53 protein-coding genes, 1 tRNA gene and 1 pseudogene (1 of these 55 only partly in view) are annotated in these 55,900 nt (G+C 72.9%); 20 read left to right on the forward strand and 35 right to left on the reverse strand.

From position 1 onward, the window contains the following. Positions 1-368: 368 nt before the first annotated feature. A complete protein-coding gene (locus AB0P07_RS22170) occupies positions 369-584 on the reverse strand; it encodes a hypothetical protein (protein WP_365553022.1) in 216 nt (71 codons plus the stop codon). 171 nt (positions 585-755) lie between these two features. Between AB0P07_RS22170 and AB0P07_RS22175 the strand changes: the two genes are divergently transcribed. Further along, positions 756-1,862 carry a DUF5937 family protein gene (locus tag AB0P07_RS22175; protein WP_365553024.1) on the forward strand — a complete coding sequence of 369 codons (1,107 nt, stop codon included), beginning with the start codon at positions 756-758 and terminating at the stop codon, positions 1,860-1,862. A gap of 318 nt (positions 1,863-2,180) precedes the next feature. Here AB0P07_RS22175 and AB0P07_RS22180 read toward each other — a convergent pair whose 3' ends face one another. The 3 genes from AB0P07_RS22180 to AB0P07_RS22190 form a co-directional block, all read right to left on the reverse strand. Continuing rightward, a complete protein-coding gene (locus AB0P07_RS22180; protein WP_365553026.1) occupies positions 2,181-2,813 on the reverse strand; it encodes an AAA family ATPase in 633 nt (210 codons plus the stop codon). A 39-nt stretch (positions 2,814-2,852) separates the two neighbouring features. After that, complete coding sequence (locus AB0P07_RS22185) at positions 2,853-3,527, reverse strand: response regulator transcription factor (protein ID WP_365553028.1); 675 nt, start codon at positions 3,525-3,527, stop codon at positions 2,853-2,855. Positions 3,528-3,604: 77 nt separating this feature from the next. Continuing rightward, positions 3,605-4,810, reverse strand: a complete 1,206-nt coding sequence (locus tag AB0P07_RS22190) for a sensor histidine kinase (protein WP_365553029.1) — start codon at positions 4,808-4,810, stop codon at positions 3,605-3,607. A gap of 118 nt (positions 4,811-4,928) precedes the next feature. Here AB0P07_RS22190 and AB0P07_RS22195 point away from each other — a divergent pair, with 118 nt between their 5' ends. Continuing rightward, the gene (locus tag AB0P07_RS22195; RefSeq protein ID WP_365553030.1) at positions 4,929-6,017 is read left to right on the forward strand and encodes an SAM-dependent methyltransferase; all 1,089 of its coding nucleotides are present in this window, start codon (positions 4,929-4,931) and stop codon (positions 6,015-6,017) included. On the opposite strand, the gene AB0P07_RS22200 is transcribed toward AB0P07_RS22195, so the two are convergent. Continuing rightward, complete coding sequence (locus tag AB0P07_RS22200) at positions 5,982-7,133, reverse strand: NADH-quinone oxidoreductase subunit D (RefSeq protein ID WP_365553032.1); 1,152 nt, start codon at positions 7,131-7,133, stop codon at positions 5,982-5,984. The genes AB0P07_RS22195 and AB0P07_RS22200 overlap by 36 nt on opposite strands. Positions 7,134-7,164: 31 nt before the next feature. On the opposite strand from AB0P07_RS22200, the gene AB0P07_RS22205 reads away from it, so the two are divergent. Then, entirely contained in the window at positions 7,165-7,710 is a 546-nt protein-coding gene (locus AB0P07_RS22205; RefSeq protein WP_365553034.1) for a PH domain-containing protein, read from the forward strand. 296 nt (positions 7,711-8,006) lie between these two features. Continuing rightward, a complete protein-coding gene (locus tag AB0P07_RS22210; RefSeq protein WP_365553359.1) occupies positions 8,007-9,281 on the forward strand; it encodes a PH domain-containing protein in 1,275 nt (424 codons plus the stop codon). A 41-nt stretch (positions 9,282-9,322) separates the two neighbouring features. Here AB0P07_RS22210 and AB0P07_RS22215 read toward each other — a convergent pair whose 3' ends face one another. After that, positions 9,323-10,582: a hypothetical protein gene (locus AB0P07_RS22215; RefSeq protein WP_365553036.1), complete on the reverse strand. Its 1,260-nt coding sequence runs from the start codon at positions 10,580-10,582 to the stop codon at positions 9,323-9,325. 136 nt (positions 10,583-10,718) lie between these two features. Beyond that, on the reverse strand, positions 10,719-11,852 hold the full coding sequence (locus AB0P07_RS22220) for an alpha/beta hydrolase-fold protein (protein WP_365553038.1): 1,134 nt from the start codon (positions 11,850-11,852) through the stop codon (positions 10,719-10,721). Between the two features lie 192 nt (positions 11,853-12,044). Here AB0P07_RS22220 and AB0P07_RS22225 point away from each other — a divergent pair, with 192 nt between their 5' ends. The 6 genes from AB0P07_RS22225 to AB0P07_RS22250 all read left to right on the forward strand — a co-directional run bounded on the left by AB0P07_RS22225 (position 12,045) and on the right by AB0P07_RS22250 (position 17,828). Further along, positions 12,045-13,841 carry a phosphatidylglycerol lysyltransferase domain-containing protein gene (locus AB0P07_RS22225; protein WP_365553040.1) on the forward strand — a complete coding sequence of 599 codons (1,797 nt, stop codon included), beginning with the start codon at positions 12,045-12,047 and terminating at the stop codon, positions 13,839-13,841. A 792-nt stretch (positions 13,842-14,633) separates the two neighbouring features. Beyond that, positions 14,634-15,497: a dihydropteroate synthase gene (folP, locus tag AB0P07_RS22230; protein ID WP_365553042.1), complete on the forward strand. Its 864-nt coding sequence runs from the start codon at positions 14,634-14,636 to the stop codon at positions 15,495-15,497. After that, the gene (locus AB0P07_RS22235; RefSeq protein ID WP_365553044.1) at positions 15,494-15,997 is read left to right on the forward strand and encodes a nuclear transport factor 2 family protein; all 504 of its coding nucleotides are present in this window, start codon (positions 15,494-15,496) and stop codon (positions 15,995-15,997) included. The genes folP and AB0P07_RS22235 overlap by 4 nt, the downstream gene beginning before the upstream one ends. Before the next feature lie 277 nt (positions 15,998-16,274). Next, positions 16,275-16,634, forward strand: a complete 360-nt coding sequence (gene folB, locus AB0P07_RS22240) for a dihydroneopterin aldolase (protein WP_061443299.1) — start codon at positions 16,275-16,277, stop codon at positions 16,632-16,634. Further along, complete coding sequence (folK, locus tag AB0P07_RS22245) at positions 16,631-17,242, forward strand: 2-amino-4-hydroxy-6-hydroxymethyldihydropteridine diphosphokinase (RefSeq protein WP_365553046.1); 612 nt, start codon at positions 16,631-16,633, stop codon at positions 17,240-17,242. Before folB ends, folK begins: the two co-directional genes overlap by 4 nt. Before the next feature lie 97 nt (positions 17,243-17,339). Continuing rightward, positions 17,340-17,828, forward strand: a complete 489-nt coding sequence (locus AB0P07_RS22250; protein WP_365553047.1) for a DUF3180 domain-containing protein — start codon at positions 17,340-17,342, stop codon at positions 17,826-17,828. Positions 17,829-18,210: 382 nt separating this feature from the next. On the opposite strand, the gene folE is transcribed toward AB0P07_RS22250, so the two are convergent. From folE to dacB, 6 genes are all read right to left on the reverse strand, one after another. Next, on the reverse strand, positions 18,211-18,816 hold the full coding sequence (folE, locus tag AB0P07_RS22255; RefSeq protein ID WP_365553049.1) for a GTP cyclohydrolase I FolE: 606 nt from the start codon (positions 18,814-18,816) through the stop codon (positions 18,211-18,213). 132 nt (positions 18,817-18,948) lie between these two features. Then, entirely contained in the window at positions 18,949-20,988 is a 2,040-nt protein-coding gene (gene ftsH, locus AB0P07_RS22260; protein WP_365553051.1) for an ATP-dependent zinc metalloprotease FtsH, read from the reverse strand. Positions 20,989-21,183: 195 nt separating this feature from the next. Further along, the gene (hpt, locus tag AB0P07_RS22265; RefSeq protein ID WP_007452004.1) at positions 21,184-21,744 is read right to left on the reverse strand and encodes a hypoxanthine phosphoribosyltransferase; all 561 of its coding nucleotides are present in this window, start codon (positions 21,742-21,744) and stop codon (positions 21,184-21,186) included. A 75-nt stretch (positions 21,745-21,819) separates the two neighbouring features. Beyond that, entirely contained in the window at positions 21,820-22,878 is a 1,059-nt protein-coding gene (gene tilS / locus AB0P07_RS22270) for a tRNA lysidine(34) synthetase TilS (protein WP_365553053.1), read from the reverse strand. Between the two features lie 192 nt (positions 22,879-23,070). Then, on the reverse strand, positions 23,071-24,198 hold the full coding sequence (locus AB0P07_RS22275) for a zinc-dependent metalloprotease (protein WP_365553055.1): 1,128 nt from the start codon (positions 24,196-24,198) through the stop codon (positions 23,071-23,073). A 240-nt stretch (positions 24,199-24,438) separates the two neighbouring features. Beyond that, positions 24,439-26,103 carry a D-alanyl-D-alanine carboxypeptidase/D-alanyl-D-alanine-endopeptidase gene (dacB, locus tag AB0P07_RS22280; RefSeq protein WP_365553058.1) on the reverse strand — a complete coding sequence of 555 codons (1,665 nt, stop codon included), beginning with the start codon at positions 26,101-26,103 and terminating at the stop codon, positions 24,439-24,441. A gap of 79 nt (positions 26,104-26,182) precedes the next feature. On the opposite strand from dacB, the gene AB0P07_RS22285 reads away from it, so the two are divergent. Continuing rightward, the gene (locus AB0P07_RS22285; protein ID WP_061446956.1) at positions 26,183-26,674 is read left to right on the forward strand and encodes an inorganic diphosphatase; all 492 of its coding nucleotides are present in this window, start codon (positions 26,183-26,185) and stop codon (positions 26,672-26,674) included. 124 nt (positions 26,675-26,798) lie between these two features. Then, positions 26,799-28,508, forward strand: a complete 1,710-nt coding sequence (locus AB0P07_RS22290) for a threonine/serine exporter family protein (RefSeq protein ID WP_365553060.1) — start codon at positions 26,799-26,801, stop codon at positions 28,506-28,508. Positions 28,509-28,601: 93 nt separating this feature from the next. Here AB0P07_RS22290 and AB0P07_RS22295 read toward each other — a convergent pair whose 3' ends face one another. After that, positions 28,602-29,504 carry a VTT domain-containing protein gene (locus AB0P07_RS22295; protein ID WP_365553062.1) on the reverse strand — a complete coding sequence of 301 codons (903 nt, stop codon included), beginning with the start codon at positions 29,502-29,504 and terminating at the stop codon, positions 28,602-28,604. 134 nt (positions 29,505-29,638) lie between these two features. Here AB0P07_RS22295 and AB0P07_RS22300 point away from each other — a divergent pair, with 134 nt between their 5' ends. Continuing rightward, entirely contained in the window at positions 29,639-30,004 is a 366-nt protein-coding gene (locus AB0P07_RS22300) for a YbjQ family protein (RefSeq protein ID WP_365553064.1), read from the forward strand. Between the two features lie 49 nt (positions 30,005-30,053). Here AB0P07_RS22300 and AB0P07_RS22305 read toward each other — a convergent pair whose 3' ends face one another. Continuing rightward, entirely contained in the window at positions 30,054-30,815 is a 762-nt protein-coding gene (locus AB0P07_RS22305; RefSeq protein ID WP_365553066.1) for a MerR family transcriptional regulator, read from the reverse strand. A gap of 126 nt (positions 30,816-30,941) precedes the next feature. On the opposite strand from AB0P07_RS22305, the gene AB0P07_RS22310 reads away from it, so the two are divergent. Then, positions 30,942-32,369 (forward strand): glutamate decarboxylase, encoded by a 1,428-nt coding sequence (locus AB0P07_RS22310; RefSeq protein WP_365553068.1) that lies wholly within the window; start codon positions 30,942-30,944, stop codon positions 32,367-32,369. Between the two features lie 159 nt (positions 32,370-32,528). Here the strand turns inward: AB0P07_RS22310 and AB0P07_RS22315 are convergent, their stop codons facing one another. The 5 genes from AB0P07_RS22315 to AB0P07_RS22335 form a co-directional block, all read right to left on the reverse strand. Next, the gene (locus AB0P07_RS22315) at positions 32,529-33,257 is read right to left on the reverse strand and encodes an ABC transporter permease (protein ID WP_365553361.1); all 729 of its coding nucleotides are present in this window, start codon (positions 33,255-33,257) and stop codon (positions 32,529-32,531) included. A 65-nt stretch (positions 33,258-33,322) separates the two neighbouring features. Continuing rightward, positions 33,323-34,264 carry an ATP-binding cassette domain-containing protein gene (locus AB0P07_RS22320; RefSeq protein WP_365553070.1) on the reverse strand — a complete coding sequence of 314 codons (942 nt, stop codon included), beginning with the start codon at positions 34,262-34,264 and terminating at the stop codon, positions 33,323-33,325. A 106-nt stretch (positions 34,265-34,370) separates the two neighbouring features. After that, entirely contained in the window at positions 34,371-35,012 is a 642-nt protein-coding gene (locus AB0P07_RS22325) for a PadR family transcriptional regulator (RefSeq protein WP_365553072.1), read from the reverse strand. Between the two features lie 44 nt (positions 35,013-35,056). Next, entirely contained in the window at positions 35,057-36,517 is a 1,461-nt protein-coding gene (locus AB0P07_RS22330) for an aldehyde dehydrogenase family protein (RefSeq protein WP_365553074.1), read from the reverse strand. 75 nt (positions 36,518-36,592) lie between these two features. Next, positions 36,593-37,417 carry a helix-turn-helix transcriptional regulator gene (locus AB0P07_RS22335; RefSeq protein ID WP_365553363.1) on the reverse strand — a complete coding sequence of 275 codons (825 nt, stop codon included), beginning with the start codon at positions 37,415-37,417 and terminating at the stop codon, positions 36,593-36,595. 378 nt (positions 37,418-37,795) lie between these two features. On the opposite strand from AB0P07_RS22335, the gene AB0P07_RS22340 reads away from it, so the two are divergent. Continuing rightward, positions 37,796-38,260, forward strand: coding sequence for an ATP-binding protein (locus tag AB0P07_RS22340; protein ID WP_365553076.1), 465 nt, complete (start codon positions 37,796-37,798; stop codon positions 38,258-38,260). 75 nt (positions 38,261-38,335) lie between these two features. Here the strand turns inward: AB0P07_RS22340 and AB0P07_RS22345 are convergent, their stop codons facing one another. The 5 genes from AB0P07_RS22345 to rpmG all read right to left on the reverse strand — a co-directional run bounded on the left by AB0P07_RS22345 (position 38,336) and on the right by rpmG (position 40,765). Further along, on the reverse strand, positions 38,336-38,587 hold the full coding sequence (locus tag AB0P07_RS22345) for a DUF397 domain-containing protein (protein WP_061443316.1): 252 nt from the start codon (positions 38,585-38,587) through the stop codon (positions 38,336-38,338). Between the two features lie 309 nt (positions 38,588-38,896). Further along, a complete protein-coding gene (gene rpsR, locus AB0P07_RS22350; protein ID WP_365553078.1) occupies positions 38,897-39,136 on the reverse strand; it encodes a 30S ribosomal protein S18 in 240 nt (79 codons plus the stop codon). Between the two features lie 4 nt (positions 39,137-39,140). Beyond that, positions 39,141-40,343: a GTP-binding protein gene (locus AB0P07_RS22355; protein ID WP_365553080.1), complete on the reverse strand. Its 1,203-nt coding sequence runs from the start codon at positions 40,341-40,343 to the stop codon at positions 39,141-39,143. Then, positions 40,340-40,594 carry a type B 50S ribosomal protein L31 gene (locus AB0P07_RS22360; RefSeq protein ID WP_365553082.1) on the reverse strand — a complete coding sequence of 85 codons (255 nt, stop codon included), beginning with the start codon at positions 40,592-40,594 and terminating at the stop codon, positions 40,340-40,342. The genes AB0P07_RS22355 and AB0P07_RS22360 overlap by 4 nt, the downstream gene beginning before the upstream one ends. A 6-nt stretch (positions 40,595-40,600) precedes the next feature. Continuing rightward, positions 40,601-40,765 (reverse strand): 50S ribosomal protein L33, encoded by a 165-nt coding sequence (rpmG, locus tag AB0P07_RS22365; protein WP_365553084.1) that lies wholly within the window; start codon positions 40,763-40,765, stop codon positions 40,601-40,603. 71 nt (positions 40,766-40,836) lie between these two features. Here rpmG and rpmB point away from each other — a divergent pair, with 71 nt between their 5' ends. The 3 genes from rpmB (at position 40,837) to AB0P07_RS22380 (ending at position 42,058) form a co-directional block, all read left to right on the forward strand. Then, a complete protein-coding gene (gene rpmB / locus AB0P07_RS22370) occupies positions 40,837-41,073 on the forward strand; it encodes a 50S ribosomal protein L28 (RefSeq protein WP_365553086.1) in 237 nt (78 codons plus the stop codon). Next, complete coding sequence (rpsN, locus tag AB0P07_RS22375; protein WP_365553088.1) at positions 41,073-41,378, forward strand: 30S ribosomal protein S14; 306 nt, start codon at positions 41,073-41,075, stop codon at positions 41,376-41,378. The genes rpmB and rpsN overlap by 1 nt, the downstream gene beginning before the upstream one ends. A gap of 218 nt (positions 41,379-41,596) precedes the next feature. Continuing rightward, entirely contained in the window at positions 41,597-42,058 is a 462-nt protein-coding gene (locus tag AB0P07_RS22380; RefSeq protein ID WP_365553090.1) for a hypothetical protein, read from the forward strand. Between the two features lie 298 nt (positions 42,059-42,356). Here the strand turns inward: AB0P07_RS22380 and AB0P07_RS22385 are convergent, their stop codons facing one another. Further along, positions 42,357-43,511: a DUF2786 domain-containing protein gene (locus AB0P07_RS22385; protein ID WP_365553092.1), complete on the reverse strand. Its 1,155-nt coding sequence runs from the start codon at positions 43,509-43,511 to the stop codon at positions 42,357-42,359. An 85-nt stretch (positions 43,512-43,596) separates the two neighbouring features. Here AB0P07_RS22385 and AB0P07_RS22390 point away from each other — a divergent pair, with 85 nt between their 5' ends. Both AB0P07_RS22390 and AB0P07_RS22395 read left to right on the forward strand, forming a co-directional pair. Continuing rightward, complete coding sequence (locus AB0P07_RS22390; protein ID WP_365553094.1) at positions 43,597-44,358, forward strand: Clp protease N-terminal domain-containing protein; 762 nt, start codon at positions 43,597-43,599, stop codon at positions 44,356-44,358. A gap of 50 nt (positions 44,359-44,408) precedes the next feature. Then, positions 44,409-46,100 (forward strand): bifunctional 3'-5' exonuclease/DNA polymerase, encoded by a 1,692-nt coding sequence (locus AB0P07_RS22395; RefSeq protein WP_365553096.1) that lies wholly within the window; start codon positions 44,409-44,411, stop codon positions 46,098-46,100. Between the two features lie 113 nt (positions 46,101-46,213). Here the strand turns inward: AB0P07_RS22395 and AB0P07_RS22400 are convergent, their stop codons facing one another. The 9 genes and pseudogenes from AB0P07_RS22400 to topA all read right to left on the reverse strand — a co-directional run. Continuing rightward, the gene (locus AB0P07_RS22400) at positions 46,214-46,663 is read right to left on the reverse strand and encodes a hypothetical protein (RefSeq protein ID WP_365553098.1); all 450 of its coding nucleotides are present in this window, start codon (positions 46,661-46,663) and stop codon (positions 46,214-46,216) included. 85 nt (positions 46,664-46,748) lie between these two features. Then, on the reverse strand, positions 46,749-46,964 hold the full coding sequence (locus AB0P07_RS22405) for a hypothetical protein (RefSeq protein WP_256109171.1): 216 nt from the start codon (positions 46,962-46,964) through the stop codon (positions 46,749-46,751). A 64-nt stretch (positions 46,965-47,028) separates the two neighbouring features. Next, positions 47,029-47,694 carry an aconitase family protein gene (locus AB0P07_RS22410; RefSeq protein WP_365553100.1) on the reverse strand — a complete coding sequence of 222 codons (666 nt, stop codon included), beginning with the start codon at positions 47,692-47,694 and terminating at the stop codon, positions 47,029-47,031. A 95-nt stretch (positions 47,695-47,789) separates the two neighbouring features. Next, positions 47,790-48,398: pseudogene (locus tag AB0P07_RS22415) on the reverse strand (aconitase family protein); the annotation flags it as partial. A 212-nt stretch (positions 48,399-48,610) separates the two neighbouring features. Next, positions 48,611-48,684 (reverse strand) — tRNA-Thr (locus AB0P07_RS22420). Between the two features lie 118 nt (positions 48,685-48,802). Then, positions 48,803-50,422, reverse strand: a complete 1,620-nt coding sequence (locus tag AB0P07_RS22425) for an alpha/beta hydrolase (protein ID WP_365553102.1) — start codon at positions 50,420-50,422, stop codon at positions 48,803-48,805. Positions 50,423-50,537: 115 nt separating this feature from the next. Further along, positions 50,538-51,743, reverse strand: coding sequence for a DNA polymerase III subunit delta' (locus tag AB0P07_RS22430; protein WP_365553104.1), 1,206 nt, complete (start codon positions 51,741-51,743; stop codon positions 50,538-50,540). A 219-nt stretch (positions 51,744-51,962) separates the two neighbouring features. Further along, positions 51,963-55,268 (reverse strand): dTMP kinase, encoded by a 3,306-nt coding sequence (gene tmk / locus AB0P07_RS22435; protein ID WP_365553106.1) that lies wholly within the window; start codon positions 55,266-55,268, stop codon positions 51,963-51,965. Between the two features lie 151 nt (positions 55,269-55,419). Further along, positions 55,420-55,900: the 3' end of a type I DNA topoisomerase gene (topA, locus tag AB0P07_RS22440; protein ID WP_365553108.1), read on the reverse strand. 2,429 nt of this gene lie beyond the right edge of the window; only the last 481 of its 2,910 coding nucleotides appear in the window; its start codon lies off the right edge, out of view; it ends in the stop codon at positions 55,420-55,422.

A 55,900-nucleotide genomic window follows, 5' to 3' on the forward strand; every position in this document is an offset into this window, starting at 1 on the left:
CGCCCAGGTCACGACCCGACGGCAGGGCTGACGGCTTGGCGGCAGTCGCCCAGGCACGGCCCGACAGCAGGGCCCACCGCCCGGCAGTCGCCCAGGCACGGCCCGACAGCAGGGCCCACCGCCCGGCAGCCGCCCAGGTCACGACCCGACGGCAGGGCTGACGGCTTGGCGGCAGTCGCCCAGGCACGGCCCGACAGCAGGGCCCACCGCCCGGCAGTCGCCCAGGTCACGGCCCGACAGCAGGGCTGACGGCTTGGCGGCAGTCGCCCAGGCACGGCCCGACAGCAGGGCCCACCGCCCGGCAGTCGCCGGTGTCGGTCCGGCTGGAGGCCGACAGCCCGGCGCGCCGCCCGGTCATACGCCGGGGGTCAGCCCAGGGCGCGCGGCCACAGGGACCACCACCGGCGCAGGGCACGCCGTAGGCGGCCGTGCGCGGGGCGGCCGGTGAGCACGGCGCGGAACTGCCGGCGGTCGTGCCACTCGCGCACGACCTGCCAGTCGTGTGCGCCGGGCGCGGGCGGCGCGGGCTCGCCGAGCTGCCGGGCGCGGTGGGTGTCGAGGAGGTACTGCTGCGTGATGCTCATGGCGGACGCCTTCTCCAGGAGGCACAGAGGTGGACGTGGGGGTGGGTTTACGGGCTCCGCGGCTGCCCCGGTGCCCCCAGGCTGCTCCGGTCGGCGCCCCGCGGTCGCGCCGATTGACGGCGGCGGTCAATCGGCGGCGGCGTTGTCGGTGGCGGCGTGCACCATGGGGACATGAGCGTGCGCATCGACATCGCGGGGCTGCGGCCGGAGAGGATCGCCGTCGTGCCCTCCCCACTGGCCGAGCTGGGCATGGCGCTGCACGCGCTCTCCGAGCCGGGGCACCACCCGGGGCTGCAGGGCTGGGCGACGGGCGTGACCGCCCGGCTCGACTCGCACCTGGCCGACCGGATGTGCGAGGCCGACTTCCTGTGGCGGACGACCTTCTCGGACCTCTTCATGCCCTTCGCCGGGGTGCCGGGCCGCAGCACCCTGCCCGGTGCCACCCTCACCGACGACCTGGACCTGCTCGACAAGCTGTCCGACGAGCAGTTCGTCGACGCGGCCCTGGAGTTCACCTGCGCGCTGCCGTACAGCACCGCCGGGGCCTCGGCGCTCGACGACCCCGAGGTGCGCCGAGGCGCGCTGGACCTGGCCGCCGCGCGGGGACCGCAGCAGCTGCGCTTCAGTGAGCGGCTGCTGGCCGACCCGCCGCGGATTCGGGGCTGGCTGCGCCAGTTCGCGCGCGACTGCGACGAGGCGTTCTTCGCCGAGACCTGGTCCCGGGTGCGCCACCAGCTCGCGGCGGACGCCCGGCACAAGACGGACCTGCTGCGCCGCAAAGGCCTGGCCGAGGCGCTGGCCGCAGTGTCCCCGGCGGTGACCCTGGACGAGGGCGCCGCCCGGATCACCGTCGACAAGCTGGGCGACGGCCGCTCCGCGACGGCGGACGGCGGCCTGCTGCTGGTCCCGACCAGCCTGGGCTGGCCGCACCTGATGGTCCTGCACCGGCACGGCTGGCAGCCCGTGCTGCACTATCCGGTCGGCTCCCCCGAGCTGGCCGCACCGCCCTCGGTCGAGCAGCTCACGATGCGGATGTCGGCGCTGTCCCACCCCGTGCGGATGCGGATCTGCCGGTATCTGGCCCGCAGCGCGTACACCACGGGCGAGCTGGCCCAGGTGCACGGCATGACGGCCCCCGAGATATCCCGGCACCTGGGCGTGCTGAAGAAGGCCGGACTGATCACCACCCGCCGGCGCGGCCGGTACGTCCTGCACCAGCTGGACGTCGCCGTAGTGGCCCGGCTGGGCAGCGACTTCCTCGAAGGGATCCTGCGGTAGGAGGCGTCGTTCGGATCGTGCCGGGGTCGCGGGGCCTGGCACGCGCTCCCCCACTGCCTGAAGGGCGTGGGAGGCGCCCCAAGCGGCGTTGTCGTCGGTTGCCAGGGCTCCGCCCCGGCACCCTCCTCCGCCTCGCAGCCGCACGCTCCCCCACGCTCGGCTTCGCTCGCGCGGGAGGGGCCCCCGTCGCCCCCACTCGGGTCGGCCACACGGCACCGTTGCCCGGAGCCGACCCGATCCAGAGGACGCCCCCAGGCCCCCGGCCCGTCGCGCCGGCCCCGGCGTCACGGGCGTCGCGAGGAGCAGCGGCCCGACCGGTCAGTCGACCCGGATGTGCCGGAGCCCGACCCCCGCCTGCCGCACCCGGGTGCGGAGCGCGCCCTCGTGGTTGGGTTTCAGGGTGAGTCCCGCGAGGACGGCGATGCGGTCGGCGGTCTTCGGGACGGTCGTATGGTCCGTCCACAGGTGCTCGGCGAACTCCGGCTCGGCCAGCCGCTCCAGACAGTGGTCGAGTTGCCGTACGGCCCAGCTGTCGCCGCGCGGCCCTGCGCCCTTCCCGGACACGTACCGCAGGGCGTGCCCGAGTCCGCGCTCGCGCAGCCGCCGCAGGACGGTCTCGCGTTCGGCGAGGAGGGTGAAGTGGTGGACGTCGTGGCCCAGTTCGCGCAGCCGGCCGACGGTCTCGGCGAAGTACCCGGAGTCGGTGACCGTCATGGGCGCGATCACCACGCCGTCGTGCTTGGTGAGGGCCAGGTCCAGCACCTCCACGACGCCCTGCCGCCAGGCCGCCAGTTCCTGGAAGTCTCCCCGCAGCCCGGGCGGCAGCATGCGGCGCAGGCCGAAGCCGGCGTGCTCGGGGTCGCAGACGACACTGCCGGGCAGGCGGCGCCGTATCTCGTACGCGGTCTGTGTTTTTCCGCCCCCGAAGGGCCCGTTGATCCACAGGAGCATGCGCAGACCCTACCGACGCGAAGCCGTCCGCACAGGCCGTCAGCCGTGTCCGCCGCCGGCCCGCACCAGGCCGGTCTCGTAGGCCAGTACCACCACCTGCACGCGGTCGCGCAGGCCCAGCTTGGTCAGGATGCGGCCCACGTGCGTCTTCACGGTCGCCTCCGACAGCACGAGCCGCGCCGCGATCTCGCCGTTGGACATGCCCTGCGCCACCAGCACCATCACCTCGCGCTCCCGCTCGGTGAGCCGCTGCAGCTCCTTGTGCCGGGGCTCCTGTCCGGTGGCCGGCAGCATCGGCGCGAACCGGTCCAGGAGCCGCCGGGTGGTGGAGGGGGCGACCACCGCGTCGCCACTGTGCACGGAGCGGATCGCGGCGAGCAGCTCGCCGGGCGGCACGTCCTTGAGCATGAAGCCCGAGGCGCCCGCCTTCAGCGCCGAGAACGCGTACTCGTCGAGGTCGAAGGTGGTCAGGATCAGCACCTTCGGGGCGTTCGGGTCCCCACAGATCCGGCTGGTGGTCTCCACGCCGTCGAGCTTGGGCATGCGGACGTCCATCAGGACGACGTCCACGGCGGTCGAGCGGAGCACCTGGAGGGCCTCGACGCCGTCGCCCGCCTCCGCGACGACCTCCATGTCCGGCTGGGCCGCCAGCACCATCCGGAACCCGGTGCGCAGCAGCACCTGGTCGTCGACGAGCATCACGCGGATCGCCATCGGGCCTCTTCTTCCTTCGCCTTGCGGATGTCGTGCCTTACAGGTGTCAACGCCGTACACGCGTACGGCCGAGGTGGTCAGTGCGCGGGCTTCAACGGCAGCAGCGCGCTGATGCGGAATCCTCCGCCCGGGCGCGGCCCGGCGTCCAGGGTTCCGCCGACCATGCCGATCCGCTCCCGCATGCCGATCAGGCCGTGGCCCTGGCCGTCGAAACCGCCCTCCTCGTACAGCTCGTGCGGGGCGCCCTTGCCGTCGTCCTCGATCAGCAGCCCGAGGCCGTCGTCGAAGTAGACCAGGCGGACGCTCGCGCCCGCGTTCTCCCCGCCGTGCTTGCGGGTGTTGGTCAGCGCCTCCTGCACGATGCGGTACGCGGTCAGCTCCACGCCGCTGGGCAGCTGCCTGGGGGTGCCCTCGACCTTGAAGTCGACGGGCAGCCCCGAGCTGCGGCACTGCTCGACGAGGTCCTCGATCTGCTGGACGTCGGGCTGCGGGACGTACTCCCCGGCCTCCTCGTGCTCGCCGGTGCGCAGCACGCCGAGCAGGCGGCGCATCTCCGCGAGCGCCTGCCGTCCGGTGGAGGAGATGGTCTCCAGGGCCTTCTTCGCCTGGTCGGGGGCGGCGTCCAGGACGTAGGCGGCGCCGTCGGCCTGCACCACCATCACGGAGACGTTGTGGGCGACGACGTCGTGCAGCTCGCGCGCGATCCGGGCGCGTTCGGCGGCGACCGCGACCTTGGCCTGCGCCTCGCGCTCCTTCTCCAGGCGGGTCGCACGCTCCTCCAGCTGCGCGAAGTAGGCGCGCCGGGTGCGGACGGAGTCACCCAGCACCCAGGCGAGGGCGAAGGGGACCGCCTGGAAGACCGTCACGGCGATGGTGGTCCCCATGCCCAGCTCGCTGTCGGACCAGCGCAGCTGGGCGAGGGGCGCGGCGCACAGTCCGGTGGCCAGCGCGGTCCGGGAGGCCCAGCGGGCGCCGGTCGCCGCCACGGTGTAGATGATCACCAGGAAGGCGAAGTCGGCGGGCATCGTCGAGACGTCGAACGCCAGCTGCCCCACGCCCAGGGCGACGGCCAGCAGCAGCATCCGCTCCGGCTTCCGCTGGCGCAGCGCGATCACGACGCTGAGCAGCACCGCGAAGGGGACGATCAGCGCCGGACTGTCCGTCCCGTCCACCCGCGTCCCCGGAGTCGCCGCGGAGACCAGGGAGATTCCGAGCACCACGAGGGCCCAGAAGGAGTCGACACCGGTCGGGTGTCGGCGGAGGAAGTCGTAGAGGCGCTGCACGTAACCCAGCGTAGGGAAGCGGAATAGGTGCAGGGGTCAACCGAAGGGCCGATCCGCATCCCCCGCGCCTACTCCGCAAGGTGGAGGCTCCGATCTTCTGTGCGCCTAGCCTGGGTCTGTGACACCAGGGACCACAGGGCTCAGTGGGGCTGCGGAGACGCAGGAGGAGTGGCGGGGCTGGCGGCAGGCCATGCGGGACGCCCTGTACGGACCGGAGGGTTTCTACCGGGCGAGGCCCGAGGGTCCGGTCGGGCACTTCCGGACGTCCGTGCACGCGTCGCCGCTGTTCGCGGGCGCCGTGGCCCGGCTGCTGTGCCGGGTCGACGCGGCCCTGGGGCACCCCGCCCCGCTGGACTTCGTCGACATGGCGGCCGGACGGGGCGAGCTGGTCACCGGGGTCCTCGCCGCCCTGCCCGCCGACGTGGCCGCCCGCACGCGCGCGTACGCCGTCGAGGTGGCCGCCCGCCCCGAAGGCCTGGACCGGCGGGTCCGGTGGCTCGCGGAGCCGCCGGCCGGCGTCACCGGGCTGCTGTTCGCCAACGAGTGGCTGGACAACGTTCCGGTGGAGGTGGCCGAGGTGGACGCCGCGGGCGTGGTGCGGCGGGTGCTCGTCCGCGCCGACGGCGCCGAGCGGCTCGGGGAGCCGGTGGCGGGGGCGGAGGCCGCGTGGCTGGCCCGGTGGTGGCCGCCGGCCGGCGAGGAGGGGCGGCGGGCGGAGATCGGGCTCCCCCGGGACGAGGCCTGGGCGTCCGCCGTGGCGACGCTGGACGCCGGGCTCGCGGTGGCCGCCGACTACGCGCACACCGCGGCCGCCCGCCCGTCCTTCGGGACGCTCACGGGCTTCCGTCAGGGGCGGGAGACGGAGCCGGTGCCGGACGGGTCGTGCGACATCACCGCCCACGTGGCGCTGGACGCGTGCGCGGCCGCCCACACCGCGAGGTGCACTCCGGGGCACGCGCCCCTGGATGCGCTCATGCGCCCCCAACGCGAGGCCCTGCACGCCCTCGGCGTCACCGGCGCGCGCCCCCCGCTCGCGCTGGCCTCCACCGACCCCGCGGCGTACGTACGCGCCCTCGCGAGCGCCTCCCAGGCCGCCGAGCTGACCGCGCCGGGCGGGCTGGGCGACTTCCTGTGGCTGCTCCAGCCGGTGGGCGCGGTGGACGCCGCCGCGCTACTTGTCGATGTCGCCGACCACGAAGAACAGTGACCCCAGGATCGCCACCATGTCCGCGACCAGCGTCCCGGGCAGCAGGTCCGCCAGCGCCTGGATGTTGTTGTACGAGGCCGAGCGCAGCTTCAGCCGGTACGGGGTCTTCTCGCCCTTGCTGACCAGGTAGTAGCCGTTGATGCCGAGCGGGTTCTCGGTCCAGGCGTAGGTATGGCCCTCGGGCGCCTTCAGCACCTTCGGGAGCCGCTGGTTGACCGGCCCCGGCGCCAGCTCGGCCAGCCGGTCCAGGCAGGCGTCGGCGAGGTCGAGGGCGTTGTGCGTCTGCTCCAGGAGGCACTCGAAGCGGGCCAGGCAGTCGCCCTCGGTGCGGGTGACGACCCTGAGGGTGTCCTGGAGGTCGCCGTAGGCGAGGTAGGGCTCGTCGCGGCGCAGGTCGAAGTCGACGCCGGAGGCGCGGGCGATGGGCCCGCTGACGCCGTAGGCGTGCACGGCCTCCGGGGAAAGGGCGCCGACGCCCCGCGTGCGCCCCCGGAAGATCTCGTTGCCGAGCACCAGGTCGTCGAAGACGTCCATGCGCGAGCGCACGGCGGCGACGGCGGCACGCGCGCGGGTGGACCAGCCCGCGGGAAGGTCCTCCTTGAGGCCGCCGACGCGGTTGAACATGTAGTGCATGCGCCCGCCGGAGACCTCCTCCATCACGTTCTGGAGGACCTCCCGCTCCCGGAAGGCGTAGAACACCGGGGTGATGCCGCCCAGCTCGAGCGGGTACGACCCGAGGAACATCAGGTGGTTGAGCACCCGGTTCAGCTCGGCGAGCAGCGTGCGCGTCCACACCGCGCGCGTGGGGACCTCCATGCCGAGCATCCGCTCGACGGCGAGGACGACCCCCAGCTCGTTGGAGAACGCCGACAGCCAGTCGTGTCGGTTGGCGAGCATGATGATCTGACGGTAGTCACGGGCCTCGAACAGCTTCTCCGCGCCGCGGTGCATGTAGCCGATCACCGGCTCGGCGCTGGCGATGCGCTCTCCGTCCAGAACCAGTTTGAGCCGCAGCACGCCGTGGGTCGACGGGTGCTGGGGGCCGATGTTGAGCACCATGTCGGTGCTCTCCGCGGCGCCGCCGATTCCGACCGTGGTCTCCGTCGTAGGAGTCATGAACCCAGTCTCCCCTACGTACGCTGGCCCCATGGAGACGGGGAGCCCGGATGACACGGGCACGGCGGGGACCGCGGACGCGGCCGGGCGGGCGACTCCGGCGGCGCCGGGTGACGAGCCGGTGTGGACCGGCCTGCCGCCGGGGCTGCTGCGCATGCGGCGGCTGTTGCTGGTGGTGTGGCTGGGCCTGCTGACGGTTGCCGCGGGCCTGCTGCCCGCGCTGTTCCTGGAGCCCCTCTGGGCCGCCCTGGCGCTCCTGCCGCTGGCGCTGCTGGCCTGGGGCTGGGTGCTGCTGGAGCGCAACTGGCGCTCCTGGCGGTACGCCGAGCGCGCCGACGACCTGCTGATCAGCCGGGGCGTGCTGTGGCGGGAGGAGACCGTCGTCCCGTACGGGCGGATGCAGCTGGTCGAGGTGACCTCCGGCCCGGTCGAGCGGCACTTCGGCCTGGCCAGCGTGCAGCTGCACACCGCGGCCGCCGCGACCGACGCGACCATCCCCGGCCTCGACCCGGCCGAGGCGGAACGCCTGCGCGACCGCCTCACCGAGCTGGGCGAGGCCCGATCGGCGGGACTGTGAGCGGGCCCGGGTCCGAGGAGGAAACGGCCGGCGGCGGTGCGACGGGCCACGCGCCCGGGGCGACCGGACCGGCCGACCGGACGCACACCCCGGACGGTCACGCACCGAACGGCGCCCCGCGGCAGCCGGAGCGGGCCGCGCCCGGCACCCCGGAGCCGGCGGGCACCGCGCCCGGCACCTCCGGGACCGGCCGCCCCGCCACCGGTTCCGGCCCGGACGGCACACCCGGGGGCGCCGTTTCCTCCGCGACCGGCCCCCATGCGCCCCCGCCCCACGACGGTGCCGTCGAGCGCCGTCTGCACCCCGTCACGCCGCTGCGGCGGGCGTGGGCGCCCGTCGCCGTGCTCGTCGGGTGGGCCGTGCACGATCCCGACCAGGCGCAGCGCCAGCTGACCCGGCTGACCACGACCCACCTGCTGATCGGCCTGGCCGTACTGATCCCGGCCGCCGCCCTGTACGGCTTCCTCACCTGGTGGTTCACCCACTACGCGGTGACCGACACGGAGCTGCGGATCCGTACCGGACTGCTGTTCCGCCGCACCGCGCACATCCGTCTCGAACGCGTCCAGGCCATCGACGTCACCCAGCCCCTGCTGGCCCGGGTCGCGGGAGTCTCCAAGCTCAAGATCGACGTCATAGGCACCGGCAAGAAGGACGAGCTGGCCTTCCTGGGCGCCGACGAGGCCCGTGCGCTGCGGGCCGAGCTGCTCGCGCGCGCGGCGGGCTTCGCGCCCGAGACCGCGCACGAGGTCGGCGAGGCCCCCGCGCGGCAGCTGCTGCGGGTGCCGCCCGGCGTCCTCGCCGTCTCCCTGCTGCTGACCGGCGCGACCTGGGGCACGCTGCTCGCCGCCGTCGTCGTACCGACGCTGCTGTGGCTGGCCACCCACAACCTGTGGACGGTACTGGCGACCGCCCTGCCGCTGGTGGGCGCCGCGGGCGCGAGCAGCGCGGGCCGGTTCGTCGGGGAGTACGACTGGACGGTGGCGGAGTCCCCGGACGGACTCCGCATCGACCACGGCCTGCTGGACCGTGCCCACGAGACGGTGCCGCCGGGCCGGGTGCAGACCGTGCGCATCGTGGAGCCGCTGCTGTGGCGGCGCCGCCGCTGGGTGCGGGTGGAGCTGGACGTGGCAGGGTCGTCGAACTCGGTGCTGCTGCCCGTCGCCCCGCGCGAGATCGCGGAGTCGGTCGTCGCGCGGGTGCTGCCCGGGGTGACCGTGCCGACGGGCAAGGAACTGTCCCGTCCGCCTCGGCGGGCGGCGCGGTGCCGCCCGCTGTGGTGGCGCGGCCACGGACTGGCCGTCACCGACGCCGTCTTCGCCGCCCGGCACGGCCTGCTGCGCCGCAGCCTGGCACTGGTGCCGCACGCCAAGGTCCAGAGCGTCCGCCTCATGCAGGGGCCCTGGCGGCGCGCGTTGCGGCTGGCCGACGTCCACGTGGACACGGGGGCGAACAAGACGGTGACCGCACGGCTGCGCGACGCCGGCGAGGCCGCGGAGCTGTTGCGGAGCCAGGCGGAACGCTCCCGGACCGGCCGCCGGGACGCCCCGCCGGACCGCTGGATGGCCTGAGCCCGCGGGGTACTGGCTCCGCGCCACAGCCGCCCGCGCCGTCAGGAGACGGCGCTGCGCAGCCCCTGAACGTCGATCTGCTCGGTCTCGTCGTGTGCCGTCAGGTCGATCACCTGGCTCACGTCCCGGGACTCCTCGCCGGCCTGCTTGAAGGAGACCTCGGCCTCTTCCTTGTGCAGGGCGAGCGCCTCTTGGCCGACCACGTCGGCGAGGTCCTCGTTCTGGACGCTCTGCAGGGCGGCGTCGGAGGCGGCCGCCGTGTCCGTCCCTTCGGCCGTGTCCACCGGCCCCTCGGGAGCCTTGGTGCCGAAGAAGTCGAAGCCGCCCTCGACCGGACGCCGCGCCGGAGCCGCCGGTACCACGGCCACCGCGGTCGGCACCGTGAAGTGCCCGTCGGCCCGCCGGGTGGGCTGAGTGGACTGGGTGGGCCGGGTGGACTCGGTGGGCTGCGCGGGCCGCTCGTCGGACGGACTCGTCGGAGAGGCGGCGGTGCGCTCGTGGCCGTCGGCCGCCTCGGACTGCCCCTGCGCCTCGTCCTCCTGCGCCACTTCGCCCGCCGTCGCGCCCTCGCCGCCGCCGTCACCGTCGGAGTCGTGGGAGTCGTCGGCGGCGTCGGCCCGGTCGCCACCGTCCGGGCCGACGGGTGTGCCGTCGGCTAGGCGGGCCAGTGCGGCGTTCGCGCGCAGGAACAGCCGGGAGCCCTCGGGCGAGAAGACCGCGGGGACGGCGACCTCCTCTGCGCCCGCCCTCTCCTCGGCCGGTGCCTCCTCGGCCTTCTCGGCCACCGTCTCCGACGTCTCCTGGGCCGGGGCGGTGCGGGCCGCCGGCAGTGCGGGTGCCTGCGGCGCGGCCTCTATCTCGAGCAGGCGGCGGCCCTCCAGCGCGCTGGCCCGCTCGGTCTCCGCCGTGGCGTAGCGCCGCAGCAGGGCGGCGTGCTCGTTGCGCAGCCCCGCCAGCTCGGTGCGCTTGGCCCGCAGCCGGTGCTCCAGCTTCTGCCGCAGCTCGCGCGACTCCTCCAGGTCGGACTCCAGTTCGGCGAGCCGCTCCTCGAACCGCCACTCGTCGCTGGCCCGCGCGCGCGTGAGGTCGGCCACCTGCCGGCCCGCCTGGGCGTCCCAGTGCCGCATGACGACCGCGCCGACCACAGCCGTCACCGCGGCGGCGGCAGCCAGTGCGCGCAGGATCAGGGTCTCGCTGAACAACCAGGGCCCGGCGGCGCAAACGACCGAAACGCCTGCGATCGCCGACGGAGGAAGCAGTCTGTGCAGAGGCGGGGAATGGCGGTGACGTCCACGTGGCATGGCCAGAAACTTACCGCGCGTAGGCGAATCTTGGCGCCCCGCCCCGTAAAAACACGGCCATCTCCGGCGTGTTCACAGGGCACAGGTAATCCACATCCCCGGCGACGGGAGAATTACTCCGGCATTTCAAGATCGTTTATGAGTCACGTCCGGCGCTCAGCCGCTCGTCCAGCCACCGCAGCGTCGCGGGAATCTCCCGCCGCCAGGTATGGAAGTTGTGCCCGCCGCTTTCCAGGATGATCGACGAGATCCGGGTCGGCCTCTTGCCCTTCACCAGCTCGATGAACTTCAACGTGTCCCGGTAGTTCGTCTCGCCGGTCCTGCTGCTGGTGACGAGCAGTGAGGTGTCCGGTGCGGGCGTGTTCCTGAAGGACCACCACAGACTGGCCCGGTTCTCGAGCCCTTTGTTCCCCTGGAAGAGATCGCCCGTGGTGGGGTCGTTCGGCGCGTCGTAGTACGGGGACAGCCCGGCCCCGGCGGCGAACACGTCCGGATGGTGCGCGGCGAGCTTCAGGGCGCAGTAGCCGCCGGTCGAGTTGCCGACGACACCCCAGCTCCGGGGGGCCTTGTCCACCCGGTAGTGGGCGCCCACCGCCTCGGGCAGGTCCTTGGCGAAGAACGTCTCCGTCTGCGGCCCGCCCGGCACGTCCACGCACTCCGTGTCGCGCGGCGGCGCCACCGTGGGCCGCAGCATCACCAGGATCATCGGCCGCATCCGGCCGGCCTTCGCCAGCTCCAGCGCCGTACGCGGGTAGTGGAGCTTCTCCACCAACGCCTCGGCGGTACCCGGGTAACCGGTCAGGACGACGGCCGCGGGAAACGTACGGCCGCGGTGACGCGCCTGGAAGTACTCCGGCGGCAGGTACACGAACGCCGGCGACGCGATTCGCGACGTACGCCCGACGACCCGTATCTCCTCGACCCGCCCCGACACCTCGGACCGCGACCCGCCCGCGGGCGCCACCCGCCGCTTCCCGACGACCTGCAGCGGCCCACCGTCCGCACCGGCCGAGTGGTCCACGACCACACCCTGTCCGTCCTCCCGCCCGAACAGGTCGGCCCAACTGCCGTAGAAGCCGAAGGACTGATTGGCGACCAGCCCCACCGCCGCGAAGACCGCCACCTGGGTGGCGAGCAGCAGGCCGACCCTCGCGAGTACGGCCCGCACGCTCCGCCGCGCCAGCCGCGGCCACAGCCACACCGTCCCGGCGAACAGCAGCACCCCGGCCACCACCGCCAGAGCCAGCACCTTGTCGCTCGTCAGCCCCATGCCTCGTCTACCGCCCGCGTTTTCCGTGCGCCCGTCCGTCCGTTCGTCGGGCTTCGTGATCAGAGGGAGTGAACCTCTCCCTCCGAGACACCGTCCTAGAGGGCGCAATGTCGCCGGATGCCCGAAACGGGCCCGGATCCACGGTCTCTCGCAGAACAAACAGGTGCGATGTCTGTCAGGACAGATGAGGAAATGTCGGGCGGGGTTCCGACGAGGCCCACCCGTATGCGCCGCGCGCTGCGCAGCCCCCGACCGGAGAGCGTCCCTCTCCTCGTCGGCCGCGCCTGCGTGCTCGTCGGCCTGCTGGACATCGTGGCCGGCTCCTTCCCGCGCTTCCGGCACAGCCGGATGCACGCCATCACCGAGGTCCTGCCCGGCTCCTTCGGCCCCTTCGCCGCCGCCCTCTCCCTCAGCGCGGGCGTCCTGCTGCTCCTGCTCGCCCACGGCCTCAAGCGCCGCAAGCGCCGGGCCTGGCGGGCGGCGGTGGCCCTGCTCCCACTGGGCGCCGTCGCACAGTTCACATACCGCCACTCCCTCCTCGGCGTACTGATCTCCGTGATCCTGCTGGCCCTCCTCCTGCGCCACCGCGCCGAGTTCGCCGCCCTCCCCGACCCCCGCAGCCGCTGGCGGGCCCTGGCCAACTTCGTCCTCATGAGCGCGGGTTCCGTGCTGCTCGGCCTGCTCGTCGTCAACGCCCACCCGCACCGCATGCTCGGCGACCCGAGCCTGGCCGACCGCCTCACCCACGTCCTGTACGGCCTGCTCGGCGTCGAGGGCCCGGTCGACTACCGGGGCAGCACCTCCTGGACGGTCGCCTTCTCCCTCGGCGCACTCGGCCTGCTGACCGCCATCACCACGATCTACCTGGCCTTCCGCCCCGAACACCCGGCGGCCCGCCTCACCGAGGACGACGAGACCCGCCTGCGCGCCCTGCTCGCCCGGCACGGCGCCCGCGACTCGCTCGGCCACTTCGCGCTGCGCCGCGACAAGGCCGTCGTCTTCTCGCCCAGCGGGAAGGCCGCCGTCACCTACCGCGTCGTCTCCGGCGTGATGCTGGCCAGCGGCGACCCGATCGGCGACGTCGAGGCCTGGCCCGGCGCCATCGAACGCTTCATGGACGAGGCCCGCGCCCACTCCTGGACGCCCGCCGTCATGGGCTGCTCCGAGACCGGCGGCGAGGTCTGGACCCGCGAGACCGGCCTCGACGCCCTCGAACTCGGCGACGAGGCGGTGGTGGACGCGGCGGATTTCTCCCTCGCCGGCCGTTCGATGCGCAACGTGCGCCAGATGGTCAAGCGCATCGAGCGTGCCGGTTACGAGACCCGCGTACGGCGCGTGGCTGACCTCTCCGAGGCCGAACTGGACCGCGTCCGCCGCGCCGCCGACGCGTGGCGCGGCACGGACACCGAGCGCGGCTTCTCCATGGCCCTGGGCCGCATCGGCGACCCGTCCGACGGCGACTGCCTGATAGCGACCGCGCACAAGCAGGACCCCGAGCCCGGCGAGTACGGCGACCTCAAGGCGATCCTGCACTTCGTGCCGTGGGGTCCGGACGGGGCGTCCCTGGACCTCATGCGCCGCGACCGGGCGGCCGACCCCGGCATGAACGAACTCCTGATCGTGGCCGCGCTCCAGGCCGCCCCGAGGCTGGGCATCGCGCGGGTGTCGCTGAACTTCGCGATGTTCCGGGCGGCGCTCGCGCGCGGCGAGAAGATCGGCGCGGGCCCGGTCCTCCGGGCCTGGCGGGGCCTGCTGGTGTTCCTCTCCCGCTGGTTCCAGATCGAGTCCCTGTACAAGTTCAACGCGAAGTTCCGGCCCCGGTGGGAGCCGCGCTTCGTCGTCTACCGCCGCTCCGCCGACCTGCCGCGCATCGGCTTCGCCGCGATGCAGGCGGAGGGCTTCGTCACGGTGCCGCTGCCGCGATTCCTGCGCCACCGGACGCCCGGGCGGCGCCCCTGCCCCCACCAGACACCGGCGCGAGCGGCGTGACCACCCCGGGGTTCCGCGGCCACCCGGCGGGTGTGGGCCCACCGGCCCGGGGTTGCGTGGTCACCCGGCGTGGGTATGGGCGCCGGGCGGGGTGAGGCGGCCCGGCGTTGCGGGGTGCCTCCCCCAGCGCCTGAACGGCCTGGGAGGTACCCCCAGCGCCCACCCGTGCCGCCCCAGCGGCACGCCTGCCCGCAGCGAGGGCGGCAGGCATGGCGACTGCCCGCAGCGGCGACGGTGTGGCGGACTGCCTGCAGCTGGGGCGGCGAGGGCGGCGGGGACGGGGCAGCGGCGTGGGGCGGCCGGCAGGCGCGTACGGCGAGGAGGGGTCGGGGCGGGGGGTGTCCGCCCGCAGCGGTTGGCGCGTCCGCGCCGGGGAAGATCTGTGGCCGACCGATTCCGCGCCGTTCCGAGGACGGACACCCCCCGGCCCGGCCCCGACCCACCACGCACCCCAAGGCGCTACGCGTACCCCCACCCAACCCGCACCGGCGCCGCAGGCACCCCGCACCACCGCCGAAGGCACCCGCACCGGCGCCGCAGGCACCCACCACCACGCACCCCATACAGGCCGCCGCAGGCACCCCGCACCCCCACCAAACCCGTACGGGCGCCGCAGGCATCCGCCCCCCACCAAACCCGCACCGGCGCCGCAGGCACCCACCCCCCACCAAACCCGCACAGGCGCCGCAGGCATCCGCCCCCCCACCCCACCCGCACAGGCGCCGCAGGCACCCCCACCCCCACCGCCGGAGGCGAACGCGTTCGCCCCAGCCCACCACCTACGCTGAACACATGAGCAAGCAGACCGGCCGCCGGCATCATCTCGCGGGACTGACCGCCTGGGACCGCTGCGCGGTCATGGGCGTCGTCAACGTGACCCCCGACTCCTTCTCCGACGGCGGTCGCTTCTTCGACACCACGGCCGCCATCAAGCACGGCCTCGACCTGGTCGCCCAGGGCGCCGACCTGGTGGACGTCGGCGGCGAGTCCACCCGCCCCGGCGCGACCCGCGTCGACGAGGACGAGGAACTCAGGCGCGTGGTCCCGGTCGTACGCGGCCTCGCCTCCGAGGGTGTCACGATCTCCGTCGACACCATGCGCGCCTCCGTCGCCGAGCAGGCCCTCGCCGCCGGCGCCGCCCTGGTCAACGACGTCAGCGGCGGCCTGGCCGACCCGCGCATGATCCCGGTCGTCGCCGACGCGGCCGCCCCGTTCGTCGTCATGCACTGGCGCGGCCTCCTGGAGGGCGGCAACGTCAGGGGCACGTACACCGACGTCGTCACCGAGGTCGTCGACGAGCTGCACGCACGCGTGGAGGCCGTCCTGGACGGCGGCATCGCTCCCGACCGCGTCGTCATAGACCCCGGCCTCGGCTTCTCCAAGGACGCCGAGCACGACCTCGTCCTCCTCGCCCACCTCGACCGCCTCCTCGCCCTCGGCCACCCCCTCCTCGTCGCCGCCTCCCGCAAACGCTTCCTGGGCCGCGTCCTCGCCGGCCCGGAGGCCGCCCCGCCCCCCGCCCGCGAACGCGACGCCGCCACCGCCGCGGTCTCCGCGCTCGCGGCGCACGCCGGCGCCTGGGCCGTACGCGTCCACGAGGTCCGCGCCACCGCCGACGCCGTACGCGTCGCCCGCGCCGTCGAAGGAGCCCGGTGAACGCGCCGCACCTCGACGTCGAACAGGTCGAGGCCGCGAACACCGCCTTCTACGAGGCCCTGGAGGAGGGCGACTTCGAGAAGGTCTCCGAGTTCTGGCTCACCCCCTCCGACCTGGGCATCGACGAGTCGTACCACGACCCGGCCGACGCCGGCGTGGTCTCCTGCGTGCACCCGGGCTGGCCGGTGCTCACCGGCCGCGGCGAGGTGCTGCGCTCGTACGCCCTGATCATGGCGAACACGGACTACATCCAGTTCTTCCTCACCGACGTGCACGTCTCCGTCACCGGCGACACCGCCCTGGTCACCTGCACGGAGAACATCCTCAGCGGCGGCCCCGCCCCCGACAGAGGCGAGGAGCTCGGCCCGCTCGTCGGCCAGCTGGTGGTGGCCACCAACACCTTCCGCCGCACCCCCGACGGCTGGAAGCTCTGGTCCCACCACGCCTCCCCGGTGCTCGCCGAGAGCGAGGACGAAGAGGGCGACGAGACCCCGCCCTGACCCGCCGCCCTGACCCGGCGTCCCGCCACTGCGCCCCGCCCCCGGCGCGTCGAACGAAGTGGTTGGAATCACGCACCACGGGGTAGGGGCGGCTACCAACCCGTGATCCACCGGGACCGCCGGGGAAAACGCGGGGTGAAAATCAGCCGGCGCCCCACCCCGCCCCGCACCCCGCGGCCCGGCGCTGTCGGTCCCCACGGGTAGATTCGAGTGGGGCCGCCGTACCACCCGCACGTGGTGCGACCGGCCGAGACCGACGACTGCAGGAGTGATTCGCGTGGATCGTGTCGCGCTGCGCGGCCTGAAGGCCCGCGGGCACCACGGTGTGTTCCCCAAGGAGCGCGAGGACGGCCAGACCTTCCTCGTGGACATCGTCCTTGGCCTGGACACCCGCCCGGCCGCGGCCGACGACGACCTGGCGAAGACGGTGCACTACGGCATCGTGGCCGAGGAGGTCGTGGCCGTCGTCGAGGGCGAGCCGGTCGACCTCGTCGAGACCCTCGCCGAGCGCATCGCCCAGGTCTGTCTGAAGCACGAAGGGGTCGAGGAGGTCGAGGTCTGCGTCCACAAGCCGGACGCGCCGATCACCGTCCCCTTCGACGACGTGACCGTCACCATCATCCGGAGCCGTGTATGAGCGCCCCCTTCACCAAGGGTCCGAGCGACCCGACCGTACAGCCCGTGCCCGCCTCCGTCATCGAGCAGGTCGACGCCGCGGACACCACCCTGTCCAACCCCGAACGCGCGGTGATCGCCCTCGGCGCCAACCTGGGCAACCGCCTGGAGACCCTCCAGGGCGCCATCGACGCGCTGGAGGACACCCCGGGCGTGCGCGTCAAAGGCGTCTCGCCCGTGTACGAGACGGAGCCGTGGGGCGTGGCGCCCGGCAGCCAGCCCTCCTACTTCAACGCGGTCGTGATCCTGAAGACGACCCTGCCCCCGTCCTCGCTCCTGGAGCGGGCGCACGCAGTCGAGGAGGCCTTCCACCGGGTCCGCGACGAGCGCTGGGGTCCGCGCACCCTGGACGTCGACATCGTCGCCTACGCCGAGGTCGTCTCCGACGACCCGCAGCTCACGCTCCCCCACCCCCGCGCCCATGAACGCGCCTTCGTGCTGGCTCCCTGGCTCGACGTGGACCCCGGGGCCGCCCTGCCCGGCCGGGGCAGCGTCGCCGACCTCCTGGCCGCCGTCACCCGCGACGGCGTCGCGCCCCGCGCCGACCTGGAACTCCGGCTCCCCGAGTAGTCGTTAAGGTCGACGAGGACGACGAACACGACTGGGACGACGTGGACGACGCGGTCGGGACGACCGCGCCGGAAAGCCGAAGGGACACCGGAACACCGTGAAAGAGCTGCGCATCAGGGTGCTGGCCGGCGTGTTCGTCGTCGCGGGGGTGCTGTCCTGGGCCGGTGCCCGCCTGTGGAACTCGGTCGGGACCCTCCCGAGCGTCCCCCTGGCCGCCCCCGTCGTCCTGGCCCTGATCGCGGTGATCCTGCTGGCCACGGCGCTCTCGATCCGCGCCCGTCTGAAGGCCCAGCGGGAGCGGGAGCCCGGCGCCAAGGGCGTCGACCCGATGGTGGCGGCCCGCGCCGTCGTCTTCGGCCAGGCCAGCGCCCTGGTGGCCGCCCTCGTCGCCGGCATGTACGGCGGCACGGGCGTCTTCCTGCTGGAGTATCTCGACATCCCGGCCCGCCGCGACCAGGCCATCTACGCCGGTTCGTCGGTCGTCGCGGGCATCGCCGTCATAGCGGCCGCCCTCTTCCTGGAGCGGGTCTGCAAACTCCCCGAGGACGAGGACGACGACCACCCGGGCACCGCGTCGGCGGCGTGACGCGCCCGGCTCACCAGGGCCGGCGGACCAGGTGTCCGTTGACCAGGAACCCGGGAGGGGGGTCGAGTCGGTAGCTGTAGAGGGTGAACGGCTTGGTCGGGTCATCGTCGCCGCATGTGGTGCGCGTCACCACCGACGTACTGCCTCATCATGTCGGCGAGGTACGACGACACCACACGCACGCGAGAGCCCGGGACGTCCCGCTGGAGGTGACCGGACGGTCGGGTCACTGCCTCCAGACCAGGCGTCGGGCCGCGCCCGCAGGCGCCCCTCAACCGCGTTCACCGTCTGTTTGCTGGGCAGCCCGGACCCCACGGCGATCCCCGTTGATCAGTGACCAAGCCACTGATCAAGGACGGTATCGGGCACCACTGAAATCGGGTCAGCGCGCCAGTATCAAGCTCATTGCCTCGGCACGCGTCGTAGCGTCCCGAAGCTGACCACGCACCGCCGACGTCGTGGTCTTGGCACCCGGCTTACGCACCCCGCGTACCGACATGCACATGTGCTCGGCCTCGATGACGACGATCACGCCCCGTGCCTCGAGAATCCGCATGAGCGAGTCGGCGACCTGCGTGGTGAGACGTTCCTGCACCTGCAGGCGACGCGCGAAGACCTCGACCAGGCGCGCGAGCTTCGACAGGCCGGTGATCTTGCCGCTCGCCGCCGGGATGTAGCCGATGTGCGCCACACCGTGGAACGGCAGCATGTGGTGCTCGCACAGGCTGACGATCTCAATGTCCTTCACCAGGACCATTTCGTCATGCCCGATGTCGAACGTCGTCGTCAGCACGTCCTCGGGCTCCTGCCCATGTCCCGCCAGAAGTTCCCGATATGCTCGCGCCACGCGCGCCGGAGTCTCCCGCAGGCCCTCGCGGTCCGGGTCCTCGCCGACCGCGATGAGCAGTTCGCGTACGGCGTTCTCGGCCCGCTTCTCGTCGAACTCGCCGATCTGGCCCTCGCCGTCCAGCGTCACGGGGTCGGTCATCTGATGCCTCGTTCCTGATCCGTCCTGCGAACGGCATACGAAAGTGCCGCACCCCCCAAGGCTAGAACCTGGGGGGTGCGGCATACATTCCGGGCCTGGCCGGACCGCCGGGGCGATCCGAGGTGACCGGGGTCAGTTCTCCGGACGGTCCTCCGGGGCCCGCTCCGGTGCCGGAGCGGGATCCACCGTGGTGCTCTTGGTGGTGGAGATCGCCGCCGTCGCACCGTTCGCCCCGTTCGTCAGTGCGAGCTCCTTCGGGGAGAGCACCGGCGGGCGGGTCGAGGGAGTGCGGCGGGAGGAGCCGGTCCAGGCGGGCCGGGAGGGACGCTTGACGATCTGGGAGAAGATCTCGGCGATCTCCTCCTTGCCCAGCGTCTCCTTCTCCAACAGCGCGAGGACGAGGTTGTCGAGGACGTCGCGGTTCTCGACCAGGATCTCCCAGGCCTCGTTGTGCGCCGTCTCGATGAGCTTCTTGACCTCTTCGTCGACCAGCGCGGCGACCTCTTCCGAGTAGTCGCGCTGGTGGGCCATCTCACGGCCGAGGAACGGCTCGCTGTTGTCGCCACCGAACTTGATCGCGCCGAGACGCTCGGTCATGCCGTACTGGGTGACCATCGCGCGGGCCACGCCGGTGGCCTTCTCGATGTCGTTGGCCGCGCCCGTCGTCGGGTCGTGGAAGACGAGTTCCTCGGCCGCGCGGCCGCCCAGCATGTAGGCGAGCTGGTCGAGCATCTCGTTGCGCGTGGTCGAGTACTTGTCCTCGTCCGGGAGCACCATCGTGTAGCCGAGGGCCCGGCCTCTGGACAGAATCGTGATCTTGTGGACCGGGTCGGAGTTCGGTGAGGCCGCCGCGACCAGGGCATGTCCGCCCTCGTGGTACGCGGTGATCTTCTTTTCCTTGTCCGACATGATCCGGGTCCGCTTCTGCGGGCCCGCGACCACGCGGTCGATCGCCTCGTCCAGCATGTGGTTGTCGATCAGCTTCTGATCGCTGCGGGCCGTCAGCAGGGCGGCCTCGTTCAGCACGTTGGCCAGGTCGGCACCGGTCATGCCGGGGGTGCGGCGGGCGACGGCCGACAGGTCGACGTCCGGGGCGACCGGCTTGCCCTTCTGGTGGACCTTGAGGATCTCCAGACGGCCCTGCATGTCCGGGCGGTCGACGGCGATCTGCCGGTCGAAGCGGCCGGGGCGCAGCAGCGCGGGGTCGAGGATGTCGGGCCGGTTGGTCGCGGCGATGAGGATCACGCCGCCCTTGACGTCGAAGCCGTCCATCTCGACGAGGAGCTGGTTCAGGGTCTGCTCGCGCTCGTCGTGACCGCCGCCGAGGCCGGCGCCGCGGTGACGGCCGACCGCGTCGATCTCGTCGACGAAGACGATGGCCGGGGCGTTCGCCTTGGCCTGCTCGAACAGGTCGCGCACTCGGGAGGCACCGACACCGACGAACATCTCGACGAAGTCGGAACCGGAGATCGAGTAGAACGGCACGCCCGCCTCGCCCGCCACGGCGCGCGCGAGCAGGGTCTTGCCGGTGCCGGGCGGGCCGTACAGCAGCACGCCCTTGGGGATCTTCGCGCCGACGGCCTGGAACTTGGCCGGCTCCTGCAGGAACTCCTTGATCTCGTGGAGCTCCTCGACGGCCTCGTCGCTGCCGGCGACGTCGGAGAACGTCGTCTTCGGGGTGTCCTTGGTGATGAGCTTCGCCTTGGACTTGCCGAAGTTCATGACCCGGGAGCCGCCGCCCTGCATCTGGTTCATCAGGAACAGGAAGATGACCACGATGAGGACGAAGGGAAGCAGGGTGATCAGCAGCCCGACGAACGGGTTCTGCTTCGACGGCGAGACCGTGTAGCCGTCGGGGATCTGCTTGTCCTGGTACTTGTTCTGAAGGGTGTTGGCGAGGGTCACGCCCTGGTCGCCGATGTAGCTCGCCTGGATCTTCGAGCTGCCTTCGACCTTCTGGCCGTCCTTGAGCTGAACCTTGATGTTCTGCTCGTCACCGGTGGTCAGCTTGGCCGACTCGACCCTGTTGTCGTTGATCGCCTGGACGACCTGGCCCGTGTCCACCGTCTTGTAGCCGCCGGACGAGCCAACGACCTGCATCAACACGACCACGGCAAGGACGGCCAGCACGATCCACATGATTGGCCCACGGAAGTATCGCTTCACGTCCATCCACACGGAGCGGTGTCGCCCCGTCCCTCCTGCCATAGTGAGTTTGATAAGACAGTTCTTCTGACGGTACCCCAGCGTGGCGGCCCTCAGCCGCACGGGCGGGCCGATGTCCCGTCTGCATGCTCCAACGGCGCGGGGCCCCCAGGGGTTCCCGGTGGCCCGCCGAAACGCCGTGAAGCCTGCTGCGAGGGCGGGTCAGCCGCCGTACACGTGGGGCGCGAGCGTACCGACGAACGGGAGGTTGCGGTACTTCTCGGCGTAGTCGAGGCCGTAGCCGACGACGAACTCGTTGGGGATGTCGAAGCCGACCCATTCCACGTCGATGGCGACCTTCGCGGCGTCGGGCTTGCGCAGCAGCGTGCACACCTTGAGGGAGGCGGGCTCGCGCGAGCCGAGGTTGGAGATCAGCCAGGACAGGGTCAGGCCGGAGTCGATGATGTCCTCGACGATCAGGACGTGGCGGCCCTTGATGTCGGTGTCGAGGTCCTTGAGGATCCGCACCACGCCGGAGGACTGGGTGCCCGCGCCGTACGAGGACACCGCCATCCAGTCCATCGTGACGGGGGTGGACAGCGTGCGCGCCAGGTCGGCCATGACCATGACGGCGCCCTTGAGCACGCCGACGATGAGCAGGTCCTTGCCCGCGTACTCCGCGTCGATCTTCGCGGCCAGCTCGGCCAGCTTCGCGTCGATCTCTTCCTTGGTGATGAGCACCTTTTCGAGGTCGGCACCCATGTCGTTCGCGTCCACCCGCATCACTTTCGGTCGTCCCACCGGCCACTCCGGAGCGTCCCGGCGATCCGTGTGCGGATCGGTGGGAGGGGTCCGGATTCAGCCTTGCCGAATCACCAGTCTGCCACCCTGCCGCCGGGCGACGACTTTGCCGGGGAGGTTGATGGCACCCTGACCGCGCCAGCCGGTGATCAGCCGGTCGACTTCCTCGATGTGGCGGGCGAACAGGGCGCCGCCGGGGGCACCGGCCTCCAGGGCGGCGCGGCGCAGGATCCGGCGGCGTACGGCGGGCGGCAGGGCGTACAGCTTGGCGCACTCCAGAACGCCGGTGGCGTCGCGGACGCCGACCTCGGCCTGGCGGGCCCAGGTGTCGAGGGCGTCGGCGTCGTCCCGGGAGAGTTGGGCCGTACGGGCCAGGGCCTCGACGACGCCTTTGCCGAGCGCCTTCTCCAGGGCGGGCAGTCCCTCGTGGCGCAGCCGGGAGCGGGTGTAGGCGGGGTCGGCGTTGTGCGGGTCGTCCCAGACGGGGAGGGACTGGACCATGCAGGCCTTGCGGGCGGTCTGGCGGTCGACCTGGAGGAAGGGGCGCCGGTAACGGCCGCCGGCCCCCGAGACCGCGGCCATGCCCGACAGGGAGCGGATGCCGGAGCCGCGGGCGAGGCCCAGCAGGACGGTCTCGGCCTGGTCGTCGCGGGTGTGGCCGAGCAGGACGGCGGCGGCGCCGTGGCGGGCGGCGGCCTCGTCCAGCGCGGCGTAGCGGGCGTCGCGGGCGGCGGCCTCCGGTCCTCCCTCGCGGCCGACGGTCACGGCGGTGGCCTCCACGGGGTCGAGGCCCAGTTGGCGCAGGCGCAGGACGACTTCTTCGGCGCGCAGGTCGGAGCCGTGCTGCAGGCCGTGATCGACGGTGACGCCGCCTGCGCGGATGCCGAGCCGGGGTGCCTCGAAGGCGAGGGCGGAGGCGAGCGCCATGGAGTCGGCGCCGCCGGAGCACGCCACGAGGACGAGCGGGGAGGCGGGGAGTCCGGACGCGCCCTCGGGCGTGCGTCCGGCGGCCGTCGCGGCGGGGACGCCGGCCGGAGTGTTCAGTTCGGTGAGGATGTCGTGGAGGACGCGGCGGACCGCCAGGCGTATCGCCGCGACCGCAGGATGGGGACCCATGTCCGGTGCCCTTCATGAAGTTGTCGGGGGTGAGCCCGAGGTTCGGTCACGCAGAGTGTGTAGATGGTGACAGAAACGGGCCGTTCCCCGAGCATCGCACGCCTGCCGAAGGCAAACGGTCCCTCGGACGGGTGATTGGGGGGTCGTTCGGCTGCCGTCGGCCGGAATCGTTTCACGCCCCGCCCGCGGGGTTCACGCCTCCGGCTTGCGGTGCACCCGCGCGATCCAGTCCGCCGGTTTGGCGATCTCCGACTTGGTGGGGAGCGTGTTGGGCGAGGTCCAGACGTGGTTGAAGCCGTCCATGCCGCACTCGTCGACGACGGCCCGCACGAAGCGTTCGCCGTCGCGGTACTGGCGGAGCTTGGCGTCGAGGCCGAGCAGCTTGCGCAGCGCCAAGTCGAGGCGGGAGGCGCCCTTGGCGCGGCGCTGCTGGAACTTCTCGCGGATCTCCCCGACGCTCGGCACGACCTCCGGGCCGACGCCGTCCATCACGTAGTCGGCGTGCCCCTCCAGGAGGGACATCACGGCGGTGAGGCGGCCGAGCACCTCCCGCTGGGCCGGTGTCTGCACCAGTTCCACGAGCGAGCGCCCGCCGTCGTCCTCCTCCGCCTCGGGGCGGCCTCCGGCCAGGGACTGGGCGGCCTCGCGGACTCGTTCGAGGACGGTCATGGGGTCGACGTCGGTCTCGGCCAGGAACGACTGGATTTCGCCCTCGAGGTGGTCGCGGAGCCAGGGCACGGCGGTGAACTGCGTGCGGTGGGTCTCCTCGTGCAGGGTCACCCACAGGCGGAAGTCGTGCGGCTCGACGTCGAGTTCGCGCTCCACATGCACGATGTTCGGCGCGACGAGGAGGAGCCGGCCGGCGCCGCCCGCTCCGGCGGGCAGTTCGCGGGTGGCGGGGGCGAAGGTCTCGTACTGGCCGAGGACGCGGGAGGACAGGAACGACAGCAGCATGCCCAGCTCGACGCCGGTGACCTTGCCGCCGACGGCGCCGAGGACCGCGTTGCCCGCACCGCCGCCGCGCCGCTGCTCCATCTTCTCCAGCAGGGGTTTGAGCAGCTCGCGGAAGCCGGCGACGTTCGCCCGGACCCAGCCCGGCCGGTCGACCACCAGGACGGGGGTGTCGTGGGTCTCCTCGGTGCCCATCCGGGTGAAGCCGCGGACGTGCTCCTCCGAGGACTTGGCATGGCGGCGGAGCTCCCCGACGACGGCCCTGGCCTCGTCGCGGCTCACCTCGGGGCCCGGTCGCACGAGCCGGGTCGCGGTCGCCACCGCGAGGTTCCAGTCGACCATGCCGGAATTTGCGCCGATGCTCGTCATGGGTCAACGGTACGGGAGCCCTGCCGCTGGGGGGCAGTCGTACGGGGTCCTGGGCGGGCGGGGCGGGTGCGCAGCCCGGGGTTGGGGGTGCCTCCCCCACTCTCGGCTTCTCCCCCACGCTCGGCTTCGCTCGCGCGGGAGGGGCCCCACGAGCGGGAGGTGCCCCACCGCCCACCCGTGCCGCCTGGGGGTACCTCCCAGGCCGTTCAGGCACTGGGGGAAGGCACGACTGCCCGCATGCTAGGCGGACGGTGACGCCAGAGTCGTCGCCGCTCGGTCCAGGGCCGACTGCGCCGCCCACGGGTCCGTCGTGGCGTTGGCCAGGAAGGCGAAGGCCACGACGTGGCCGTCGGGGGTGGTGATCGTGCCGGCGAGGGTGTTCACGCCCGTGAGGGTGCCGGTCTTGGCGCGGACGAGACCCGCTGCGCCGTCCGTGTAACGGCCGGCCAGGGTGCCGGTGAAGTGGGCGACGGGCAGGCCGGTGAGGACGGGGCGCAACTGGGGCCTGGAGGGACCGGCGGCCTCGGTCAGCAGGGCGGTGAGCAGGTCGGGGGTGATGCGGTCGGTGCGGTCCAGGCCGCTTCCGTCGTGGAAGCGCGCGCCGTCCACCGGCAGGCCGAGCTGCTTCAGGCGGGCCGTGATCGCGGCGCCCGCCCCGGCGAAGTCGGCGCGCTTGCCGGTCGCCACGGCGGTGTGGCGGGCCAGGGCCTCGGCGAGGTCGTTGTCGCTGTTGGTCAGCATCCGCTCGACCAGGGCCGACAGCGGGGGCGAAGAGACCGTGGCGAGGGTGGCGGCACGGCCCGTGGCCTTGGAGGGGCCGGGGGGCGACGCGGTGATGCCGTGCTGCTTCAGGAAGCCCGCGAAGGCGCGGGCGGCGGCGTCCGCCGGGTCGGCCACGCGCGGGGCGGGACCGCTGGTGGAGTCGTCGGTGCGGCCCTCGTCGGCCATCAGGGCGGTGACGCGGGCCAGGTTCTCGTTGACCCCGATCGGGTGCAGATCCGTACCGGCGTAGAGCGTCGTGTCGTACGACAGCGTCACCTTGCGCACGTCGCGCTTCTTCAGGGCGGCGGCGGTCTTCTCGGCGAGGGTGCGCAGGCTCGCCGGGCCTCCCCCACTCTCGGCTTCTCCCCCACGCTCGGCTTCGCTCGCGCGGGGGGACTCCCATGCGCGGGAGGTGCCCCCATCGTCCTCGCGGGCGGTCAGGGTCGGGTCGCCGCCGCCGACCAGGACGAGTTCGCCGGTGTCGGCCTCCAGGGCGGTGCGGGTGGTGAGGCGGTGGTCGGGGCCCAGGGCGGTGAGGGCGGCGACGGCGGTGGCGATCTTGGTGGTGGAGGCGGGGGTGAGCGCGGCGCCGGAGTCGAGGCCGTACAGGCGCTTGCCGGTGGTCAGGTCGACGACCGCCGCCGCGCGCTGCCCGCCGAGGGCCGGGCCGTCCTTCAGCAGGGGGTCGAGGAGGTCCGCGAGGGCCGCCCGGTCGCCGGGGGCCGCCTTGACGCCGCCGGTGGTGGTCCCGCCCAGACCGGTCAGTACGGGCCCGGCGCTGGGTGCGGGGCGGGGCGAGCCCGGCGCCGTACCGGAATCCCCGGGTCCGCGGCCGTGATCTGTGCCACCCGTGTGGTCCAGGGCGACGGCCCGGTCCCGCTCGGCCGTACGCTGACCCGTGGAGTCCCAGGGGCCGGCGGCGGTCACCACACCGGCGGCCAGTGCCAGCCCGGCGGTGGCGGCACCGGCGGTGTACTGCCAGGTCTTCGGCCTGGTGATCCTGGCGAGCTGAGGCGCCGTGGCCCGTGCGAACCGCGGTCCGGCGGCCCGGGCAAAGCGGGTCAGACGGGGACGTAGGGCACCCGCGGCCCGCGCCGCACGGGGTCCCGCGGTCCGCCACGGCCTCAGCTCCGGCACCGTCACCAGCCCCTTTCGCGATCACACGCCTGCGTGAGGGACACTTAACCACCAGAACTATGTGCTGATCATGGAGGAGCGTCCGGTGGAGTTCGACGTCACGATCGAGATCCCGAAGGGTTCGCGGAACAAGTACGAGGTGGACCACGAGACCGGTCGTATCCGCCTGGACCGCCGCCTGTTCACCTCGACCGCCTACCCGACCGACTACGGCTTCGTCGAGAACACCCTCGGCGAGGACGGCGACCCGCTGGACGCGCTGGTCATCCTGGACGAGCCGACCTTCCCGGGCTGCCTCATCCGCTGCCGCGCGATCGGCATGTTCCGGATGACGGACGAGGCCGGCGGCGACGACAAGCTGCTGTGCGTGCCGTCGACCGACCCGCGTGTGGAGCACCTGCGTGACATCCACCACGTCTCGGAGTTCGACCGCCTGGAGATCCAGCACTTCTTCGAGGTCTACAAGGACCTGGAGCCCGGCAAGTCCGTCGAGGGCGCCGACTGGGTCGGCCGCAGCGACGCCGAGGCCGAGATCGAGCGGTCCTACAAGCGCTTCAAGGACCAGGGCGGCCACTGAGCGGTTCGGTTGCCCGTAGGGCGCCCGTAACGGGCCGCACGCACACGCGTGCGGCCCGTTCGTGTTTGAGTGACCATACTGAGGTCAACAGGAGGGTGTGTCGGTACCAGGGAGCGTTGCGCAGGTGACGGAGGCGGAGGAGCCCAAGCCGCAGTCGGACGAGGCCCGCAGTGCCTTCCGGCAGCCCAGCGGTATCGCGGCGTCCATCGACGGCGAGTCGTCGACGACGTCCGAGTTCGAGATCCCGCAGGGGCTCGCCGTCTCGCGACATGCCGGTACCGAGGCCGAGACGACGTCGGAGTTCTCGCTCCCCGACGGTCTGGAGGTCCCGCAGGCCGCCCCCGCGGACAGCGAGGGATCGGCGTTCACCATGCCGAGCACGCACAGCGCGTGGACCGCCCCGACCGCCTTCACCCCGGCGAGCGGCTTCCCGGCGGTGAGCCTGACGGACGTGCCCTGGCAGGACCGGATGCGCGCCATGCTGCGCATGCCGGTGGCCGAGCGGCCCGCGCCCGAGCCCTCGCAGAAGCACGACGACGAGACCGGCCCCGCCGTGCCGCGCGTGCTCGACCTGACGCTGCGCATCGGGGAGCTGCTGCTGGCGGGCGGTGAGGGCGCCGAGGACGTGGAGGCGGCCATGTTCGCCGTCTGCCGGTCCTACGGCCTGGACCGCTGCGAGCCGAACGTCACCTTCACCCTGCTGTCGATCTCCCACCAGCCGTCCCTGGTCGACGACCCGGTGACGGCGTCGCGCACGGTACGCCGCCGGGGCACCGACTACACCCGGCTCGCGGCCGTCTTCCACCTGGTGGACGACCTCAGCGACCCCGACACGAACATCTCCCTGGAGGAGGCCTACCGGCGCCTGGCGGAGATCCGCCGCAACCGGCACCCGTACCCCACCTGGGTGCTGACCGTGGCGAGCGGTCTGCTCGCGGGCGCCGCCTCGCTGCTCGTCGGCGGCGGGCTGACCGTGTTCTTCGCGGCGATGTTCGGCTCCATGCTCGGCGACCGGCTGGCGTGGCTGTGCGCCGGGCGCGGGCTGCCGGAGTTCTACCAGTTCGCGGTGGCCGCGATGCCGCCGGCCGCGTTGGGTGTCGTACTGACGGTGACGCACGTCGACGTGAAGGCGTCCGCGGTCATCACCGGTGGGCTGTTCGCGCTGCTGCCCGGGCGGGCGCTGGTCGCGGGAGTGCAGGACGGTCTGACCGGTTTCTACATCACCGCCGCCGCGCGTCTGCTGGAGGTCATGTACTTCTTCGTCAGCATCGTCGCCGGGGTGCTGGTGGTGCTGTACTTCGGGGTCCAGCTGGGCGCCGAGCTCAACCCGGACGCCGCGCTGGGCACCGGCGACGAACCGTTCGTGCAGATCTTCGCCTCGATGCTGCTGTCGCTGGCCTTCGCGATCCTGCTCCAGCAGGAGCGGTCCACCGTCCTCGCGGTGACCCTGAACGGCGGCGTCGCCTGGTGCGTGTTCGGCGCCATGCGCTACGCCGGCGACATCTCACCGGTGGCCTCCACGGCCGCCGCGGCGGGGCTCGTGGGCCTGTTCGGGCAGCTGATGTCCCGCTACCGGTTCGCGTCGGCGCTGCCGTACACGACGGCCGCGATCGGGCCGCTGCTGCCCGGTTCGGCGACCTACTTCGGTCTGCTGGGGATCGCGCAGGGCGAGGTCGACTCGGGGCTGCTGTTCCTCTCCAACGCGGTGGCGCTGGCGATGGCCATCGCGATCGGGGTGAACCTGGGCGGGGAGATCTCCCGGCTGTTCCTGAAGGTGCCCGGCGCCGCGAGTGCGGCGGGACGCCGGGCGGCCAAGCGGACGCGAGGGTTTTGACGCCGGGCGCCTACGGGCTCGGGTGGCTGCGTCCGTCGGCGGCTGCGGGCTCGCTGTGGCTTGTCGCGCAGTTCCCCGCGCCCCTGTGGGGTTTCAGCGCCCCTGGTTGTACGGGTGCTGGCCGCCCTGCTGGTCGCCGTAGGGCTGCTGGTCGTAGCCCTGCGGGTACTGCTGGGCGTACGGCTGCTGCGGGGGCTGCTGACCGCCGTGGGGCTGATTGCCGTAGCCCTGGTCGTACTGCTGGTCGTACTGCCGCTGCGGCTGGTCGTACGGGTCGATCCGGCGGAGTTGGGTCGTCGCGTCGTCCATGACCGGGTACGAGGGCTGGGGCTGGTGCTGCTGGATGGCCGGCGGGGTCGGTGCGGCCGGGGCGGCGCGCCGCTTCTTCTTGCGCTCGCGCAGGTACTCGATGGCGATCGGGACGACCGAGACCACGACGATCAGGACGAGGATGGCCTCGACGTTGGTCCGGATGAGCTCGATCTGGCCGAGCCAGTAGCCCGCGAGGGTGACGCCGGTGCCCCAGGCCACGCCGCCGATGACGTTGTACGTGAGGAAGGTGCGGTACTTCATGCGGCCGGCGCCCGCCACGATGGGGGCGAAGGTGCGCACGATGGGCACGAAGCGGGCCAGGACGATCGCCTTCGGGCCGTACCTCTCCATGAACTCGTGCGCCTTGTCCAGGTTCTCCTGTTTGAAGAGCTTGGAGTTGGGGCGGCTGAAGAGCCTGGGCCCGAAGAACTTGCCGATCATGTAGCCGACTTGGTCACCGAGGACGGCGGCGGCCACGATCAGGGTGCACACCAGCCACAGCGGCTGGCTGATGAACTCGCCCTGGGCGACGAACAGGCCCGCGGTGAACAGCAGCGAGTCGCCGGGCAGGAACGCGAAGAGTCCTGACTCGGCGAAGACGATGAGCAGAATGCCCGGCAGACTGAACGTCTCGATCAGATAGTCCGGGCTGATCCACTCGGGACCGAGCGCAAGGGTGGTCACGGGATGTGGCTCCTGCTGCTGGGGGGAGGCGGGCGGGACCTGGCTGCCCAAACGTACAACGCAGCCGCGGTGCACCAGGTTCCACGGGACCCCTTGGGGTGCGCTGTGACGTTTCCCGGGGAAGCCTGAGAACCATGGGTATCGAAGAATACGGCGGCGGCCAGGGCCCGCGGCCCGACGTGCTCGTGGTGACGACGAACGATCTGCCGGGCCACCGGGTGCAGGAGGTGCTCGGGGAGGTCTTCGGGCTGACCGTGCGCTCCCGGCACCTGGGGAGCCAGCTCGGGGCCGGGCTGAAGTCGCTGGTCGGCGGTGAGCTGCGCGGCCTGACCAAGACACTGGTCGAGACCCGCAACCAGGCGATGGACCGGCTGGTCGAGCAGGCACGCGCGCGTGGCGCCAACGCGGTGCTGTCCTTCCGCTTCGACGTGACGGAGGCGGCGGACGTGGGCACCGAGGTGTGCGCGTACGGGACGGCGGTGGTCGTGGCCCGGGAGTGAGCTTCCAGGGGCGGGCCCCCGGGAACGCGTCCCGGGTCACGGCCACCGCTCAGAGGGTGTGCCGGACGGCGTTGGCGAGGATCGCGTCGCGCATGTAGGCGGCGAGGCCCGGTTTGGCGGCGTCGATGTTCCGCGTGAAACGTTCGTCCGACACGTACATCTCGGCCAGGCAGGTGTGCATCTCGTACCCGCAGTCGTAGTGGTTGCGGGCGATGCCCTGCCGGTGGTCCTCGGCGGCGTCCATGGCGCCCTCGGAGTCGGCGGGCTCACCGGCCTCCATCAGGGCGACGAAGCGCCGGGTCAGCTCGTCGGCCTCGTCCTGGATGCGCTGCCAGTCCACCTTGGTGTAGGAGGCGGTCTTCTCCTTGGACTGGCGGTAGGCGTCGGTGCCGCCCCAGCGCTCCTTGACCTCCTCCTCGTACTGGTCGGGGTCGAAGTCGCCGAAGACCTCGAACTTCTCCTCCGGAGTGAGGTTGATTCCCATGCTGCGTGCCTCCATGGCCTGCTCCACGGCCGCCGCCATCTTCTGCAGCTTCTCGATCCGGGCGGACAGCAGCTCGTGCTGGCGGCGCAGGTGCGCGCGCGGGTCCGCGGCCGGGTCGTCGAGCAGGGCGGCGACCTCGTCGAGCGGGAAGCCCAGCTCCCGGTAGAACAGGATCTGCTGCAGCCGGTCGAGGTCGGCGTCGCTGTAGCGCCGGTGGCCCGCGTGGCTGCGCTCGCCGGGTGCGAGCAGGCCGATGTCGTCGTAGTGGTGCAGCGTGCGCACCGTCACTCCGGCGAAGCCGGCCACCTGTCCCACGGAGTAGCTCACTTCCGCTCCCTTCTCCGACACCGTCCACGCTGCCGCCTCACGTGACGTGAGGTGCAAGCCCGTGTGGCTCCCGGCCCGGCACCCGTCCGGGTGCGGGGTCCCGGGCCCCGGCCTACCGTCGGTCGTATGCCACTGCACCACGGGCCCCACCCGACGCAGGACGACGACCGGGAGCGGCGCCGGCTCGCCGTGAACCCGTTCTACGCGACGGCGGACCCCCTCGGCGGCATGACCGAGGCCCCGCCCACGCACCGCCTCCCGGACACGCCCCTGCCGCCCTCGACGGCGTACCGCCTCGTGCACGACGAGCTGATGCTGGACGGCAACGCGCGGCTGAACCTGGCCACCTTCGTCACCACCTGGATGGAGCCGCAGGCCGGGGTGCTGATGAGCGAGTGCCGGGACAAGAACATGATCGACAAGGACGAGTACCCGCGCACCGCCGAGCTGGAGCGGCGCTGCGTGGCGATGCTCGCCGACCTGTGGCACGCGCCCGACCCGGAGGCGGCCGTGGGATGCTCGACGACCGGGTCGAGCGAGGCGTGCATGCTGGCCGGGATGGCGCTGAAGCGGCGCTGGGCGCTGCGCAACGCCGACCGCTACCCGGCGAAGGACGTACGGCCCAATCTCGTCATGGGGGTGAACGTCCAGGTCTGCTGGGAGAAGTTCTGCACCTTCTGGGAGGTGGAGGCCCGGCAGGTCCCGATGGAGGGCGAGCGCTTCCACCTGGACCCGCAGGCCGCCGCCGAGCTGTGCGACGAGAACACCATCGGGGTCGTCGGCATCCTCGGCTCCACCTTCGACGGCTCCTACGAGCCGGTCGCCGACCTGTGCGCGGCCCTCGACGCCCTCCAGGAGCGCAGCGGCCTCGACGTACCGGTGCACGTCGACGGGGCCTCCGGCGGCATGGTCGCGCCCTTCCTGGACGAGGACCTGGTGTGGGACTTCCGGCTGCCCCGCGTCGCGTCGATCAACACCTCGGGACACAAGTACGGGCTGGTCTACCCCGGGGTCGGCTGGGCGCTGTGGCGGGACTCGGCGGCCCTTCCGGAGGAGCTGGTGTTCCGCGTGAACTACCTGGGCGGCGACATGCCGACCTTCGCGCTGAACTTCTCCCGGCCGGGCGCCCAGGTGGTGGCGCAGTACTACACGTTCCTGCGGCTGGGCCGCGAGGGGTACCGCGCCGTGCAGCAGAACGCGCGGGACATCGCCGGCTCGCTCGCGCAGGGGGTGGCCGCGCTGGGCGACTTCCGACTGCTGACGCGCGGCGACCAGTTGCCGGTGTTCGCCTTCACGACGGCGGACGACGTGACGGCGTACGACGTCTTCGACGTGTCCCGGCGGCTGCGGGAGGGCGGCTGGCTGGTGCCCGCGTACACCTTCCCGCCGCACCGCGAGGACCTGTCGGTGCTGCGGGTGGTGTGCCGCAACGGATTCTCGGCGGACATGGCGGATCTGCTCCTGGACGACCTGGAGCGGCTGCTGCCGGAGCTACGGAGGCAGCCGCATCCGCTGACCCGGGACAAGGGGGCGGCGACGGGGTTCCACCACTGACCTCCGTTCCGCGTCGACGGTGACCGCCGGTTCCTCGACCGGCGGTCACCGCTTCCTCACCGCCCTGCCAGGCGCCCGGGCGCCCGGGCACCCGCTCACCCCGGCGCCGGGCACCCCGCCCGTCCGTGAGCGGGGTGCCGGCGGCCGACGTCGCCGCCCTCACCGGCTGAGCCGCGCGAACCTCCCCACCGCCAGCGGGAAGAACACGGCGAGCAGCGCCAGCGGCCAGGCGAGCGCCGCCCACACGTGGCCGGACTCGCCGCCGGGGCCGCCGAAGAGGTCGCGGACGGCCGTGGCGGTCTGGGACATCGGGTTCCACTCGACGACGGTGCCCAGCCAGCCGGGCATGGAGTCGGGCGTGGCGAAGGCGTTGGAGAGGAAGCCGACCGGCCAGACCAGGATCTGCACCGCCTGCACCAGCTCGGGCTTCCCGGCCACCAGGGCCAGGAAGATGCCGATCCACAGCATCGCGAAGCGGAGGAGCAGCAGCAGGCCGACCGCGCCGAGGAAGGCTCCGGGGCCGGCGTGGGCGCGCCAGCCCAGCGCGCACCCGACGCCGACCAGTACGGTGAGGCCGAGCGCCGACTGGAGCATGTCGGCGGCGGAACGGCCCACCAGGACCGCGCCGTTGGTCATCGGCAGCGAGCGGAAGCGGTCGACGACGCCCTTGTTGAGGTCCTGGGTGACGGCGATCATGGTGCCCTCCAGGCCGAAGGCCATGGTGAGCGCCATCATGCCGGGGACCAGGTAGTCGACGTACTCGCCGCTCACGCCCCGGCCGCCGCCGACCAGGTAGCCGAACATCAGCAGCAGCATGACGGGGAAGACCAGGTTCACGACGACCGTCACGGGCTGCCGTCCCCAGCGGGCCAGCTCGCGGCGGGTCATGGTCCAGGAGTCGGACAGGGCGTGGGTCGCGGGCCCCACGGCGGCCGTACGCACGGTGGTCGTACTCACGCGGCCTCCTTCGTGCGGTCGGTGAGGTGCAGGAACACCTCGTCCAGGGTCGGCCGGCGCAGCGCCACGTCCTCGGCCACGATGCCGGCCTCCTCCAACGCCCGTACGACGCCGGAGAGGGCCGCCATCCGGTCGGTGACCGGGGCGCTGAGCAGCCGTCGGTCGGTGTCGACTCGGACGCCGGTGAGCGGGAGCAGGGCGACGGCGGCGCCCAGTTGGCCGGCGTCGCGCAGAACGACGTCGACGCGGTCGCCGCCGGTCGCGGCCTTGAGTTCGTCCGCGGTGCCGTCGGCGACGACCCGGCCGGCGTCGACGACGGAGATGCGGTCGGCGAGCTGGTCGGCCTCCTCCAGGTACTGGGTGGTGAGCAGGACCGTCGTACCGGCGCCGACCAGGGAGCGGACCGAGTCCCACACCTCCGCGCGGCCGCGCGGGTCCAGGCCGGTGGTGGGTTCGTCCAGGAAGAGGACCTCCGGTTCGGTGATGAGGGACGCCGCCAGGTCCAGGCGGCGCCGCATGCCTCCGCTGTAGGCGCCGACCGGTTTGTGTCCGGTGCCGGCGAGGTCGAAGCGGGCGAGCAGTTCGTCTGCACGCGCGCGTGCCCGCCGGGCGCCCAGGTGATGCAGGCGGCCGAACATCTCCAGGTTCTGCCGGCCGCCCAGCTCCTCGTCGAGCGCCGCGTGCTGGCCGAGCAGGCCGATGCGCAGCCGCACCGCGTACGCCTCGGCGACGGCGTCGTGTCCCGCCACCTCGACGCGGCCCGCGTCCGGCCGCAGCAGCGTGGACAGGATGCGGACCAGGGTCGTCTTGCCGGCTCCGTTCGGTCCCAGTACGCCGTGCACCGTGCCGCGCGTGACGGTCAGGTCGAGCCCGTCCAGTGCGCTCTGGCCGCCGTACCTCTTGCGTGCGCCTTCGACGATGATCGCCGTGTCGGCCACTGTCACTCCCCCTTCGCGCTCTCTTCGCACTCACTCCGAGAGAGCTAGCCAAATTTGACTACCGGCCCATGAAGCTATGCCCTCCCTCCCACTTAGTCAAACTTGATTAGCGGGCGTCCCCGTCATGCGGCCGCCCCGCCGCGAAGGGGTTCTCCTCGCCCTCGGCCAGCACGCCGACGAACGGCTCGCCCTCACCGGCGAAGGTGTACGCGCCGCCCCGGACGCGCTCGATGAGGCCCCGGGTCCACTCGGCGCCGGAGTCGGCCGAGTGGACCCAGTAGTTCATGATCTCGCCGATGTGCCCGTACTGGCCGGGCCCCTCCGCGGGCATGTAGTACTCGGTGACGGCGGCGCGCCACTCGTCGATCTTCCGCACCCGCTCCTCGAGCAGCGCCAGCGCCTCCTCGCGCGGGAGGTCGACCATGAAGCCGAGCGCCGCCGTGAGCACGTCCGGCCGCTGGTCGTAGGCGGTGAGGTACTCGCGGAGCAGGGCGAGGTACTCCTCGGTGCCCTGCTCCGTGATCTCGTACTCCACGCGCGGCGGCCCACCGGCCGTGGACGGCGCGATCTCGTGCGCCAGCAGCAGTCCCTGTTTGGCCATCTGCTTCAGCGCGTGGTAGATCGAGCCGGGCTTGGCGTTGGACCACTCGTGCGCGCCCCAGTACTCCAGGTCGTTGCGCACCTGGTAGCCGTGGGCCCGCCCGTGCTGGCGGACGGCGCCGAGCACGAGGAGACGGATCGCTGACATGGGTCCAGCCTAGATCCGGCGCCGGGCCCGGCCCGCCGGGACCCTCAGAACGGGAAGCCGCTGCGCCCGTGCTGCACAGAGATCCACTTCTGGGTGGTGAAGGCGTCCAGCATGGTGTCGCCGTTGAGGCGGCCGAGGCCGGAGTGCTTCTCGCCGCCGAAGGGGACGATCGGCTCGTCGTGCACGGTGCCGTCGTTCACGTGGAACATCCCGGTGTCGATCCGCTTGGCGAACGCGACCCCCCGCTCGACGTCGCCCGTGTGCACGGCGCCGCTCAGCCCGTACGGCGTGTCGTTGACCAGGCGCACGGCCTCCTCCTCGCCGTCGAAGGGGACGAGGAAGGCGACCGGGCCGAACACCTCCTGCTGGAGCAGCGCGGAGTCGGCGGGCAGGCCGGTGAGGACGGACGGCTCGACCAGGTTGTCGGTGACCGAGCCGCGCACCAGGGCGGTGGCGCCCTCGGCGAGCGCCTGCTCGATCACGCCGGAGAGCGCGTCGGCCTGCGAGGAGTTGATCACCGGGCCGATGACGGTCGACGGGTCGCGCGGGTCGCCGACCTTGAGGGAGGACACCTTGGCGACGAACTTCTCGGTGAACTCGTCGGCCACCGCACGGTCGACCAGCACGCGGTTGGCGGCCATGCAGACCTGGCCCTGGTGGACGTAGCGGCTGAAGACGGCGGCGTCGACCGCGTAGTCGACGTCGGCGTCGTCGAGGACCACCAGGGCGCTGTTGCCGCCCAGTTCGAGGACGGAGCGCTTGAAGTTCGCGGCGCAGACGGTGGCCACGTGGCGGCCGACCTTGTCGGAACCGGTGAAGGAGATCACCTTCGGCACCGGGTGCTCGATGAAGGCGTCGCCGATCTCCGCGATGTCGGTGACCACCACGTTGAGCAGGCCGCCCGGCAGTCCGGCGTCCTGAAGGATCTTCGCGACCAGCGTGCCGCCGACGACCGGCGTGTTCTGGTGCGGCTTGAGGACGACGCCGTTGCCCAGGGCGAGGGCCGGGGCGACCGACTTCAGGGAGAGCAGGAAGGGGAAGTTGAAGGGGCTGATGACGCCCACGACGCCGACCGGCACGCGGTAGACGCGGTTCTCCTTGCCGTCGACGGGCGAGGGGATGATCCGCCCCTCGGGCGCCAGCGCCAGGTGGACCGCCTCGCGCAGGAACTCCTTGGCGAGGTGCAGCTCGAAGGCGGCCTTCAGGCGGGTGCCGCCCAGCTCGGCGACGATCGCCTCGCCGATCTCCTCCTCGCGCTCCTCCACCAGGCGCAGGGCCTTCTCGAACACCGCGCGGCGCGCGTACGGGTTGGTCGCGGCCCACTGCTTCTGCGCGCGCTCGGCGGCCCGGTAGGCGGCGTCGACCTCGTCGACGGTGGCTATGGTGACCGAGGCCAGCTTCTCGTTGTCGTACGGGTTGAAGTCGATGATGTCCCAGGAGCCGGTGCCCGGGCGCCACTCGCCGTCGATGTACTGCTGGGCGAGGTCGGTGAAGTACGACGACATGAGAACCCTCAATCCCCTCAACTGCCGCAGCCGCCGCGAGCGAGCCGCCTGATTGGGCGTCATCGTACTGACGTTTCAGGAGAGTTGAAGGAGTCCCCGCAGAAGGTCACGGCTCTCGTCCGGACCCGGGCTGTCCTGCTGGAGTTCCTTCAGCGCCGTCTCGTACTGGGTGACGTCCTCCTGCTTGTCCAGGTACAGCGCGCTGGTGAGCTGCTCCAGGTAGACGACGTCCGAGAGGTCGGACTCGGGGAAGCTGAGGAGCGTGAAGGCGCCACTCTCGCCGGAGTGCCCGCCGAAGCCGAACGGCATCACCTGGAGGCGCACATTGGGGCGTTCGGACATCTCGATCAGGTGCTGCAGCTGGCCGCGCATCACCTCGCGGTCGCCGTAGGGGCGGCGCAGGGCGGCCTCGTCGAGCACGATGTGGAACTCGGGGGCGTTCTCCGCGACCAGGTGCTTCTGCCGCTCCAGGCGCAGCGCCACCCGCCGCTCGACGTCCGCGTCGCCGGCGCCCCTCATGCCGCGCCGGACCACCGCGCGGGCGTACTCCTCGGTCTGCAGCAGGCCGTGCACGAACTGCACCTCGTAGACCCGGATCAGCGAGGCGGCGCCCTCCAGGCCGACGTAGGTGGGAAACCAGCTGGGCAGCACGTCGGAGTAGCTGTGCCACCAGCCCGCGACATTGGCCTCCTTGGCCAGGGAGAGCAAGGAGGCGCGCTCCTGCTCGTCCGTGATGCCGTACAGCGTCAGCAGGTCCTCGACGTCCCTGGTCTTGAAGCTCACCCGGCCCAGCTCCATCCGGCTGATCTTCGACTCCGAGGCGCGGATCGAGTAGCCCGCCGCCTCTCGCGTGATCCCCCGCGTCTCACGCAGTCGCCTGAGTTGTGATCCGAGCAGCATGCGCCGCACCACCGATCCGGGCTCTCCCGCGCTCACGTTCGCCAGCCTCCCCAACCGTGTTCAGGGGCCGAAGTCTGCCACTAAAACACTCCGAGCAGTACTCGTCCGGTTACGGAAACGGAATCGAGCCAAAGGAAGCGTGCAGGATCCTCCACCCGGTGGACGGGGACCGGTCGTCGAGGGAGTTGAAGAGGAGGCGAAGATGACGGAAAAATTGGCCAACAAGCGGTACGGGCAGGTTCATTTCGGTCACCTGCACGTGCATCTACCCTTGCATCTGCGGTACGCATCCGAAACCATGGTCCCCGCACCACCGCGCCGCATCGCTACGACCGCGAATTCCCGGGAGTGCCTCGCATGGGGACGAATGGATCGACCATGCTCGAGCCGTTACGGCAGGGCCTTCCACCACTCGACCCCGCAGCCGTGTCGAACGCCGCGTCCTGCGCCCTGCCGGCCCGTTACGAAGCGGTGCGCGAGGCCCGGCGGTTCACCCGCAGAACACTCGACGGGTGGGACACCGGCGACCGCTTCGACGACGTCTGCCTGGTGGTCTCCGAACTCGTCACCAACGCCCTGCGGCACGCACTCCCCGCGGACACCCCGCGCCACGACGAGCAGCACGGTCCCGTCCGGCTGCATCTGATGCGCTGGACGGAACGGCTGGTGTGCGCGGTGCGCGACCCCAGCCACGACAGCCCGGTGGCCCGCAAGACGGACGACTTCTCGGCGGAGTCGGGCCGGGGCCTGTTCCTCGTCGACTCCTTCAGCGACAGCTGGGGCTGGCACCCGCTCGCCGGGACCCTCAACGGCAAGGTGGTCTGGGCGCTGTTCCGGATCTAGCCGAAGACGGGGCGGCCGGGCTCGGGACCGTTCCGGGCCGGCCGCCGGCTCGGCAGCCCTTCGGTCCGTCAGCCCTCAGCCCGCGATCAGGTGGTCGAACTCCCCGTCCTTGACGCCCAGCAGCATGGCCTCGATCTCGGCACGCGTGTAGACGAGCGCGGGCCCGTCCGGGAAGCGGGAGTTGCGCACCGCCACCGCGCCGTCGGGCAGGCGCGCGAACTCCACGCACGAACCCTGCGAGTTGCTGCGCCGGCTCTTCTGCCAGGCCGCATCGTGCAACTGCGTGGCGGCCATGCCGTTGTACACGTCGTACACGTCGTGGTCCACAGGTCGCTCCCCGGTGGCTGGTGCACTGGCTGATGTGGCCATTGATGCAGTGGTCAACTGATCCGGATCATAACCCTGTTCACGTGCAGATGCATGAGCAAATGCACGTGCACGCGCGGTGCTCCCGCGGTTACAGCTGTGACGACCGCTTTACCGAGCCCTGCCCTCTACGACGCCGGGCCCCGGGAAGTCGTTCCCGCATGTGCCCCCGAATTCGAAGAATATGCAACAACATGCGACACCACCGGGGCCCGGTCGCTACGGGTGGGCCGCGGTGGTGTCGTTGGTGCGCCGGTTACGGCGGGCCGGTCAGCGGGTGCCGTACGGCAGCAGCGCCATCTCGCGCGCGTTCTTGATCGCTGCGGCCAGCTGCCGCTGCTGCCGGGAGGTCACGCGGGTGACGCGGCGGCTGCGGATCTTGCCGCGGTCGGAGATGGACTTCCGCAGCAGTCCGGTGTCCTTGTAGTCGATGTACGTCACCCCCGCCCGGTCCAGCGGGTTGGGGCGCTGCCGGACGGACGCGCGCTCGTTCTTACGGGGCCGGGGCATCGGGTCAGACCTCCAGGAGGGCGTCGAAGGCGGGCGGCAGCCGTTCCCAGGCGGCCTGTCCCGCGGCGTACTCGGCGTCGGTCAGCAGGCAGGACTCCAGGAGCCGTTCCAGGCCGTCGCGGTCGAGGCCGGGGGAGGTGAAAACCAGGTGCTGGCAGCGGTCGCCGTGCTCGGGGTGCCAGTCCAGCGCGGCGGCGGCGCGGCGCACGGGCGGCACCAGTTCCCAGGCCGCGTCGGGGAGCGAGGCGAGCCACGGCCCCGCGCTCTCCACGCACAGGGCGCCGCCCGCGGCGTCCCAGTGCAGCAGCGTGTCCCCCTTGCCGGCGAGCCAGAACCGACCTCGGCTGCGGGCCGCGGCGCAGGTCAGGTCCTCCAGCGCCGCGTACAGGCGCTCCGGGTGGAAGGGGCGGCGGCGGTGCCAGACCAGGGTGGCGACGCCGTGCGCGTCGGCCTCGGCGGGCAGCAGGGCGCAGGCCGGGTGCTGTGCGGCGGCCGCGGCCTCCACGTCGAACCCGGCGAGGGCGGCCCGCGCCAGCTCCGAGGGCGCGGATGCGGACGGGGCCGGGGCGCCCGCCGGGTCACCGTGGCCGATCGGGACCCGGCGGGCTGTCGGATGGAGCTGGGTGAGCAGCTCGCGGTCCTCGTCGTCGGCCTCCGGCGAGCCGGGCAGGGACTCGGCGAGGGCGAGGACGGAGGCGTACTCCAGTTGCCGCGCGAAGGTGTCGGCGACGGTGCGCCGGTCCGTGGCCGCGGCGGCGAGGCCACCCTCGGCGAGGTCGTCGCCGTTGCCGAGGTACGGCAGGACGAGGGCCGGGTCGACGGCGGTGATCACGCCGGTGACGGTGAAGCCGCCGGCCGTGACCACCTCCGCCATCGCCTTGGGCTCGACGGAGTCCCACAGCTCGACCACCGCCAGCGGGGTGCGGCCGGCCTCCGCCAGCCGGACCAGCTCGGGCACGAGGTCCTCGCGCAGGGCGCAGCACGCGCAGTCGTTGACCAGGGGTGCCTCGCCCGCGTCGAGGATGCCCGTGGCGTCCCGCACGGTCCGCACGACCGTGCCCGCGCCGGCCGTCGCCAGGTCGTGGTGGAGGACGACGCTGTCGGCTACGTCGGCCAGCAGCCGCGCCACGGCCGCCCGGCGCGCGTCGGCGTGCAGCCCCCCGACGATCACCACCGGCAGGTCGTGGCTGGGGCCCGGCCCGCTCACGCCCCGCCCTCCTTCCCGTACCGGCGCTCGAAGCGCTCCACGCGTCCGGCGGTGTCCAGGACGCGGGCGGTGCCGGTGTAGAAGGGGTGGCTGACGTGGGAGATCTCGACGTCGACGACCGGGTAGGTGTGACCGTCCTCCCATTCGACGGTGCGCTCACTGGTCGTGGTCGAGCGGGTGAGGAAGGCGTAGTCCGCGGCGCGGTCGCGGAAGACGACCGGGCGGTACTCGGGGTGGATGCCCTTGCGCACGGTGCCTCAGCGCTCCTCTCGGAAGTCGACGTGCCGGCCGGCCGTCGGGTCGTACTTGCGCAGGACCAGCCGGTCCGGGTCGTTGCGGCGGTTCTTGCGGGTGACGTAGGTGTAGCCGGTCCCGGCGGTGGACCGGAGCCTGATGACCGGACGGAGTTCGTTGCGTGCCATGCTGCTATCTTACTGAAAATGAATTCCATTAACAGCTAGGGCCTTCCGGTCCGGAGGAGAGGTACGTCACCGTGTCCGCCCACTGCATGCTGACCGGGACCGAGCCCGGCTTCGGCAATCGCGTCTCCCACTCCCACCGGCGCTCCTCGCGGCGCTTCGACCCCAACATCCAGACCAAGCGGTACTGGCTGCCGAGCGAGAACCGGCACGTGCGGCTGCGGCTGAGCACGAAGGGGATCAGGACGGTCGACTCCATCGGCGTCGAGGCGGCGGTGGCGCGCATCCGGGCCCGGGGAGTGAGGATCTGATGGCGAAGACGAGCAAGGTCGCGAAGAACGAGCGGCGGCGGCGGATCGTCGCGCGGTACGCGGCACGCCGGGCCGAGCTGAAGGAGATCGTCCGCCGCCCCTCGTCCACGGAGGCCGAACGGCTCGCCGCCCAGCGGGAACTGCGCAGGCAGCCGCGCGACGCGAGCCCCACGCGCGTGCGCAACCGCGATCAGGTCGACGGGCGCCCGCGCGGGTACTTCAGGGTCTTCGGGCTCTCCCGGGTGAATCTGCGCGAGCAGGCGCACGCGGGACATCTGCCCGGGGTCCGCAAGTCGTCCTGGTAGCTTGCGGCTGTCTTGGGGCCGAACGGCCGTCCGGCGACAGCTTGGAGCTTGCGGTGACATGGGTGACTGTGGACAGTGCGGCGAGCACGGCGCACGCGACGCGTACGGCCGGGTGCGGGGCTGCGGGCGCCCCCGACCGCACCCCGGGGCCACGTCCGCGCTCGGGACGACACTGGGGGCGGCGCTCCGTGCGGGCCGCGGCCGTGACCCTCGGGCTGGTGAGCGCGCTGGCGCTGACCGCATGCTCCGACGACGGCTCGGACGGCGGTTCCGGCGGCGGTGGTGACGAGTCGTCCGCGGTGCCCAGCGCCTCCGCGAGCGCGGAGACCGGCGGTTCCGGCGGCAGGCCGCCGTCGGCGGGTGCCGCCGGCGAGCTGGAGGGCAGCTGGCTGGCGACCTCCGACGGCCAGGCGGTCGCCCTGATGGTCACCGGCGACAAGGCCGCCCTCTTCGCCACCGGCGGGACCGTGTGCAGCGGCACCGCCGCCGAGGCCTCCGGCACCCGGACGATCCGCCTGAAGTGCACGGGCGGCGACGACCGGACGACCGGCACGGTCGAGTCGGTCGACGACACCTCGCTCGAGGTGAGGTGGGAGGGCGGCGTCGGCGAGGAGACGTACACCAGGTCCGAGGGCGGTTCGATGCCGCCCGGACTGCCGACCGAGGGCCTCGGCTCCTGAACCGGCCGGTCCGGCCCCTCCCCCGACGGACTGGCTAGCTGGGGGGCGTCGTTTGGATCGTGCCGGGGTCGCGGGGCCTGGCACGCGCTCCCCCACTGCCTGAAGGGCGTGGGAGGGGGCCAAGCGGCGTTGTCGTCGGTTGCCAGGGCTCCGCCCCGGCACCCTCCTCCGCCTCGCAGCCGCACGCTCCCCCCACGCTCGGCTTCGCTCGCACGGGAGGGGCCCCCATCGCCCCCACTCGGGTCGGCCACACGGCACCGTTGCCTGGAGCCGACCCGATCCAAACGACGCCCCCTAGCTAGCGCAAGGGCCGCCGGCGTTCGACGTGGGCGTCGTCGGCCGCTCGGGTGCCCTCCGTCCAGCCCGCCGCGTCCGAGACGCCGCGCAGGCGGGTCGTGGCCGTCTCCGGGAACAGGCGCTCCAACCGCTCGGTGACCGCCATCTCCCGGGAGGCGAGCACCGGCAGGAGGTTCGCGTCCGCCGCCGCGCCGGTCGTGGCGGATTCGGCGGTGGCCGCCTCGGCGGCGGCCCGCAGCCGGGTGGCCGCGCGGTGGGCGTAGGCGGCGAGGAACGACTGCCGGAAGGTCTTGGTGCGCTTGCGCCCACCGGCCCGCTGCCCGGCCTCCGCCTTCGTCATCGCGGTCTCGGCCTGCACCAGCAGTGAGGTGTAGAGGAGTTCGACCGCCTCCAGGTCGGCCTCGAAACCGACGACGGTGGAGAAGCCGAAGGGCTCGTTCCACACGGCCCCGCAGTGGTTGGCGTCGGCCACCGCGTCCAGCAGCACGGCCTTGGCCTGCTCGTAGGGCGGCTCCACCCCGATCCGGCACGCGCCCGGGGTGTCGGGCGAGGCGGCGAGACCCTGGGCCCGCGCGGCCAGCAGCGCCTCGTCGACGCTGTGCCGGGCCATCAGCTCCTGCGCCTTGGCGCTCAGCGCCTCCGCCTCCTCCGGGTACCCGGTCGCCTCCGCCTTGGCGAGCAGCGCGCGGATGCGGGCGAGGGCACGCGACTCGGGCCGGGCCTCGCGACGAGGTGCGCCCGGCGCGTCGTCCAGCGGCTCCAGCGCGGGCAGCCGCAGCAGCAGGCGGTACAGCCGCAGTACGTCCGTGGCGTGCGAGAAGCGGTCGGTGCGGGGCGGCGCCTGATCCGGTACGGCGCCGAGCTGGGCGGCCCAGCGGGGCCCGCGCGGGCGGTCGTGCGGCGCCTGGGCGCGGATCAGTGCGGCCACCATCCGCACGTGCACGCCGTCGAGTTCGCGCCGCACGATCCGGACGAGGTCGGCCGGCTGCCAGCCCCGCCGCCAGGCCGTGGCCACGAACTCCTCTCCTCGAACGAGGAGTTCGGCATCCGCCGCCGGATCGGCCGCCAGCAGCGAGGCCGCCGTGTCGAGGGCGTCGTCGCCGGTGTCGTACAGGGCGGTCTCGAAGGCACGGTCGATGGTGCGGGGCGTACTCACCCGGCGATGGTGCCACGCCCGCCGAACGGAAGAGGGCTGTCAACCATTGGTTGACAGCACCAGGGGCGCAACCTACGGTTGACACATGACGACCGACCCGAGCATCACGTCATCCGTACGCCTCGACGAACTCATCACCGCGATCAAGAAGGTGCACCAGGAACCCCTGGAGCAACTCCAGGACGCCGTCATCGCGGGCGAGCACCTCGGTGAGGTGGCCGACCACCTCATCGGCCACTTCGTGGACCAGGCCCGGCGTTCGGGCGCGTCCTGGACGGACATCGGCAAAAGCATGGGCGTCACCCGGCAGGCGGCGCAGAAGCGCTTCGTGCCCAAGGAGTCCGCCGACCTGGACGCGAGCCAGGGCTTCAGCCGCTACACGACCCGCGCCCGCGAGGCCGTGATGGCCGCCCACAACGCGGCCAAGACCGCCGGCAACGCCGAGGGCCTGCCCGAGCACCTCGTCCTCGGCCTGCTCACGCAGCACGAGAGCCTGTCCGCCAAGGCGATCGCCGCGCAGGGCGTCACCCTCGACGCGGTCCGCGAGGCGGCGCTCGCCGCCCTCCCGCCCGCCGCCTCCGATGTCCCGGAGCTGGTGCCCTACGGGCCCGCCGCCAAGAAGGTCCTCGAACTCACCTTCCGCGAGGCCCTGCGCCTCGGCCACAACTACATCGGCACCGAGCACATCCTGCTCGCCCTGCTGGAGCACGAGGACGGCGAGGGTGTGCTCAGCGGGCTCGGCCTCGGCAAGGAGGCCACCGAACGCTTCGTCACCGAGGCGCTGGCGCAGTTCATCGAGGTGACCGAGAAAGGCGGGGAAGGCCGGACGGGGAACGGGGAGGCCTGAGCACCGGCCGCTCCGGGGCCGTTGTCAGACCTCGGTGCGACACTCGCGTCATGGCCGAGAGGTGGGCGCTCGCGGTGGCCGAGGGCGGTGGCGTGGACGTCGCGCTCCTCGGCCCCGACGGGCTGCCCGCCGGGCCGGTGCGGCGCGAGCGCGATCCCGCCGAGGCCGTACGGGCCAGACCGGAGGTCGCGCGCTGGGTGTGGCGGTCCACCGCCGAGATCGCGCCGCGCCTGCTCGCCGCGGGGGTGCGAGTGGAGCGGTGCTACGACGTGGAGGCCGCCGAGACCCTCCTGCTCGGCCACGAGGGGCGGTACGGGGAGCCGCGCTCGGCCGCGGCCGCCCTGGCCCGGCTGCACGGCGCCCCTGTGCCGCCCGACCCTCCGCAGCGCTCCGCCGAGCCGGGCGCGCAGTCGTCGCTGTTCGAACCCCAGGCCGTGCACCTCCCCCTCACCGACCTGCTCGCCGTCTACGCCGAGCAGCAGCGCCGGCACGAGCGCTGCGAGCACCCGGACCGGATGCGGCTGCTGACGGCCGCGGAGTCGGCGGGGATGCTGGTGGCCGCCGAGCTGAACCATGCGGGGCTGCCCTGGCGCGCCGACGTGCACCGCGAGGTGCTGCACGGCCTGCTGGGCGAGCGGTATGCGGGCGGGGGCGAGCCGCGCCGTCTGGCCGAGCTGGCCGAGGAGGTGTCGGCGGCGTTCGGCCGCCGGGTACGGCCCGACCTGCCCGCCGACGTGGTCAAGGCGTTCGCGCAGGCGGGCGTGAAGGTCGGCTCCACCCGCCGCTGGGAGCTGGAGTCGGTGGACCACCCGGCCGTGAAGCCGCTGATCGAGTACAAGAAGCTGTACCGGATCTGGGTCGCCCACGGCTGGTCCTGGCTCCAGGACTGGGTGCGCGACGGGCGGTTCCGCCCCGAGTTCCTGGCCGGCGGCACGGTCACCGGACGCTGGGTGACCAACGGCGGGGGCGGGCTGCAGATCCCCAAGGTGATCCGGCGGGCCGTCGTCGCCGACCCGGGCTGGCGGCTGGTCGTCGCCGACGCCGACCAGATGGAGCCGCGCGTGCTGGCGGCGATCTCCCGCGACCCCGGCCTGATGGAGGTGGCCGGCCGGGAGAGCGACCTCTACCAGTCCGTCTCCGACCGCGCCTTCGCCGGCGACCGCGCCCACGCCAAGCTGGCCGTGCTCGGCGCCGTCTACGGCCAGACCTCCGGCGACGGCCTCAGGAACCTCGCCACGCTCCGACGCCGCTTCCCCAGGGCGGTGGCGTACGTCGACGACGCGGCCCGCGCCGGCGAGGAGGGCCGGCTGGTGCGCACCTGGCTGGGCCGCACCTGCCCGCCCGCGGCCGGGGCGGCCGACGGCGTCGAGGAGGCGGGCCTGCCGCAGGACGACCCCGCCGACACCGCGGGCCGCCCGCAGGAGTGGGTGCCGGGATACGCGTCCACCAACGCCCGCGCCCGGGGCCGCTTCGCCCGCAACTTCGTCGTCCAGGGCAGCGCGGCCGACTGGGCCCTGCTGCTGCTCGCCGCGCTGCGCCGGGCCTGCGCGGACATGGCGGCCGAGCTGGTCTTCTTCCAGCACGACGAGGTGATCGTGCACTGTCCCGAGGCGGAGGCCGCCACCGTCGTCGCGGCGATCCGGGACGCGGCGGAGCTGGCGGGACGGCTGACGTTCGGGGCGACGCCGGTGCGGTTCCCGTTCACCACGGCGGTGGTGGAGTGCTACGCGGACGCGAAGTGAGGGGGCGCGGCGGGACACGGGGGGCGACCGGAGCGTGGGACGTGCGGCTGTGATGCCGGCGGCCGGCCCGGCCACCCGAATCCCGGACGCGGCGGAGCAGCGGCACCGCTCGCTCAGCGCTTCCGGTACATGTCCAGCTCCCGCCAGGAGGTCTCCGTCTCCTCGGCGACGGGAAGGGGCTGCCGCCAGGCGGTGGACGCGTCGATGTCCGGTGCGCAACACCGCAGCCCTTCCGCCGTGGCCCGCGCGTCGCCCGGGACCGAGACGGCCAGGAAGTCGAAGGGAGCCGTGGGCCGCAGTTCCACGCACACCACGGGCCCGGCGGGCCGAAGGGCCACGAAGTCCTGTCCGCCGGCGTGCCCCCGCGTGCCGGCGCTCAGCACGCCGGGGATCCAGACGCCGTGCAGAGCCACTCCGCGCAGGGCACGCCACCAGTCGGGTTCCACCGTCACCCGGCGTACGGCCGTCAGCGGCACGCGCACGGTCCCGCGGTGCGCGGCGGCCCTCTCCCGCCAGGAGAGGCGCACCACGAGGTCGTCGTCCCGCACGAGGATCCGGGCCACGTCACTGCCTCCCTTCCCGGGAACCGGCTGGTGGCACAAGGGCGCCGCACGTCCCGCTCGTCCGGCCGTCACCGGGCCCGGAACGTCACTCGTCCGCCGTCCAGTCCTCCGGACCGCCGCCACGCCACTCGATCAGCCCGGGGTCGTCGAGCGTCGTGTCGGACTCGGGCAGACCGGCCCGGCGCAGGAACTCGACCAGGTCGAGCAGGTGGTACGCAATCCCGGCGTACTCACCGCGGATCGCGACCCGCCTGCCGCCGTCGGGGCCCGGCGGCTGCACGATCACAGGCGCCTCTTCCATGTCTACGGTGTGCCCCTCACCGAGCGGCCCATTCAGGCACGGGGCCACACTTCGGGGCGGCGGGTCACCCTCCGGGGCGCTCCTGCTCCTCGCGGGCGAGGGCCGCGATCGTTCCTCCGGCGGGTACGGGGCGGCGGCCGTCGGAGAGGTGGTGGCGGACCGGGTAGGTCTCTTCCTTGGTGGTGTTGCGCAGCCGCAGGCGTGGTTCGGCTCCGGGAGCGAGTGAGGCGTGCACGTTCTCGAGCCGTAGCCGGTCTCCGGCGTCGATACGGTCGTAGTCGGCCGCCTGTTCGAACTCGAGCGGCAGAACCCCGTAGTTCGTCAGGTTCTGCCAGTGGCCGGGGAAGGTGCGCGGGAAGGTGCGCACGCTGTTGCGGCAGGCTGCCGCGGCCTGGCCCCTGCCGATGCAGCCCAGGCAACCGGCCTGGTGGATCCGGGCTCCGGCGGTGATCAGGTCGAGGGTCGAGCCCATCCTGGTCAGATCGGCGAGGATCTCGCGCGAGGTGGGGTTGACGTCGAAGCTGACGGCCGCGTGGGTCTGACGGCCGGCGACGACGGCGGCGGCGATGGCGAAGTCGCGCGGTCCCGGGTTGGCGGAGGAGCCGATGACGGCCTGCCTGACGGGTTCGCCCGCCACCGAGCGCACCGGCACGACGTTGCCGGGCGAGATGGGACGGGCGATGAGCGGCGCGAGGGTGGAGAGGTCGATCTCGTCGGTGCGGTCGTACACGGCGTCCGGCTCGGCGGCCAGGTCACGCGGAAGTCGGCCTCGCGGTCCTCGGCGCGCAGGAAGGCCCGTACCGCGGCGTCGGAGGGGAAGACGGAGGTGGTCGCACCGAGCTCGGCGCCCAAGTTGGCGATGACGTGCCGGTCCATGGCCGTCAGCCCTTCCAGTCCCGGACCGTGGTACTCCAGGATCCGGTTGACCGCTCCCTCGACGCCGTGCCGCCGCAGCAGCTCCGGCACCACGTCCTTGGCGCTCACCCACTCCGGCAGGCTGCCGGTCAGGCGGATGCCCCAGATCTCCGGCATGGTCACGTGCAGGGGCCGTCCGGCCATCGCGAGCGCGACCTCCAGGCCGCCGGTGCCCAGGGCCAGCATGCCGAGCGCGCCCGCGGCACAGGTGGGCGAGTCGGACCCGGCCAACGTCCTGCCGGGGACACCGAAGTACTGCGTGTGGCTGGGGTGCGAGACACCGTTGCCCGGCTTGGAGTACCAGACGCCGAAGCGACGGCACGCGGAGCGCAGGAAGGCGTGGTCCTCGGCGTTGCGCTCGTCCGCCTGCAGCAGGTTGTGGTCGACGTACTGGACACTGACCTCGGTACGGACCCGGTCCAGGCCGAGGGCGTCGAGCTCCTGCATCACCAGGGTGCCGGTGGCGTCCTGAGTGAGGGTCTGGTCGATCCGCAGTCCGATCTCGCCGCCCGGCTCCATCTTCCCGTCGACGAGATGGTCGGCGATGAGCCGGTGCGCCAGCGTGCCGTGGGAGCGGGTCACAACGCCCAGGCTGCGCGCTCCAACGGGGAGCGGCAAGCGGACGCACACGGCCGACGGACCGGGCGGGGCCCTATCCACAACGGCCGGGAAGAACGCCCCCCGAAACGCAAAAAGGCCAGATCGGGAGTAACCGACCTGGCCCTTCTCTGAGCCGCCTTCGGGATTCGAACCCGAGACCTACGCATTACGAGTGCGTTGCTCTGGCCATCTGAGCTAAGGCGGCGCGCTGTGCACCCATGGTGCGATCAGCAACGTCGGTAAGTCTACACAGTTTCCGGGGGTGCTTCGTACCGGCCCCGGGTGCTCGGGCGCCGCGGCCGGTACGAGGGATTCCGGCGTGGTCAGGAGCAGCGCTTGCCGTCCTTCGGGGCCGTGCCGGTCAGCAGGTACGTGTTGATCGCGGAGTCGATGCAGGCGCTGCCGCGGCCGTAGGCGGTGTGGCCGTCGCCCTCGTAGGTGAGGAGGCGGCCGGAGGAGAGCTGGTCGGCCAGGGCCTCGGCCCAGGGGTAGGGGGTGGCCGGGTCGCGGGTGGTGCCGACGACGACGATCGGGGTGGCGCCCGCCGCCTTGATGCGGTGCGGCTCGCCCGTGGGCCGCACCGGCCAGTACGCGCAGTTCAGGGAGGACCAGGCCAGGCCCTCGCCGAAGACCGGGGATGCCTCCTCGAAGTCGGGGAGGGCCTTGCGCACCTCGTCCGGGGAGGTGAAGGCGGCGGGGAGGTCGAGGCAGTTCACGGCGGCGTTGGCGAACATCAGGTTGCTGTAGCCGCCGTCGGCCTCGCGCTCGTAGTAGCTGTCGGAGAGGATCAGCAGGCCCGCGCCGTCCTTCTCCTTGATCGCCGAGGTGAGGGACTCGCGCAGCTGCTGCCAGGCGCCCTCGTCGTACATCGCCGCGATCACGCCGGTGGTGGCGAGGGACTCGGTGAGCTTGCGGCCGTCGGCGTCGCCGGCGGGGAGGGGCTTCGCGTCCAGGTCGTCGAAGAAGGACTTGAGGTTCTTGCCGACCTGGTCGGGGGTGGTGCCCTTGTCGCCGAGGGGGCAGTCCGGCTGCTTCACGCAGTCCTTCGCGAAGGACTGGAACGCCGTCTCGAAGCCCGCCGTCTGCTCCAGGTTCAGGCGGCGCGCGGGCAGGGAGGGGTCCATCGCGCCGTCCAGGACCAGGCGGCCCGTCCGGTCCGGGAACAGGCCGGCGTAGGTCGCGCCGAGGAAGGTGCCGTACGAGGCTCCGACGTAGTTCAGCTTCTCGTCGCCCAGCACCGCGCGCAGGACGTCCATGTCCCGCGCCGCCTCGACCGTCGAGACGTGGCGCAGCAGCTTCGGCGCGTCCGCGCCGCAGCCCTCGGCGAACTTCTTGTAGGCGTCGACCAGCTCGTCCGTCTCGCCCGCGTCGTCGGGCGTGACGTCGGTCTGCGTGTACGCGTCCATCTCGCGGCCGTCGAGGCACTCGACGGGCTCGCTGCGGGCCACGCCGCGGGGGTCGACCGCGACCATGTCGTACTGGGCGCGGACCTTCGCCGGGTAGCCGATGCCCGCGTACTGCTGGAGGTAGCCGATCGCCGAGCCGCCGGGTCCGCCCGGGTTGACCAGCAGCGAGCCGATCCGCTTGCCGGGTCCCGTGGCCTTCTTGCGGGCCACCGCGAGCCGGACGTCGCCCTCGGTGGGCTTGGCGTAGTCGAGCGGTGCCTTCATGGTGGCGCACTGGAAGCCGGGGACGCCACAGTCGCGCCAGCCCAGCTTCTGCTCGTAGTACGGAGCCAGCTCCGAGGGCGTGCCCTTCGGCAGGGGGGCCAGGGTCGCCGTGGCCGCTTCCGTCGACCCCGCCGCCTCCGCCGCGGGGGATCCGGCGGACGTGGACGCGCCGCCGGCCGAGCAGGCGGTGGCCAGCAGCGCGGCGGCGAGCAGTGCGGCTCGGAAACGGGTGCTGCCGGTGCGGGTCCTGCGGTGGGTGCGCCTTGTGTGCATCCGTCGAGCGTAACGCTCCGCTACCGCATCATCGCGGTGTGTGGTTCGCGTGCCTCGTACGGGCTACGGCGTCAACGCCCGGTGCCTTCCGCGGTCGAGGCACGGGAACGCGTGCTCAGCCCGCTCTGAGGGCCATCGTCATCGCCTCCACCGCCAGCAGCGGGGGCACATTGCGGTCGAGGGCCTCGCCGCAGGCCGCGATCGCCTCGATGCGGCGCAGCGTGGACTCGGGTGTGCTCGCGCGGGCGAGCCGCTCCAGGGCGTCCTCCGCGTCGGCGTTGGCGATCGCCACGCGGGAGCCGAGCTGGAGCGCCAGGACGTCGCGGTAGAAGCCGGTCAGCTCGCTCAGGGCCAGATCGAGGCTGTTGCGCTGGGTGCGCGCCTTGCGGCGCTTCTGGTCGGCCTCCAGCTCCTTCATCACGCCCGCCGTGCCGCGGGGCAGCCGACCCCCCTGGGCCGCCCCCAGCGCCGCCTTCAGCTCCTCGGTCTCCTTGGTGTCCATCTCCTCGGCGAGCTGCTTGGCGTCCTCCGCCGCGGCGTCGACCAGCTCCTGGGCCGCCTTGAGGGCCCCGCCGACGTCCTCGACCCGCAGCGGCAGCTTCAGCACGGCCTCCCGGCGGGCCCGGGCGGCCTGGTCCGTGGCCAGGCGGCGGGCACGGTCGATGTGGCCCTGGGTGGCGCGGGCCGCCGCGGCGGCGACGTCCGGCTCGATGCCCTCGCGCCGGACGAGCATGTCGGCGACCGCCTGGACCGACGGCGTACGCAGGTTCAGGTGGCGGCAACGGGAGCGGATCGTGGGCAGGACGTCCTCGACGGAGGGGGCGCACAGCAGCCAGACGGTACGCGGGGCCGGTTCCTCAACTGCCTTCAGGACGGCGTTGGCCGACTTCTCGTTGAGCCGCTCGGCCTCCTCGACGAGGATGATCTGCCAGCGACCGTTCGCGGGCGAGGTGAACGACTTGCGGACGGTGTCCCGCATGTCCTTGGCGAGGATCTCGGCGCCCATGGCGACCACGGTGCTGACGTCCGCGTGGGTGCCGACCAGCGCCGTGTGGCATCCGTCGCAGAAGCCGCAGCCGGGGACGCCGCCGAGGGCGCGGTCGGGGCTCACACACTGCAACGCGGCGGCGAAGGCCCGCGCCGCCTGGGTCACGCCGGAACCGGGCGGGCCCGTGAACAGCCAGGCGTGCGTCATGCTCGTCACCTGCGGGAGGGGGCCGTCGGCCGCGGCGGCGGTGACGAAGGCGTCGGCGTCCCGGGCGGCGGCGACGAGCGGCTCGCACACCTTCTCCTGCCCGACGAGGTCGTCCCACACGGTCATGGGTCACGCCGTCCTTCCGTCGCACTGGGCCGGCCGCGCCGGGCCGCCACGCTGATACGCCTCGCTGATCCGCGGCGCGCCCTCCATTGTGCGGGGCGGCACCGACAACCGTGCGGTGCGGCACCGGCAACGCGGCGGGACGCCCGGGGCGTGGGCCCCGGGCGTCCCGGCACTCAGGTGCTCAGCTGCTCGACGCCGTCGTCAGCGTCGTCGCCGTCGTCAACGCCGTCCTCGGCCCCTGCCTCGGCCGCCGTTCTTGCCGCCGCGGCCGTCGTCGTCCCGGCCCGCCTCGTCCCCGTCGTGCGGTCCGAGCAGTTCGTCCGCCAGCGTCGGCAGGTCGTCCAGCGGGGTCTCCTCGGCCCAGTCGGAGCGGCGCCTGCGGGGCGGTGCCTGGTCGGGGTCGATCCGGGGCAGCTCGCGCGTGCGGTCCTGGGCCTCCTCGGCGGGGCCCTCCTCCCGGAAGTAGCCCGGCGGGACCCGGTCGGCGGGGTCGTCCCCGCGCACGGGCGGCAGTACGGCCGTCTCGTCGGCGGCACCCGGCGGCGTCACGGGCGGCAGGACCGCCGTCTCCTCGGCGTCCCGCGGCTCGACCGCCGGCAGCACCGCCGTCTCGTCCGCCGCACCGGACGGCACCTGCGGCTTGGGCAGCTCGGTCGTCACCTCGGACTCGGACTCGCCGGACGCCCGGCCGCCGTCGGACCCGCGGGCGCCGTCACCCGCGTCGTCGGCCCGGTCGTCGTCCGGCGTGTCCCGCACCGGCCGCAGTACGGCCGTGTCCTCCACCGGTCCGCCGGAGGCGTTGGTCGGGGTCACGAGCGGGGTCGGCACGGTCGTCGCGTCGGAGGGCGCCGGCTTCGGGCGGGGTGCGTCCGCCGCCGCGGGGGCCGCCGACTTGGGTCCGGCCGCCGCCGCTGCCGCCGCCTGCTCCGCCGCCCGGCGTGCCTCCTCGGCGCGCAGCAGCGCCTCCTCGGCCTTGCGCTGCTTCTCCAGGCGCCGGGCCTCGGCCTCGGCGCGCAGCCGCTCCTCCTCCTCGGCCTGCTTGCGGCGCCGCTCCTCCTCGGCCCGCAGCCTGGCCTCCTCCTCGGCGCGGGCCTTCTCCTCCGCGAGGAGCCGGGCCCGCTCCTCCTCGGCCTTGCGGTGTGCTTCCTCGGCCCGCTGCCTGGCCGCCTCGGCCTGCCGCTCGGCCTCGCGCCGCTGCGCCTCCTCCAGCTCGCGCCGCTTGCGCTCCTCCTCCTCGGCGCGCACCCGCGCCTCCTCCTCGATGCGCTCGCGCTCCAGGCGCTCCTCCTCGGCCTTGCGCGCGGCCTCTTCCTCGGCCCTGCGGCGGGCCTCCTCCTCGGCCTTGCGGCGCGCCTCCTCCTGGGCCTTGATCTCGGCCTCGGACAGCGGCAGCACCTGGTCGAGCCGGTGGCGTACGACGCTGGTGACGGCCTCGGGCTCCTGCCCGGCGTCCACGACGAGGTAGCGCCCCGGGTCGGCGGCGGCGAGGGTGAGGAAACCGGAGCGCACGCGCGCGTGGAACTCGGCGGGCTCCGACTCCAGGCGGTCCGGCGCCTCGGTGAACCGCTCGCGGGCCGCCTCGGGCGCCACGTCCAGCAGGACGGTCAGGTGCGGTACGAGCCCGTTGGTGGCCCAGCGGTTGATGCGGGCGATCTCGGTCGGCGACAGGTCGCGGCCGGCGCCCTGGTAGGCGACCGAGGAGTCGATGTAGCGGTCGGAGACGACCACGGCGCCGCGCTCCAGGGCGGGGCGGACCACGGTGTCGACGTGCTCCGCGCGGTCGGCGGCGTACAGCAGCGCCTCCGCGCGGTGCGACAGCCCGGCGCTGGAGACGTCCAGCAGGATGGAGCGCAGGCGCTTGCCCACCGGCGTCGCGCCCGGCTCGCGGGTGAGCACGACCTCGTGGCCCTTGCCGCGGATCCACTCGGCGAGAGCCTCGGCCTGGGTGGACTTGCCCGCCCCGTCGCCGCCCTCCAGGGCGATGAAGAAACCGTTCGTCGCGGGCGTCGGCACCGGGTCGTCGCCGCCGAGCAGCGCGTCCCGCAGGTCGTGCCGCAGCGGCACGCCGGAGCGATCGTCGACCTTGGCCAGCACCAGCGCGGCCAGCGGCAGCAGCAGGGCGCCGAGCAGCATCAGGACGAACGCCGCGCCGCCGTGGGCGAAGACGAACTTGCCGCTCTCCAGCCGGTGCGGTCCGATCGCCGCGGCCAGCACGGGTCCGACGACCGCGCCCAGCGCCACGCAGACCCGGACGACCGCGTGCAGGTGCTCGGTGATCCGGGCCCGGCGGTGGTCCTCGGTTTCCTGGTCGAGCAGCGCGTGCCCGGTGTTCGCGGCGACGCCCGCGCCCATGCCGGTCAGCGCGAGGAGCAGCAGCACGGTGGTGTCGTCCGGGACGAGTCCGGCGGCCAGCAGGGTGACGCCGGCGAAGGCGATCGCCAGGGCGAGCAGCCGCCGGCGCGACAGGGAGGGCAGCAGGGCGGGGGAGGTGCGGATGCCGACGACGACGCCGCCGGTCAGCGCGCCCACCGCCAGGCCGTAGAGCACGGGGCCGCCGCCCAGGTCCTTGGCGTGCAGCACGGCCACGGCGACCGTGGCGGCCACCGCCGCGGCGACCGCGGCGCAGGCGAACACCAGCAGCGGGAGCGCGCCGGTGCGGCCCTTGTCGACGCCGTCGCTGTTGCCGCCGCCCTTGGGCCGGCGCATGCCCTCCAGCGGCGACCGCGCGCGCGGGGTGCGCACCGCGGGCAGCTCCAGGAAGGTCACGACGGACAGGGACGCGGCGAAGAGTCCGGCCGCCACGTACGAGCCGAGCGCCGCCTGGTGCTCGGCGAACCAGTCGACGCCGGCGCCCAGCAGGTTGTTCAGGAGCCCGGCGACGACCAGGACGGCGGCCGCGAGGGGGATCGCGACGAAGCCCGTGCGCAGCGACAGGCGGCGCAGCGCGTCCATGTGGTCCGGCAGCGGCCGTACCGTCGCGCCCTCCAGGGGCGGGGCGGGCAGCAGCGCGGGGGCCGCGCTCTCCCGGCACACGGTCCAGAAGCGCTCGGTGACGCCGGTGACGAAGACGGTCACCAGGAGGACGGCGAGCGCGTTGTCGGGCGTCCAGTCGATCCACAGCGGGGCGACGATCAGCAGGGCGGCCCGCAGCCCGTCGGCGCCGACCATGGTCCAGCGCCGGTCGAGCGGGCCGTCCTGCGAGGTGAGTGAGGTCAGGGGCCCGAGCAGGACGGCGCCGAAGAGCAGCGTCGCCAGGATGCGGACACCGAAAACGGTCGCCACTGCGAACGCCACGCCCCGGTAGCCCCCGCCGAAGGAGCCCGCACCGATCGCGGCCTGGACCACGAGGAGGACCAGCACCAGGAGGGCGAGAATGTCGCCGACACCCCCCACGAGCTGTGCGCTCCACAAACGCCTCAGCTGCGGACGGCGCAGCAGGGCACGGACGGCGCGCTCGCGGGAGTCCGCGACCAGGGCGTCGTCCGGGGCGGGGTGAGGGGCCGTTGGCTGCTCGGCTCGCGTCATGCGTTCAGCCTATCGGTCGGCGCCGACAGTCCGGTGTGCCCGGCCGAACGTACGCACGCCCCGACACCGAATTGATGCCGGGGCGTTCGTTTCGCGAAGAGAGTGTGACGAAGAGCCTGCGAGAAGGCGGGGGCCCGAGCCGGGCTCAGGCTCAGTCCTCCGACGCCTTCGACGCGGTCGCCTTCTTGGCGGACGTCTTGGCGGTCGTCTTCTTCGCCGTGCTCTTGGCAGCGGTCTTCTTGGCCGCCGTGGTCTTCGCGGCGGCCGTCTTCTTGGTCGCCGCCGCCTTCTTGGCCGGGGCCTTCTTGGCGGCCGTCTTCTTCGTGGCCTTCTTCGCCGTCTTCTTGGCGGGGCCCTTGGCGCGCTTCTCGGCCAGCAGCTCGAAGCCGCGCTCGGGCGTGATCTCCTCGACGCTGTCGCCGGAGCGCAGGGTCGCGTTGGTCTCGCCGTCGGTGACGTACGGGCCGAAGCGGCCGTCCTTGACCACGACCGGCTTCTCACTGACCGGGTCGGTGCCCAGCTCCTTCAGCGGCGGCTTGGCCGCGGCCCGGCCACGCTGCTTGGGCTGGGCGTAGATCGCCAGCGCCTCCTCCAGCGTGATGTCGAAGAGCTGCTCCTCGGTCTGGAGGGAC

Origin of the sequence: Streptomyces sp. NPDC085944, assembly GCF_040686295.1 — a bacterium.
Taxonomy (GTDB): domain Bacteria; phylum Actinomycetota; class Actinomycetes; order Streptomycetales; family Streptomycetaceae; genus Streptomyces; species Streptomyces salinarius.

Bases quoted from the DNA above. Each gene is read 5' to 3' on its own strand.
- AB0P07_RS22300 (WP_365553064.1), top strand. From the start codon at position 29,639: ATGGGTATCGAAGAATACGGCGGCGGCCAGGGCCCGCGGCCCGACGTG.
- AB0P07_RS22180 (WP_365553026.1), bottom strand. From the start codon at position 2,813: ATGCTCCTGTGGATCAACGGGCCCTTCGGGGGCGGAAAAACACAGACC.
- AB0P07_RS22315 (WP_365553361.1), bottom strand. From the start codon at position 33,257: ATGACCCGCCGCGAGCTGGCCCGCTGGGGACGGCAGCCCGTGACGGTC.
- AB0P07_RS22310 (WP_365553068.1), top strand. From the start codon at position 30,942: ATGCCACTGCACCACGGGCCCCACCCGACGCAGGACGACGACCGGGAG.
- rpmG (WP_365553084.1), bottom strand. From the start codon at position 40,765: ATGGCACGCAACGAACTCCGTCCGGTCATCAGGCTCCGGTCCACCGCC.
- AB0P07_RS22220 (WP_365553038.1), bottom strand. From the start codon at position 11,852: ATGGGGCTGACGAGCGACAAGGTGCTGGCTCTGGCGGTGGTGGCCGGG.
- AB0P07_RS22425 (WP_365553102.1), bottom strand. From the start codon at position 50,422: ATGCACACAAGGCGCACCCACCGCAGGACCCGCACCGGCAGCACCCGT.
- folK (WP_365553046.1), top strand. From the start codon at position 16,631: ATGAGCGCCCCCTTCACCAAGGGTCCGAGCGACCCGACCGTACAGCCC.
- AB0P07_RS22175 (WP_365553024.1), top strand. From the start codon at position 756: ATGAGCGTGCGCATCGACATCGCGGGGCTGCGGCCGGAGAGGATCGCC.
- AB0P07_RS22330 (WP_365553074.1), bottom strand. From the start codon at position 36,517: ATGTCGTCGTACTTCACCGACCTCGCCCAGCAGTACATCGACGGCGAG.
- AB0P07_RS22205 (WP_365553034.1), top strand. From the start codon at position 7,165: ATGGAGACGGGGAGCCCGGATGACACGGGCACGGCGGGGACCGCGGAC.
- AB0P07_RS22185 (WP_365553028.1), bottom strand. From the start codon at position 3,527: ATGGCGATCCGCGTGATGCTCGTCGACGACCAGGTGCTGCTGCGCACC.
- AB0P07_RS22275 (WP_365553055.1), bottom strand. From the start codon at position 24,198: ATGACGAGCATCGGCGCAAATTCCGGCATGGTCGACTGGAACCTCGCG.
- tilS (WP_365553053.1), bottom strand. From the start codon at position 22,878: ATGGGTCCCCATCCTGCGGTCGCGGCGATACGCCTGGCGGTCCGCCGC.
- ftsH (WP_365553051.1), bottom strand. From the start codon at position 20,988: ATGGACGTGAAGCGATACTTCCGTGGGCCAATCATGTGGATCGTGCTG.
- AB0P07_RS22225 (WP_365553040.1), top strand. From the start codon at position 12,045: ATGTCGGGCGGGGTTCCGACGAGGCCCACCCGTATGCGCCGCGCGCTG.
- rpsR (WP_365553078.1), bottom strand. From the start codon at position 39,136: ATGCCCCGGCCCCGTAAGAACGAGCGCGCGTCCGTCCGGCAGCGCCCC.
- AB0P07_RS22325 (WP_365553072.1), bottom strand. From the start codon at position 35,012: ATGTCAGCGATCCGTCTCCTCGTGCTCGGCGCCGTCCGCCAGCACGGG.
- AB0P07_RS22340 (WP_365553076.1), top strand. From the start codon at position 37,796: ATGCTCGAGCCGTTACGGCAGGGCCTTCCACCACTCGACCCCGCAGCC.
- AB0P07_RS22395 (WP_365553096.1), top strand. From the start codon at position 44,409: ATGGCCGAGAGGTGGGCGCTCGCGGTGGCCGAGGGCGGTGGCGTGGAC.
- hpt (WP_007452004.1), bottom strand. From the start codon at position 21,744: ATGCGGGTGGACGCGAACGACATGGGTGCCGACCTCGAAAAGGTGCTC.
- AB0P07_RS22390 (WP_365553094.1), top strand. From the start codon at position 43,597: ATGACGACCGACCCGAGCATCACGTCATCCGTACGCCTCGACGAACTC.
- AB0P07_RS22215 (WP_365553036.1), bottom strand. From the start codon at position 10,582: ATGCCACGTGGACGTCACCGCCATTCCCCGCCTCTGCACAGACTGCTT.
- AB0P07_RS22335 (WP_365553363.1), bottom strand. From the start codon at position 37,417: ATGCTGCTCGGATCACAACTCAGGCGACTGCGTGAGACGCGGGGGATC.
- folE (WP_365553049.1), bottom strand. From the start codon at position 18,816: ATGACCGACCCCGTGACGCTGGACGGCGAGGGCCAGATCGGCGAGTTC.
- AB0P07_RS22200 (WP_365553032.1), bottom strand. From the start codon at position 7,133: ATGACTCCTACGACGGAGACCACGGTCGGAATCGGCGGCGCCGCGGAG.
- AB0P07_RS22405 (WP_256109171.1), bottom strand. From the start codon at position 46,964: ATGGAAGAGGCGCCTGTGATCGTGCAGCCGCCGGGCCCCGACGGCGGC.
- folP (WP_365553042.1), top strand. From the start codon at position 14,634: ATGAGCAAGCAGACCGGCCGCCGGCATCATCTCGCGGGACTGACCGCC.
- rpsN (WP_365553088.1), top strand. From the start codon at position 41,073: ATGGCGAAGACGAGCAAGGTCGCGAAGAACGAGCGGCGGCGGCGGATC.
- AB0P07_RS22430 (WP_365553104.1), bottom strand. From the start codon at position 51,743: ATGACCGTGTGGGACGACCTCGTCGGGCAGGAGAAGGTGTGCGAGCCG.
- AB0P07_RS22170 (WP_365553022.1), bottom strand. From the start codon at position 584: ATGAGCATCACGCAGCAGTACCTCCTCGACACCCACCGCGCCCGGCAG.
- tmk (WP_365553106.1), bottom strand. From the start codon at position 55,268: ATGACGCGAGCCGAGCAGCCAACGGCCCCTCACCCCGCCCCGGACGAC.